General features: G+C 70.4%; 49 protein-coding genes (1 of these 49 running past the window's edge). 27 read left to right on the forward strand and 22 right to left on the reverse strand.

The window, feature by feature from the left end:
* Positions 1-860 precede the first annotated feature (860 nt).
* Genes glyA through ACFWNN_RS40285 form a run of 5 tightly spaced genes read left to right on the forward strand, consistent with a single transcriptional unit; the run spans position 861 to position 8,430 of the window.
* Positions 861-2,234, forward strand: a complete 1,374-nt coding sequence (gene glyA / locus ACFWNN_RS40265; protein ID WP_382445233.1) for a serine hydroxymethyltransferase — start codon at positions 861-863, stop codon at positions 2,232-2,234.
* Positions 2,161-3,243 carry an S-(hydroxymethyl)mycothiol dehydrogenase gene (locus tag ACFWNN_RS40270; protein WP_382445234.1) on the forward strand — a complete coding sequence of 361 codons (1,083 nt, stop codon included), beginning with the start codon at positions 2,161-2,163 and terminating at the stop codon, positions 3,241-3,243. Before glyA ends, ACFWNN_RS40270 begins: the two co-directional genes overlap by 74 nt.
* Positions 3,240-5,687, forward strand: coding sequence for an FAD-dependent oxidoreductase (locus ACFWNN_RS40275; protein ID WP_382445235.1), 2,448 nt, complete (start codon positions 3,240-3,242; stop codon positions 5,685-5,687). Before ACFWNN_RS40270 ends, ACFWNN_RS40275 begins: the two co-directional genes overlap by 4 nt.
* Positions 5,684-6,814 (forward strand): aromatic ring-hydroxylating dioxygenase subunit alpha, encoded by a 1,131-nt coding sequence (locus tag ACFWNN_RS40280; protein ID WP_382445236.1) that lies wholly within the window; start codon positions 5,684-5,686, stop codon positions 6,812-6,814. Before ACFWNN_RS40275 ends, ACFWNN_RS40280 begins: the two co-directional genes overlap by 4 nt.
* 29 nt (positions 6,815-6,843) lie before the next feature.
* On the forward strand, positions 6,844-8,430 hold the full coding sequence (locus ACFWNN_RS40285) for a BCCT family transporter (RefSeq protein ID WP_382445237.1): 1,587 nt from the start codon (positions 6,844-6,846) through the stop codon (positions 8,428-8,430).
* On the opposite strand, the gene ACFWNN_RS40290 is transcribed toward ACFWNN_RS40285, so the two are convergent.
* Positions 8,383-9,039, reverse strand: coding sequence for a GntR family transcriptional regulator (locus ACFWNN_RS40290; RefSeq protein WP_382445238.1), 657 nt, complete (start codon positions 9,037-9,039; stop codon positions 8,383-8,385). The genes ACFWNN_RS40285 and ACFWNN_RS40290 overlap by 48 nt on opposite strands.
* A gap of 68 nt (positions 9,040-9,107) precedes the next feature.
* On the opposite strand from ACFWNN_RS40290, the gene ACFWNN_RS40295 reads away from it, so the two are divergent.
* From ACFWNN_RS40295 to purU, 5 genes are read left to right on the forward strand one after another with little or no spacing between them, the layout of a single operon-like run.
* Positions 9,108-10,337: a sarcosine oxidase subunit beta family protein gene (locus ACFWNN_RS40295; RefSeq protein ID WP_382445239.1), complete on the forward strand. Its 1,230-nt coding sequence runs from the start codon at positions 9,108-9,110 to the stop codon at positions 10,335-10,337.
* 10 nt (positions 10,338-10,347) lie between these two features.
* A complete protein-coding gene (locus ACFWNN_RS40300; RefSeq protein ID WP_382445240.1) occupies positions 10,348-10,629 on the forward strand; it encodes a sarcosine oxidase subunit delta in 282 nt (93 codons plus the stop codon).
* Positions 10,626-13,466 (forward strand): 2Fe-2S iron-sulfur cluster-binding protein, encoded by a 2,841-nt coding sequence (locus ACFWNN_RS40305; RefSeq protein ID WP_382445241.1) that lies wholly within the window; start codon positions 10,626-10,628, stop codon positions 13,464-13,466. The genes ACFWNN_RS40300 and ACFWNN_RS40305 overlap by 4 nt, the downstream gene beginning before the upstream one ends.
* A complete protein-coding gene (locus tag ACFWNN_RS40310; protein WP_382445242.1) occupies positions 13,456-14,031 on the forward strand; it encodes a sarcosine oxidase subunit gamma in 576 nt (191 codons plus the stop codon). The genes ACFWNN_RS40305 and ACFWNN_RS40310 overlap by 11 nt, the downstream gene beginning before the upstream one ends.
* Positions 14,031-14,873: a formyltetrahydrofolate deformylase gene (gene purU / locus ACFWNN_RS40315; protein ID WP_382445243.1), complete on the forward strand. Its 843-nt coding sequence runs from the start codon at positions 14,031-14,033 to the stop codon at positions 14,871-14,873. Before ACFWNN_RS40310 ends, purU begins: the two co-directional genes overlap by 1 nt.
* Here purU and ACFWNN_RS40320 read toward each other — a convergent pair.
* Together ACFWNN_RS40320 and ACFWNN_RS40325 are read right to left on the reverse strand one after the other, a co-directional pair.
* On the reverse strand, positions 14,870-16,048 hold the full coding sequence (locus ACFWNN_RS40320) for an FAD-dependent monooxygenase (RefSeq protein ID WP_382445244.1): 1,179 nt from the start codon (positions 16,046-16,048) through the stop codon (positions 14,870-14,872). The two genes, purU and ACFWNN_RS40320, sit on opposite strands and share 4 nt — an antisense overlap.
* A gap of 59 nt (positions 16,049-16,107) precedes the next feature.
* Complete coding sequence (locus ACFWNN_RS40325; RefSeq protein ID WP_382445303.1) at positions 16,108-16,650, reverse strand: class I SAM-dependent methyltransferase; 543 nt, start codon at positions 16,648-16,650, stop codon at positions 16,108-16,110.
* A 158-nt stretch (positions 16,651-16,808) separates the two neighbouring features.
* On the opposite strand from ACFWNN_RS40325, the gene ACFWNN_RS40330 reads away from it, so the two are divergent.
* A complete protein-coding gene (locus ACFWNN_RS40330; RefSeq protein WP_382445245.1) occupies positions 16,809-18,113 on the forward strand; it encodes an MFS transporter in 1,305 nt (434 codons plus the stop codon).
* On the forward strand, positions 18,071-20,098 hold the full coding sequence (locus tag ACFWNN_RS40335) for a fibronectin type III domain-containing protein (protein ID WP_382445246.1): 2,028 nt from the start codon (positions 18,071-18,073) through the stop codon (positions 20,096-20,098). The genes ACFWNN_RS40330 and ACFWNN_RS40335 overlap by 43 nt, the downstream gene beginning before the upstream one ends.
* A 33-nt stretch (positions 20,099-20,131) precedes the next feature.
* Here the strand turns inward: ACFWNN_RS40335 and ACFWNN_RS40340 are convergent, their stop codons facing one another.
* Positions 20,132-20,998 carry an XRE family transcriptional regulator gene (locus ACFWNN_RS40340; RefSeq protein ID WP_382445247.1) on the reverse strand — a complete coding sequence of 289 codons (867 nt, stop codon included), beginning with the start codon at positions 20,996-20,998 and terminating at the stop codon, positions 20,132-20,134.
* A gap of 189 nt (positions 20,999-21,187) precedes the next feature.
* On the opposite strand from ACFWNN_RS40340, the gene ACFWNN_RS40345 reads away from it, so the two are divergent.
* The 3 genes from ACFWNN_RS40345 (at position 21,188) to asnB (ending at position 26,567) form a co-directional block, all read left to right on the forward strand.
* Positions 21,188-23,461, forward strand: coding sequence for a M28 family peptidase (locus ACFWNN_RS40345; protein ID WP_382445248.1), 2,274 nt, complete (start codon positions 21,188-21,190; stop codon positions 23,459-23,461).
* A gap of 131 nt (positions 23,462-23,592) precedes the next feature.
* Entirely contained in the window at positions 23,593-24,630 is a 1,038-nt protein-coding gene (locus tag ACFWNN_RS40350; RefSeq protein WP_382445249.1) for a phytanoyl-CoA dioxygenase family protein, read from the forward strand.
* Positions 24,631-24,650: 20 nt separating this feature from the next.
* A complete protein-coding gene (gene asnB, locus ACFWNN_RS40355; protein WP_382445250.1) occupies positions 24,651-26,567 on the forward strand; it encodes an asparagine synthase (glutamine-hydrolyzing) in 1,917 nt (638 codons plus the stop codon).
* A 39-nt stretch (positions 26,568-26,606) separates the two neighbouring features.
* Here the strand turns inward: asnB and ACFWNN_RS40360 are convergent, their stop codons facing one another.
* Positions 26,607-27,635: a CU044_5270 family protein gene (locus tag ACFWNN_RS40360; protein ID WP_382445251.1), complete on the reverse strand. Its 1,029-nt coding sequence runs from the start codon at positions 27,633-27,635 to the stop codon at positions 26,607-26,609.
* Positions 27,632-28,204: an RNA polymerase sigma factor gene (locus tag ACFWNN_RS40365; RefSeq protein WP_382445252.1), complete on the reverse strand. Its 573-nt coding sequence runs from the start codon at positions 28,202-28,204 to the stop codon at positions 27,632-27,634. The genes ACFWNN_RS40360 and ACFWNN_RS40365 overlap by 4 nt, the downstream gene beginning before the upstream one ends.
* Before the next feature lie 146 nt (positions 28,205-28,350).
* Here ACFWNN_RS40365 and ACFWNN_RS40370 point away from each other — a divergent pair, with 146 nt between their 5' ends.
* On the forward strand, positions 28,351-28,785 hold the full coding sequence (locus ACFWNN_RS40370) for a GNAT family N-acetyltransferase (protein WP_382445253.1): 435 nt from the start codon (positions 28,351-28,353) through the stop codon (positions 28,783-28,785).
* Here ACFWNN_RS40370 and ACFWNN_RS40375 read toward each other — a convergent pair.
* A complete protein-coding gene (locus ACFWNN_RS40375) occupies positions 28,731-30,002 on the reverse strand; it encodes a cation:proton antiporter (RefSeq protein ID WP_382445254.1) in 1,272 nt (423 codons plus the stop codon). The genes ACFWNN_RS40370 and ACFWNN_RS40375 overlap by 55 nt on opposite strands.
* Positions 30,003-30,181: 179 nt before the next feature.
* On the opposite strand from ACFWNN_RS40375, the gene ACFWNN_RS40380 reads away from it, so the two are divergent.
* Entirely contained in the window at positions 30,182-31,054 is an 873-nt protein-coding gene (locus ACFWNN_RS40380) for a S1 family peptidase (protein ID WP_382445255.1), read from the forward strand.
* Between the two features lie 5 nt (positions 31,055-31,059).
* Here ACFWNN_RS40380 and ACFWNN_RS40385 read toward each other — a convergent pair whose 3' ends face one another.
* Positions 31,060-31,812 carry a zf-HC2 domain-containing protein gene (locus ACFWNN_RS40385; protein ID WP_382445256.1) on the reverse strand — a complete coding sequence of 251 codons (753 nt, stop codon included), beginning with the start codon at positions 31,810-31,812 and terminating at the stop codon, positions 31,060-31,062.
* Positions 31,813-31,864: 52 nt separating this feature from the next.
* On the opposite strand from ACFWNN_RS40385, the gene ACFWNN_RS40390 reads away from it, so the two are divergent.
* The gene (locus ACFWNN_RS40390) at positions 31,865-32,440 is read left to right on the forward strand and encodes a sigma-70 family RNA polymerase sigma factor (RefSeq protein ID WP_382445257.1); all 576 of its coding nucleotides are present in this window, start codon (positions 31,865-31,867) and stop codon (positions 32,438-32,440) included.
* 159 nt (positions 32,441-32,599) lie between these two features.
* Here the strand turns inward: ACFWNN_RS40390 and ACFWNN_RS40395 are convergent, their stop codons facing one another.
* Entirely contained in the window at positions 32,600-33,271 is a 672-nt protein-coding gene (locus ACFWNN_RS40395) for a DJ-1/PfpI family protein (protein ID WP_382445258.1), read from the reverse strand.
* Positions 33,272-33,358: 87 nt separating this feature from the next.
* On the opposite strand from ACFWNN_RS40395, the gene ACFWNN_RS40400 reads away from it, so the two are divergent.
* A complete protein-coding gene (locus ACFWNN_RS40400; RefSeq protein ID WP_382445259.1) occupies positions 33,359-34,462 on the forward strand; it encodes a nitrate/nitrite transporter in 1,104 nt (367 codons plus the stop codon).
* Positions 34,447-35,208: a hypothetical protein gene (locus ACFWNN_RS40405; RefSeq protein ID WP_382445260.1), complete on the forward strand. Its 762-nt coding sequence runs from the start codon at positions 34,447-34,449 to the stop codon at positions 35,206-35,208. The genes ACFWNN_RS40400 and ACFWNN_RS40405 overlap by 16 nt, the downstream gene beginning before the upstream one ends.
* Here ACFWNN_RS40405 and ACFWNN_RS40410 read toward each other — a convergent pair.
* Complete coding sequence (locus ACFWNN_RS40410; protein ID WP_382445261.1) at positions 35,189-36,268, reverse strand: acyl-CoA dehydrogenase family protein; 1,080 nt, start codon at positions 36,266-36,268, stop codon at positions 35,189-35,191. The two genes, ACFWNN_RS40405 and ACFWNN_RS40410, sit on opposite strands and share 20 nt — an antisense overlap.
* 79 nt (positions 36,269-36,347) lie before the next feature.
* On the opposite strand from ACFWNN_RS40410, the gene ACFWNN_RS40415 reads away from it, so the two are divergent.
* The gene (locus ACFWNN_RS40415) at positions 36,348-37,970 is read left to right on the forward strand and encodes a CoA transferase (RefSeq protein WP_382445262.1); all 1,623 of its coding nucleotides are present in this window, start codon (positions 36,348-36,350) and stop codon (positions 37,968-37,970) included.
* Positions 37,967-39,463 carry a class I adenylate-forming enzyme family protein gene (locus ACFWNN_RS40420; RefSeq protein ID WP_382445263.1) on the forward strand — a complete coding sequence of 499 codons (1,497 nt, stop codon included), beginning with the start codon at positions 37,967-37,969 and terminating at the stop codon, positions 39,461-39,463. The genes ACFWNN_RS40415 and ACFWNN_RS40420 overlap by 4 nt, the downstream gene beginning before the upstream one ends.
* Here the strand turns inward: ACFWNN_RS40420 and ACFWNN_RS40425 are convergent.
* The 4 genes from ACFWNN_RS40425 to ACFWNN_RS40440 all read right to left on the reverse strand — a co-directional run bounded on the left by ACFWNN_RS40425 (position 39,444) and on the right by ACFWNN_RS40440 (position 43,206).
* Complete coding sequence (locus ACFWNN_RS40425; RefSeq protein WP_382445264.1) at positions 39,444-40,208, reverse strand: metal ABC transporter solute-binding protein, Zn/Mn family; 765 nt, start codon at positions 40,206-40,208, stop codon at positions 39,444-39,446. The two genes, ACFWNN_RS40420 and ACFWNN_RS40425, sit on opposite strands and share 20 nt — an antisense overlap.
* Positions 40,181-41,014, reverse strand: coding sequence for a metal ABC transporter permease (locus ACFWNN_RS40430; protein ID WP_382445265.1), 834 nt, complete (start codon positions 41,012-41,014; stop codon positions 40,181-40,183). The genes ACFWNN_RS40425 and ACFWNN_RS40430 overlap by 28 nt, the downstream gene beginning before the upstream one ends.
* A complete protein-coding gene (locus tag ACFWNN_RS40435; protein WP_382445266.1) occupies positions 41,011-41,658 on the reverse strand; it encodes a metal ABC transporter ATP-binding protein in 648 nt (215 codons plus the stop codon). The genes ACFWNN_RS40430 and ACFWNN_RS40435 overlap by 4 nt, the downstream gene beginning before the upstream one ends.
* A gap of 105 nt (positions 41,659-41,763) precedes the next feature.
* The gene (locus ACFWNN_RS40440) at positions 41,764-43,206 is read right to left on the reverse strand and encodes an FAD-binding oxidoreductase (protein WP_382445267.1); all 1,443 of its coding nucleotides are present in this window, start codon (positions 43,204-43,206) and stop codon (positions 41,764-41,766) included.
* Between the two features lie 116 nt (positions 43,207-43,322).
* Between ACFWNN_RS40440 and ACFWNN_RS40445 the strand changes: the two genes are divergently transcribed.
* The gene (locus ACFWNN_RS40445) at positions 43,323-44,684 is read left to right on the forward strand and encodes an alpha/beta fold hydrolase (protein WP_382445268.1); all 1,362 of its coding nucleotides are present in this window, start codon (positions 43,323-43,325) and stop codon (positions 44,682-44,684) included.
* Here ACFWNN_RS40445 and ACFWNN_RS40450 read toward each other — a convergent pair.
* From ACFWNN_RS40450 to ACFWNN_RS40485, 8 genes are all read right to left on the reverse strand, one after another.
* The gene (locus ACFWNN_RS40450) at positions 44,657-45,559 is read right to left on the reverse strand and encodes a zinc-binding alcohol dehydrogenase family protein (protein ID WP_382445269.1); all 903 of its coding nucleotides are present in this window, start codon (positions 45,557-45,559) and stop codon (positions 44,657-44,659) included. The two genes, ACFWNN_RS40445 and ACFWNN_RS40450, sit on opposite strands and share 28 nt — an antisense overlap.
* On the reverse strand, positions 45,544-46,407 hold the full coding sequence (locus tag ACFWNN_RS40455; protein WP_382445270.1) for a dioxygenase: 864 nt from the start codon (positions 46,405-46,407) through the stop codon (positions 45,544-45,546). The genes ACFWNN_RS40450 and ACFWNN_RS40455 overlap by 16 nt, the downstream gene beginning before the upstream one ends.
* 3 nt (positions 46,408-46,410) lie before the next feature.
* Entirely contained in the window at positions 46,411-47,175 is a 765-nt protein-coding gene (locus ACFWNN_RS40460; RefSeq protein ID WP_382445271.1) for a citryl-CoA lyase, read from the reverse strand.
* Positions 47,162-48,298, reverse strand: a complete 1,137-nt coding sequence (locus tag ACFWNN_RS40465) for a CaiB/BaiF CoA transferase family protein (protein WP_382445272.1) — start codon at positions 48,296-48,298, stop codon at positions 47,162-47,164. The genes ACFWNN_RS40460 and ACFWNN_RS40465 overlap by 14 nt, the downstream gene beginning before the upstream one ends.
* Positions 48,298-49,710: an amidohydrolase family protein gene (locus tag ACFWNN_RS40470; RefSeq protein ID WP_382445273.1), complete on the reverse strand. Its 1,413-nt coding sequence runs from the start codon at positions 49,708-49,710 to the stop codon at positions 48,298-48,300. Before ACFWNN_RS40470 ends, ACFWNN_RS40465 begins: the two co-directional genes overlap by 1 nt.
* 74 nt (positions 49,711-49,784) lie before the next feature.
* Complete coding sequence (locus ACFWNN_RS40475) at positions 49,785-50,591, reverse strand: IclR family transcriptional regulator C-terminal domain-containing protein (protein WP_382445274.1); 807 nt, start codon at positions 50,589-50,591, stop codon at positions 49,785-49,787.
* Between the two features lie 27 nt (positions 50,592-50,618).
* Complete coding sequence (locus ACFWNN_RS40480) at positions 50,619-53,087, reverse strand: excinuclease ABC subunit UvrA (protein WP_382445275.1); 2,469 nt, start codon at positions 53,085-53,087, stop codon at positions 50,619-50,621.
* A gap of 282 nt (positions 53,088-53,369) precedes the next feature.
* On the reverse strand, positions 53,370-54,341 hold the full coding sequence (locus tag ACFWNN_RS40485; protein WP_382445304.1) for a TerC/Alx family metal homeostasis membrane protein: 972 nt from the start codon (positions 54,339-54,341) through the stop codon (positions 53,370-53,372).
* 281 nt (positions 54,342-54,622) lie between these two features.
* Here ACFWNN_RS40485 and ACFWNN_RS40490 point away from each other — a divergent pair, with 281 nt between their 5' ends.
* The 4 genes in view from ACFWNN_RS40490 to ACFWNN_RS40505 are tightly spaced (at most 59 nt apart) and all read left to right on the forward strand, a layout consistent with a single transcriptional unit that may run on beyond the window.
* Positions 54,623-55,450, forward strand: a complete 828-nt coding sequence (locus tag ACFWNN_RS40490; protein ID WP_382445276.1) for a CPBP family intramembrane glutamic endopeptidase — start codon at positions 54,623-54,625, stop codon at positions 55,448-55,450.
* Positions 55,447-56,571: a sensor histidine kinase gene (locus tag ACFWNN_RS40495; protein WP_382445277.1), complete on the forward strand. Its 1,125-nt coding sequence runs from the start codon at positions 55,447-55,449 to the stop codon at positions 56,569-56,571. The genes ACFWNN_RS40490 and ACFWNN_RS40495 overlap by 4 nt, the downstream gene beginning before the upstream one ends.
* On the forward strand, positions 56,568-57,224 hold the full coding sequence (locus ACFWNN_RS40500; RefSeq protein ID WP_382445278.1) for a response regulator: 657 nt from the start codon (positions 56,568-56,570) through the stop codon (positions 57,222-57,224). The genes ACFWNN_RS40495 and ACFWNN_RS40500 overlap by 4 nt, the downstream gene beginning before the upstream one ends.
* A 59-nt stretch (positions 57,225-57,283) precedes the next feature.
* On the forward strand, positions 57,284-57,671 hold the start of the coding sequence (locus tag ACFWNN_RS40505; protein WP_382445279.1) for a GDSL-type esterase/lipase family protein. The gene runs 821 nt beyond the window's last position; 388 of the gene's 1,209 nt are visible here — the first part of the coding sequence; it begins with the start codon at positions 57,284-57,286; its stop codon lies beyond the right edge, outside the window.

Below are 57,671 nucleotides of genomic sequence, written 5' to 3' on the forward strand. Positions count from 1 at the left end.
GACTAGGACCACCACGCCCGCAACCACGACACATACAACCAGACCTCAAATACACATCTGACGCCTCGCACCCAAAGTCAAGCCCCAATCTCTTTGCAGCGTGGGCACGTTGGGCGGGTAAGTCGCGTCATGACCGGTTGCCGTGATGAGCCTAGGAGGGACGCCTCGCCTTCGGCATCGCGGTGAGGTCGGGTAGCTCGGCTGCGCCATTGCGTTCGCGCGCTCGTACGGGCTCGCCTTCGGCTTCGCGTGTCCTCAAGCCATTGGTGACCTGAGTCTTGGCCCCACCCCGTCTTGGCTCACCACCGACCCACGCGCCCCGCCACCACGCCGCGACCACTGCCGCTTGGCCACCTCGCTGGGGCCTCTGCGCTCGGCAACCACGTCCCGGCCACTGCCGCTTGGCCACCTTGTCCTGGCCACCTTGCCCTGCCCGCCTCCGCCTCGCCTCTGTCTTGCCGCTGCACCTCCACCCCCGCCGCTACCCCGCGCCCCGCCTTCCCGCAGCCCTGCCTCTGTCGACCCTGCCCGGCTCCGCCTCGCCCCGGCTTCGACCTCGCCCGGCCTTCGTCCCGCCCACCCTGCTCCCGCCCCGCCCTCAATCCCGCGCCGTCCCCCTCCTCCCCGCGTGCCCGAACCCGGCCGTCTGCTGCCCACCCCGGCTGTGCGGCGGGGCCTTGTTGTGCCCGGATCCCTTGGCGTGCTTGTCCCTTTGAGCCCGTTCGGGCATGGGGGCGGTGCCTCCGTCCGTGCGACTAGGGCTTGACAACGCGCGCGGCTGGTCTCACCGTGATGCGCGCTGTAGTTGCATAATGCGAACCAGGTTGCGTATTACGGAACTCGCTCGGAAGGGTTGGCCCGTGTCACTCTCCGTTCCCACCACCAGCACAGAGCTTGAGTCGGACCTCGGTGTTGTCGATCCCGAGGTTGCCGCTGCCATCGGGGCTGAGTTGCTGCGGCAGCAGTCGACGTTGGAGATGATCGCCTCCGAGAACTTCGCGCCCGTTGCCGTGTTGCAGGCGCAGGGGTCGGTGTCGACCAACAAGTACGCGGAGGGGTATCCGGGGCGCCGGTATTACGGCGGGTGTGAGCACGTTGACGTTGTTGAGGCGTTGGCTGTTGAGCGGGTGAAGGCGTTGTTCGGCGCTGAGCACGCCAACGTGCAGCCTCACTCGGGGGCCCAGGCCAATGCTGCGGCCATGGCGGCTGTGTTGCAGCCCGGCGACACGATCATGGGGCTGGATCTGGCGCACGGCGGGCATTTGACGCATGGGATGCGCATCAACTTCTCCGGGCGGCTGTACAAGGTGGTGGCCTACCACGTTGACGCGGCGTCTGGGCGGGTTGACATGGAGGAAGTCGAGCGGCTGGCAACCGAGGTGCGGCCCAAGCTGATCATCGCTGGGTGGTCGGCGTACCCGCGGCAGTTGGATTTTGCGGAGTTTCGGCGGATCGCTGATCTGGTCGGCGCGAAGCTCATGGTGGACATGGCGCACTTCGCCGGGTTGGTGGCGGCCGGGGTGCATCCGAGTCCTGTGCCGTTCGCGGATCTGGTTACGACGACTACGCACAAGACGTTGGGTGGGCCTCGGGGTGGGGTGATCCTTTGCCGACAGGAGTTGGCCAAGAAGGTCGACTCCACGGTGTTTCCCGGGCAGCAGGGTGGGCCGTTGCAGCATGTCATCGCGGCCAAGGCGGTGGCGTTCAAGGTTGCGGCGGGGGAGGCGTTCCGGGAGCGGCAGCAGCGTGTGCTGGAAGGTGCTCGGGTGTTGGCTGAGCGGTTGATGCAGAAGGACTGTGCTGAGGCCGGGGTGAAGGTCTTGACCGGCGGCACGGACGTGCATCTGGTGCTGGTGGACCTCGTTGAGTCTGCTTTGGACGGTAAGCAGGCCGAGGATCGGTTGCATGGAATAGGGATCACGGTGAATCGGAACGCGGTGCCGTTCGATCCGCGGCCGCCGATGGTCACGTCCGGGTTGCGGATCGGGACGCCCGCGCTGGCGGCTCGTGGGTTTGTGAAAGAAGACTTCGTCGAGGTCGCGGATGTCATCGCGGCCGCGCTCAAGCCCGTGTTCGACGCGGAGGCGCTGAGCGCGCGGGTTGCCGCGCTGGCCGCGAAGAACCCCCTCTACCCCCCACCTCTGACGGGAGCGAGTCAAAGTGCATGCGGTGAACGGTGTCGTGGCGGCGGGGCGTGGGGCCAAGGTCACGGTCGAGACGATCTTGGTGCCTGATCCCGGGCCTGGTGAGGCGCTGGTGAAGGTGCAGGCGTGCGGGGTCTGCCACACGGACCTGCACTACCGGGAGGGCGGGATCAACGACGAGTTCCCGTTCCTGCTCGGGCACGAGGCGGCCGGGGTCGTGGAGGCGGTGGGGGACGGGGTCACGGATCTCGCGCCCGGCGACTTCGTGATCCTCAACTGGCGGGCCGTGTGCGGGGCGTGCCGGTCGTGCCTCCGCGGGAGGCCGCAGTACTGCTTCAACACCCACAACGCGGCCCAGCCCATGACGTTGCAGGACGGCACGCCGTTGTCGCCCGCGCTCGGCATCGGGGCGTTCGCGGAGAAGACGTTGGTGCACAGTGGACAGTGCACGAAGGTGGATCCGAAGGCGCCGGCTGAGGTGGCGGGACTGCTCGGGTGCGGGGTGATGGCGGGCATCGGGGCCGCGATCAACACCGGGGGCGTGGGCCGAGGTGACAGCGTCGCGGTGCTCGGGTGCGGTGGGGTCGGGGACGCGGCGATCGCCGGGGCTCGGCTGGCCGGTGCGCGCACGATCATCGCCGTCGACCTCGACCCGACGAAGCTCGAGTGGGCCAGGAAGTTCGGGGCCACGCACACGATCAACGCCAAGGAGCGGGACGTCGTCGAGGCGATCCGGGAGCTGACGGACGGCAACGGCGCGGACGTCGTCATCGACGCGGTCGGCAGGCCCGAGACGTTCGAGCAGGCCTTCTACGCGCGGGACCACGCCGGGCTCGCCGTGCTGGTCGGGGTGCCGACGCCGGACATGAAGCTCGAACTGCCGTTGATCGACGTGTTCAGCCGGGGCGGCGCGGTGAAGTCGTCCTGGTACGGGGACTGCCTGCCGAGCAGGGACTTCCCGATGCTGATCGACCTGTACCTGCAGGGGCGCCTCGACCTCGGCGCGTTCGTGTCCGAGACGATCGGGCTCGGGGACGTCGAGAAGGCGTTCGAGGACATGCACCACGGCCGCGTGCTGCGTTCGGTGGTGGTCCTGTGACTCAGCCGAGAGTGGTGCTGATCGGCGCGGGCATCGTCGGGTGCGCGCTGGCCGAGGAGCTGACCGCGCGCGGGTGGACCGACATCACCGTGCTGGAGCAGGGGCCGCTGTTCGCCACCGGCGGGTCCAGCTCGCACGCGCCCGGCCTGGTCTTCCAGACGACCGGGTGCCGGACGATGACGTCGTTCGCGAAGTACACGGTCGAGAAGTACACGGCGATGACGCTCGACGACCAGTGGTGCTTCCAGCAGCTCGGCGGGCTCGAGGTCGCGACGACGCCGGAGCGGTGGACCGACATCAAGCGAAGGCACGGCTGGGCGACTGCGTGGGGCGTCGAGAGCTTCCTGCGCGACCCCGAGGAGTGCGCGCGGCTGCACCCGCTGCTCGACCCCGCCAAGATCCTCGGCGGCTTCCACATCCCGTCCGACGGCCTCGCGAAGCCCCTCAGGGCGGCCGAGGCCCAGGCGCGCAGGGCGATGGACCGGGGCGCGAAGTTCCTCCAGTTCCAGAAGGTCACCGGCATCGAACGCACCGGCAGGCGCGTCAAGGCCGTCGTCACCGAGAAGGACACCTTCCCCGCCGACATCGTGGTGTCGTGCGTCGGGATGTGGGGACCGCGGATCGGCCGGATGGTCGACCTCGACATCCCGCTCGTCCCGATGGCCCACCAGTACGCGAGGACGGCGCCGCTGCCCGCGTTGAAGGGCAAGAACACCGAGCTGTCCGAGATGTCGACGCCGTTGCTGCGGCACCAGGACGCGGACCTCTACTTCCGCGAGCACGTCGACCGCATCGGCATCGGCGCCTACGGGCACCGGCCCATGCCGATCGACGCCGACGAGATCCTGGACTTCGACGTCGCGCCGACCATGCCGTCCGAGATCGCGTTCACGCCGGAGGACTTCGAGACCTCCTGGGACGCTGCCGTCGACCTGCTGCCCGCCCTCGGCGACTCCAAGGTCGAGGAGGGCATCAACGGGCTGTTCTCGTTCACGCCCGACGGCAACCCGCTGCTCGGCGAACACCCCGGCCTGCCGGGGTTCTGGGTCGCCGAGGCCGTGTGGATCACGCACTCCGCCGGCGTCGCGAAGGCCATGGCCGAGTGGCTGGTCGACGGCCAGCCGAAGATCGACCTGCACGGCTGCGACCTCAACCGGTTCGAGGTCGCCCAGCGCTCGCCCGGCTACGTGCACGAACGCAGCTGCCGGGCGTTCGTCGAGGTCTACGACATCCTGCACCCGCTGCAACCGGCCGAGAAACCGCGACCGCTGCGCAAGAGCCCGTTCTACGAGCAGCAGAAGGCGCTCGGCGCGGTGTTCCTGGAGGCCTCCGGCTGGGAACGGCCGCACTGGTACGAGGCCAACGCCGACCTGCCCGAGGTCGCGGAGATCCCGGAACGCAACGAGTGGGCGTCCCGGTTCTGGTCGCCGATCGCCGGTGCCGAGGCACTGGTGGCACGCAAGCGCGTCGCCATGTTCGACATGACGGCGTTGAAGCGGCTGGAGGTCAGCGGGCCGGAGGCGTTGCCGTTCCTGCAGACCATGACCACCAACCAGCTCGACCGCAAACCCGGCGCCGTCGTGTACACGTTGCTGCTCAACGAGGACGGCGGCGTGCGCAGCGACCTGACCATCGCCCGGCTCGGCGAGCAGCGGTTCCAGGTCGGCGCGAACGGCCCGCTCGACCTCGACTGGCTGCAGCGGCGCCTGCCGCCCAACGGCGGTGTGCACATCACCGACATCACGCCCGGCACGTGCTGCATCGGCCTGTGGGGACCGGAAGCACGAAACCTGTTGCAGCCGCTGACGAAGACCGACTTCTCGCACCAGGCGATGGGCTACTTCAAGGCCCAGGAAGCGTTCATCGGCGAGGTGCCGGTCACCGCGATGCGCCTGTCGTACGTGGGTGAGCTCGGCTGGGAGCTGTACACGACCGCCGACATGGGCGCGCGGCTGTGGGACACGCTGTGGGAGGCCGGGCAGCGGTACGGCGTCATCGCGGCCGGCCGCAGCGCGTTCACCAGCATGCGGCTGGAGAAGGGCTACCGCTCGTGGGGCACGGACGTGACCACCGAGCACGACCCGTACGAGGCGGGGCTCGGGTTCGCCGTCCGGATGAACAAGGGCTACTTCCACGGCCGCAGGGCCCTGGAGGGCAGGTCCGAGGAGACCGCGACGCGCAAGCTCACCTGCCTGCTGATCGACGACGACCACCAGGTCGTGATGGGGTCGGAACCGGTGTTCTCCCAAGGGGTTCCGGTCGGGTACGTCACGAGCGCGGCTCGGGGCTACTCGATCGGCAGGAACATCGCCTACGCGTGGCTGCCCGCCGAGGTGGCCGTGGCGGGCACGCCGGTCGAGATCGAGTACTTCGGTGCACGTGTCGCAGCGGTCGTGGCGGCGGAGCCGCTGTTCGACCCCGAGATGAAGCGGATCCGTTCATGACCCAGACCGAACTCCCGTCGAGCCTCATCCCCACGCTGCCCGGCCACACCTACACCGACCCGCAGATCTTCGAGCTCGAACAGCAGAACATCTTCGAGCAGATGTGGTTCTGCGCGGTCAGAAGCGCCGACCTGCCGGACGCGGGCAACTTCCGCACCGTCCAGATCGGCCGCGAGAGCGTGCTGATCAGCCGCGCGCGCGACGGCTCGCTGCGCGCGTTCCTCAACATCTGCCGGCACCGCGGCGCGAAGCTCTGCGTCGAGGAGTCCGGCACGGTCAAGCGCAACTTCCAGTGCCCGTACCACGCCTGGACCTACGGCCTGGACGGCAAGCTGGTCGCCGCGCCCAACCTCACGTCGATGCCGGACGTCGACCGCGTCGAGTACGGCCTCAAGACCGTGCACCTGCGCGAATGGCTCGGCTACGCGTGGGTGTCGCTCGCCGACGAGCCCGCGTCGTTCGAGGAGACCGTGCAGCGCGACGTCCAGGAACGCCTCGGCAACCTCGACGCGATCGGCAACTACCAGGTCAGCGAGCTCGACCTGGGCCGCCGGATCACCTACGACGTCAAGGCCAACTGGAAGCTCATCATCGAGAACTTCATGGAGTGCTACCACTGCGCGACGATCCACCCCGAGCTCACCGAGGTGCTGCCCGAGTTCGCCGACGGCTACGCCGCCCAGTACTACGTCGGGCACGGCGCGGTGTTCGGCGAGGAGATCAAGGGCTTCACGATCGACGGCAGCGAGGGCTTCGAGGACCTGCCCGGCGTCGCGTCCGACCAGGAACGCCGGTACTACGCGATCACCGTGCGGCCGCAGGTGTTCATCAACCTGGTGCCGGACCACGTGATCATCCACCGGATGTTCCCGCTGGCCGCCGACCGCACGATCGTCGAGTGCGACTGGCTCTACGCCAAGGACGTCGTCGCGACCGGCAAGGACGTCTCGCGGTCGGTGGAGCTGTTCCACCGCGTCAACGAGCAGGACTTCGAGGCGTGCGAACGGTGTCAGCCCGCCATGTCGTCGCGTGCCTACCGCGACGGCGGCGTGCTGGTGCCGTCCGAGCACCACATCGGTGAGTTCCACGACTGGGTGCAGCAGAAGCTGATCAGGGGGACCGACTAGCAGGCCAACTCAACGAAGAGGTGGTAGCAGTGTCCGAACCGACGTTCATACCCACCACGAGATCCCACACCGACCGCGTCGTCTTCATCGTCTCCGCGGTCGTGGCCTCCGCGTTCCTCGCGTGGGGGATCATCGGCACGAACAGCCTCAGCACCGTCTCCTCGGCGGTGCTGGGCTGGGTCATCCGCAACACCGGCTGGGCCTTCCTGACCGCGGCCACGGGGTTCGTGATCTTCGCCCTGTGGCTCGCGTTCAGCAAGTACGGCCGGATCCCGCTCGGCCAGGACGGCGAACGCCCGGAGTTCCGCACGATCTCGTGGGTCGCGATGATGTTCAGCGCGGGCATGGGCATCGGGCTGATGTTCTACGGCGTCGCGGAACCATTGGCGCACTTCGTGAAGCCACCGCCGGGCTCGGTCGAGGGCGGCACGGACGCGGCGATCGACGTCGCGATGGCGACCTCGCTGTTCCACTGGGCGATCCACCCGTGGTCGATCTACGCGGTCGTCGGGCTCGCCATCGCCTACGGCACGTTCCGGCGTGGCCGCAAGCAGCTGATCAGCGCCGTGTTCGCCCCGTTGTTCGGTGATCGGGTGTCGGACAAGCCGCTCGGGCGGTTGATCGACGTCCTGGCGATCTTCGCGACGCTCTTCGGGTCGGCGGCCTCGCTCGGGCTCGGCGCGTTGCAGATCGGCAGCGGGCTGAAGGCCGGCGGGTTCGTGCGCGAGAACCCCGGTGTGGGCGTGCTGATCGGCATCATCGCGGTGCTGACGGTGGCGTTCGTGGCGTCGGCCTGTTCGGGCGTGGCCAAGGGCATCCAGTGGTTGTCGAACATCAACATGGTGCTGGCGACCGTGCTCGCGGTGTTCGTGTTCCTCGTCGGGCCCACCGTGCTGATCCTGAACCTGGTGCCGGCCGCCGTCGGCGACTACTTCCGGGACATGGGCGAGATGGTGTCGCGCTCGGCCGGGACTGGCGGGGACGCGATGGAGACCTGGCTGTCCGGGTGGACGATCTTCTACTGGGCCTGGTGGATCTCGTGGACGCCGTTCGTCGGCATGTTCATCGCCCGGATCTCGCGCGGCCGCACGATCAAGCAGTTCGTGAAGGGCGTGATCCTGGTGCCCTCGGTGGTGAGCCTGGTCTGGTTCTCGATCATGGGCGGCACCGCGATCTCGGTGCAACGGGACGGCGTCGACCTCGCGGGCGCGGCGAACCCCGAGTCTCAGCTGTTCGGGGTGCTCGACCAGTTCCCGCTGGCCGCGGTCGCCGGGGTGGTCGTGATGGTGCTGGTGGCGATCTTCTTCGTCTCGGGTGCCGACGCGGCGTCCCTGGTGATGGGCACGTTGTCCCAGCGCGGGGACAACGAACCGCATCGCCGGCTGGTGGTGTTCTGGGGCGTCGCGACCGGTGGTGTGGCCGCGGTGATGCTGCTGGTCGGCGGGGGAGGGGCGACCGCGCTGACCGGGTTGCAGAACCTCACGATCATCGCCGCCGCGCCGTTCGGGCTGGTGATGATCGTGGCCTGCGTCGCGCTGGTGAAGGACCTGCGCAGCGACCCGCTCGTGCTAGATCAACGCCCGGATCGCGCGCTCGAACCCGATGACGTGTTGTGAGGCGAGCTCGCCCGCCTTCTTCACGTCCTCGTCGATGATCGCCGTCAGGAGGGGCACGTGTTCGTCGACGTGACCGGCCATCCCGGACAGCCGGGGCAGGAAGACGCACCAGATCCGCGTCGCGAGGTTGTCGTAGGAGATCAGGGTGTCTTCCAGGAACGGGTTGTGCACGCACCCGTAGATGGCCCGGTGCACGCCGACGTCGGCGCGCAGCAGTTCCGTGTTGTCGCCCGTCGGCGTCGTGTCGAGCTGCGAGCGGAGGGCCGTGAGCGCGACGCGGTCCTCGCTCGTGGCGCGTTCGGCTGCGGCTGCGGCGGCGAGGGGTTCCAGCGTCCGGCGCACCTCGGAGATGTGGGAGAGGTCGGAGATGTTCACGTCGGTGGCGAACGTGCCGCGGCGCGGGAAGGCGACGACGAGGCGTTCCTGCTCGAGCCGCTTCAACGCCTCGCGGATCGGGGTGCGGCCGACGCCGAGCTCGGTGCGCAGCCTGTCCTCGTTGATGGGCTCACCGGGCTTGATCTCCAGCATGACCAGGCGATCTCGTAGCACGGCGTACGCCTGCTCGGTGAGTGAGACGGACGCCGGTACGTCGTTGACCCGTGCGTTCATGTGACCTACTGTAACGCACAGACTGATATATCAGGAGTCGACCAGATGGTGTCACTGGAGGCCTCGCGATGACCAGCCCGCCCGGAGCGCACCTGCCCGAGCACCCGGAGTTCCTGTGGGACAACCCGGAACCGAAGGCGTCCTACGACATCGTGGTCGTCGGCGGGGGCGGGCACGGCCTGGCCACCGCCTACTACCTCGCGAAGGTGCACGGCATCACGAACGTCGCGGTGCTGGAGAAGGGCTGGCTCGCGGGCGGCAACATGGCCCGCAACACCACGATCATCCGGTCGAACTACCTGTGGGACGAGAGCTCCGGCATCTACGAGCACTCCCTGAAGCTGTGGGAGGGCCTGGAGGAGGACCTCGGCTACCCGATCCTGTTCGACCAGCGCGGCGTGCTGAACCTCGCGCACAGCCTGCAGGACGTGCGCGACAGCGTGCGCAGGGTCAACGCCAACAGGCTCAACGGCATCGACGCCGAGTGGGTGGATCCGGCCGGGGTCAAGGAGATCTGCCCGATCGTCAACACCTCGCCGGACGTCCGCTACCCGGTGCTGGGCGCCACCTACCAGCCGCGCGCGGGCATCGCGAAGCACGACTACGTCGCGTGGGGCTACGCGCGGGCGGCGCACGCGATGGGCGTGGACCTCATCCAGAACTGCGAGGTCACCGGGCTGGAGACGGTCGACGGCCGGATCGCCGCGGTGCAGACCTCCCGTGGCCGGATCGCCGCCGGCCGGGTCGCGTTGTGCGCGGCCGGGCACAGCTCGGTGCTCGCGAAGATGGTCGGGCTGCGGCTGCCACTGGCGTCGCATCCGTTGCAGGCCTTGGTCTCCGAACTGCTGGAGCCCGTGCACCCGACGGTCGTGATGTCGAACGCCGTGCACGTCTACGTCTCCCAGGCGCACAAGGGCGAACTGGTGATGGGCGCGGGCATCGACAGCTACAACGGGTACGGGCAACGGGGTTCGTTCCACATCATCGAGCAGCAGATGGCGGCCGCGCTGGAGCTGTTCCCGGTGTTCGCGCGGGCGCACCTGCTTCGGACGTGGGCGGGCATCGTGGACGTCAGCCCGGACGCGTCGCCGATCGTGGGCCTCACCCCCATCGGCGGCCTGTACCTGAACTGCGGCTGGGGAACGGGCGGCTTCAAGGCCACGCCCGGTGTCGGCGACTGCTTCGCGCACACCATCGCCCACGACAAGCCGCACCCGTACAACGAGCCATTCACCTTGGAGCGCTTCACCTCCGGCGCTCTCGTCGACGAGCACGGCGCCGCCGCCGTGGCCCACTAGGAGACTTGCGATGCAACTCATCCCGTGTCCGTGGTGCGGCCCGCGCGAGGAAGCCGAGTTCCACTACGGCGGCCAGGCCCACGTCGCGTACCCCGAGGACCCGTCGGCTTTGAGCGACGAGGAATGGGCCCAGTACGTGTTCTTCCGGGAGAACCCGAGCGGCCCGTTCGCCGAGCGCTGGAGCCACAACGCCGGCTGCCGCCGCTGGTTCAACGCCGTCCGCGACACCCGCACCCACGACCTGCTGGCCGTCTACCGCGTGGGCGAGCCGATGCCCGAGGTGACCGCATGACCTTCCGCACCCCGACCGGTGGCTCGATCGACCGGAACACCCTGCTGCGCTTCACGTTCAACGGCGTCGAGTACACCGGGCACCCCGGCGACACGCTCGCGTCCGCCCTGCTGGCTCAGGGGGTGCACTCGCTGGGTAGCAGCGTGAAGCTCGGCCGTCCGCGCGGTGTCGTGGCGGCTGGCTCCGAGGACCCGACCTCGCTGGTCCAGGTCGAGGCGCCGTTCTCCGAACCGATGCTGCTCGCCACGACCGTCGAGCTGTACGACGGCCTGGTGGCGCGCGGGTTGTCGGGCCAGGGCCGGTTGTCCTCCGAACCCGACCCTGCTCGGTACGACGCCAAGCACGAGCACTGCGACGTGCTCGTCGTCGGCGCCGGGCCCGCTGGGCTGGTGGCGGCGTTGACGGCGGCCCGTGCCGGTGCGCGGGTCGTGCTGGTGGACGAGCAGAACCAGGCCGGCGGCGCGTTGCTGGGCGTGGACGAGTACCTGGACGACCGGCCGTCCGCCGAGTGGGTCGCGGACGTCGTGGCCGAGCTGAAGTCGACGCCCGGCGTGCTGGTGCTGGAGCGGACCACGGCGTTCGGCATGTACCAGGACGGGTTCGTGCTGGCGTTGCAGAAGCGGACCGACCACCTGGGGTTCGCGGCGCCCGCTTCGGTGGCCCGGCAACGGGTCTGGCGGATCCGGACGCGGCAGACGGTGCTCGCGACCGGTGCGCACGAACGGCCCGTGGTGTTCGCGGACAACGACCGGCCAGGGATCATGCTGGCCTCGTCGGCGCGGACCTTCCTGCACCGCTACGGGGTGCTGCCGGGGTCGCGGGCGGTGGTGTTCACGACCAACGACTCCGCTTACTGCGCGGCGATCGACCTCGCGGAGTCCGGTGTGGACATCGCGCTGATCGTGGACGCGCGGGCCGAGGCTCCGGCGAGGCTGGCGACGGAGTGCACGGCGCGGGGGATCGAGGTCCGCGCCGGACACGCGGTGGTGGGGACGGAGGGAGACGCGCGGGTGAGCGGTGCCCACGTCGGCGTGCTCGGCGACACCTCCACGCCTGTGGCCACCATCCCTTGCGACACCCTTCTCGTGTCCGGCGGGTGGAATCCGGTGGTCAGCCTGTTCAGCCAGGCCCGAGGCACCCTCCGCTACGACTCCGAACTCGGCGCCTTCGTCCCCGGCGAGACACTGCCCACCGTCCGCGTCGCCGGTTCCGCGACCGGGGAGCTCGACCTCACCGCGTGCACCCGTCAGGGCCGTGACGCCGGTGCCGAAGCAGCCCAGGCCGCCGGCTTCACCTCCGGTGGCCAGGTGCCGCTGCCCGCCTCCGACTCCCGCTGCACCGCCCGCTCCGGCCTGGTGCTGTGGCGCGTTCCCGGCTCCGACGACACCAGCTTCGTGGACCTGCAACGCGACTCGACGGTCGCGGACGTGCTGCGAGCGACCGGCGCCGGCTTGCGGTCGTTGGAGCACATCAAGCGGTACACGACCATCGGCACCGCGCACGACCAGGGCAAGACGTCCGGCATGATCGCCGCCGGCATCGTCGCCGAGGCGCTCGGCGTGGAGCTGGGGGAGCAGCGGCCGACGACGTTCCGGCCGCCGTTCACCTCGGTGTCGTTCGCGGCGCTGGCCGGACGGGACCGCGGCGAGCTGCACGACCCCGTCCGCGTCACCTCGATCCACCCGTGGCACGTCGAGCACGGGGCGCTGTTCGAGAACGTCGGGCAGTGGAAGCGGCCCTGGTACTACCCGCTGCCGGGCGAGGACCTGCACACGGCGGTGCTGCGCGAGTGCAAGGCGACGCGCGAGAGCGTCGGCATGATGGACGGGTCGACGCTCGGCAAGATCGACGTGCAGGGCAAGGACGCCGGGAAGTTCCTGGACATGCTCTACACCAACCTGATGAGCACCCTCAAAGTCGGCAAGATCCGGTACGGCGTCATGTGCGGCGTGGACGGGATGGTGATCGACGACGGCACGGTGATCCGGGTCGGCGAGGAGCGCTACATCGTCACCACGACCACCGGCAACGCCGCGAAGATCCTCGACTGGATGGAGGAGTGGCTGCAGACGGAGTGGCCGCACCTCGACGTGCACTGCACCTCGGTCACCGAGCACTGGGCCACGATCCCGTTGGTGGGGCCCAAGTCCCGTGACGTGCTGGCGGCAGTCGCTCCGGATCTCGACGTCTCCAACGAGGCGTTCGAGTTCATGACCTGGCACGACACGACGGTCGCGGGCGTGCCGGCGCGGGTGTGCCGGATCAGCTTCTCCGGTGAGCTCGCCTACGAGATCAACGTGACCGGCTGGCACGGCCTGACCGTGTGGAAGGCCTTGATGGAGGCCGGTGAACCGTACGGGATCACGCCGTACGGCACCGAGACCATGCACGTGCTGCGGGCCGAGAAGGGCTACCCGATCATCGGCCAGGAGACCGACGCGACGGTCACGCCGCAGGACCTCGGCATGTCGTGGGCGGTGTCGAAGAAGAAGCCGGACTTCATCGGCAAACGGTCGTTCGCCCGCGCCGAGAACAACCGCTCGGACCGCAAGCAACTGGTCGGGCTCCTGCCCGTCGACCCGGCGGTGCTGCTGCCGGAGGGGTCGCAGATCGTCGAGACCGACCGGCTGCCCGAACCGCCGGTGCGGATGCTCGGCCACGTCACGTCGAGCTACCCGAGCGCGGCGCTGGGCCGCACGTTCGCGCTGGCGCTGGTGCGCTCCGGCCACGAACGCATCGGCGAGACCCTGTACGTGCCCGTCGAGGACGCGCTCGTGCCGGTCACCGTCACCGAATCCGTGCTGTACGACAAGGAAGGAGCCCGTCGTGACGGATAGTCCCCTCGCCGCCTGGACCGACCGGCTGGCGGCGCTCACCCCCGCGCTGGACGCCGCCGAGGTGCCGTTCCGCTCGCAGCTCACCGTCCGCGTGTCCGATCCTGACGCCATCGCGGCGATGGGGGACGCGCTGGGCGTGCGTTTTCCTTCTGTCCCGTGCACTTTCACCTCGGGGACCGGCGAGTTCGGTGCCGTCGAGGTGCTCTGGCTCGGCCCGGACGAGTTCCTGGTCACGGCCTCGCCCGACCTGCAGATCGCGATCGAGGAGGTGTTGCGTGGAGCGCTCGAGAACGTCCGGGGGTCCGTTGTGGACACTTCGGCTCAACGCACGACCGTGGTCCTTCAAGGGCCGCGCGCCCGAGACGTGCTGGCTCACGGATGTTCCGTGGACCTGCACCCGGCTTCGGCTCCCCGCGGCACTTGCGTGCAGACGCTGCTCGCACGGACGGGGATCGTCCTGCAGGTGAACGACGACGGCTTCACGATCCTGGTGCGCTCGTCGTTCGCCGAGTACTTCGCCGCGTGGCTGGCCGACGCCGCCACCGAGTACCTGGCGGTGCCGTGATGCCCCAGTTCGTCCTCACCCTGAACTGCCCCGAGCGGGCGGGCATCGTGCACGCCGTGACGTCGTTCCTGGTCGACCACGGCTGCGACATCGTGCAGCACCAGCAGTTCGACGACGACGTGCGCGGGAAGCTGTTCCTGCGCACCGCGTTCTCGTGCGCCGGCACGGACCGCGACTCGCTGGCCGGCGAGTTCGCCGCCGTCGCCACCCAGTTCGAGATGGACTTCGAGTTGCACGACGAACGGCCGCCGCGCGTCCTCGTGATGGTGTCCAAGGCCGGGCACTGCCTGAACGACCTGCTGTTCCGCTGGCGCGCGGGCAGCCTCGGCGGCGAGATCGCGGCCGTCGTCTCGAACCATGAGGACCTGCGCCCGATGGCGGAGGCGGCCGGGCTCGACTTCGTGCACGTGCCGAACACCGCCGACACCAAGCACGCCGCCGAGCAGCGCCTGATCGAGCTGGTCGAGGAGTACCAGGCCGACCTCGTCGTGCTGGCCCGCTACATGCAGGTGCTGTCCAACGACCTGTGCGCGAAGCTGGCCGGCCGCGTGATCAACATCCACCACTCGTTCCTGCCGGGCTTCAAGGGCGCGAAGCCGTACCACCAGGCCTACGACCGGGGCGTGAAGTACGTGGGCGCGACGGCCCACTACGTCACCCCCGACCTCGACGAGGGCCCGATCATCGAGCAGGAGGTGCTGCGGGTCGACCACTCCTACGACCCGCGCGCCCTCACCGCCGCCGGCCGGGACGCGGAGGCGCTCGCGCTGTCCCGGGCCGTGCGGTGGCACTGCGAACACCGCGTGCTGCTCAACGGCAACGGCACGGTGGTGTTCCGCTAGCCGCGGTTGTCCGGGAGTCCGTCGTAGGGCGGCAGTTCGGCGCCGTTGATCGCGCGGTCGATCAGCGCGGTGAACGCCTCCATGTCGGGCTCCGGCGCCGGCTCGGTCTGCGGCAGCAGGCTGTGCACGTGCATGCGGCCGATCTCCTGGTTGGCCTCGACGAACGACCGCATGCGCGCTTCGTAGCCCGCGAACCCCGCCTCGGGGTTCCAGTCCGCGGCGGCCAGTTCGCCGGCGAGCAGGTAGGCGCCGACGAGGGCGAGGCCTGTGCCGCCGCCGGACATCGGGGACGAGCTGGACGCCGCGTCGCCGATCAGCGCGACCCGGCCGTCCGACCAGCTGTCCATCACGACCTGGGCGACCTGGTCGAGGTAGAAGTCCGGGCTGGCGTCGAGGTGCGCGAGGATGCGTTCGGTCTCCCAGCCCATGCCCGCCATCTGCTCGCGCAGCAGGCGCTTCTGGGCGTCGATGTCGCGGAAGTCGACGTCGAAGTCGGCCGCCGGGAACGACATCATGGCCATCGCCTGGGTGGCGTCCTTGAGGGGACGCAGGCCGGCGGTGCGGCCGGAGTCGCGGTCCTGGTAGTCGATCATCCAGCCGTCGATGCCGAACTCGTTGGGCACGCTGAAGAACGCGAGCACCAGGCCGAGGTGGCGGACGTAGTTCTCGCGCGGCCCGAAGACCATCGCGCGCAACGACGAGTGCAGGCCGTCGGCGCCGATGACCAGGTCGAACCGCCGCGTGCCGCCGCTCGCGAACGTCACGTCGACGCCGTCCGCGTCCTGGGTGAGCTCGCTGATCCGGTCGTCGAAGACGTACTCGACGCCGTCGCGCGTGTCGTCGTAGAGGAGCTGGGAGAGGTCGCCGCGCAGGATCTCGATGTCGGCGATGTAGCCGTCGCCGCCGTGGTCCTCGGCGCGGTAGGTCTCCAGCACCGTGCCGTCGGCGTCCACGGTGTGCGCGCCCGCCGTCTCGGTGCGGGCCGCGCGGATCTCCTTCTCCAGGCCCATCAACCGGATGGCGTCCTTGGAGACACCGCGCGCGTCCACCGCCTGACCGCCCGGCCGCAGGCCCGGCGCGCGTTCCACGACGGTCACCTCGGCTCCCCGCCGGTGCAACCAGTGCGCGAGCGCCGGTCCCGCGATGCTCGCCCCCGTCACCAGAACCTTGGTCACCGTTGGCCCCCATTCGTTTCGTTGGTCGGACGGTCCGGAGTGTACGGAGGAATCGGCGGTTAAGCTTTGCGTACCAACAACTGCGCCTGCAGGAAACGTTCGCTTTCGATCGGTTGGCGGACCAAACGCCCGATCTCGGCGAAACCGGCGTCCTGCGCCAAACCCATCAGACCGGACGGGGACCAGCGGTAGGCCGGCGTCACCTTGTGGTCGAACTCCTGCGGTTCGGGGTCGTCGCCCGCGAAGAACCCGATCAGCGCGTGACCGCCCGGCCTGAGCACCCGGTGGAACTCCGCGAAGACCTTCGGCAGGTCGTGCGGCGGAATGTGGATGACGGAGTAGTTCGCCAGGATTCCGCCGACACTGCCGTCCGCCAGGTCCAGCGCGGCCATCGTGCCCACGTCGAACTTCAGGTCCGGGTGTGCGGCGCGGGCGATCGTGATCATCTCGGGGGAGAGGTCGAGTCCGAAGGCGTCCAGGCCGAGGCTCTTCAGGTGCGCGGTTAGGTGGCCGGGGCCGCAGCCGAGGTCCGCGACCGGGTTCTCGGTGAGCTCGGCGAACGCGGCGAGCATCGCGCGGTCGAGCGGGCGGGTGTCGAGCATGTCCGCGAACAGTTCGGCGTACAGGGACGCGACGGAATCGTAGGGGGTCACAAAGCGACCCTATCGCCTCAATTAATCTAATGTGAGTCTATTGCTGTTGCCAGTGTTGTGCTGTTGCAGCGTCGACGCAAACCTATTGTCGTGCTTATAGTTCCGGCGTGATTTCCGTTCTCCGTTATCCGACGTACCGGACGTTGTTCGGTGCGCAGGTCGTCGCGCTCACCGGAACGGGACTGGCGACGGTCGCGCTCGGTCTGCTCGCGTACGACCTCGCCGGTGCGGAGGCGGGCGCGGTGCTCGGCACGGCGCTGGCGATCAAGATGATCGCGTACGTCACGGTCGCGCCGGTGGCCACGGCGCTGCTCGGCGCGCTGCCGCGGCGGGCGGTGCTGGTGGCGCTGGACCTGGTGCGGGCCGGGGTGGCCGTGTCGCTGCCGTGGGTCAGCGAAGTGTGGCAGGTCTACGCGCTGATCTTCCTGCTGCAGGCGGGATCGGCCGCGTTCACGCCGTTGTTCCAGGCGACGATTCCGGACGTGCTGCCGGACGAGCGCTCGTACACCCGCGCGATCACGTTGTCCCGCATGGCCTACGACCTGGAGAGCCTGCTCAGCCCGGCACTCGCCGCGGCCGCCCTGACGGTCGTGGGCTTCCACCAGTTGTTCGTCGGCACGGCACTCGGCTTCGCCGCTTCGGCTCTGCTGGTGCTGTCGGCGGTCGTGCCGAAGCCGCAGGCGTCGCCGCGCACCGGACATCGGTACGACGCGACCACCCGCGGGATTCGGCTCTACCTCGCCGCACCGCAGTTGCGCGGGTTGCTCGCGGTGCACTTCGCGGCCGCGGCGGCCGGGTCGATGGTCTTCGTGAACACCGTGGCGCACGTGCGGGACGGGCTCGGGCGGGACGCGTCCGCCGTCGCGCTCGCGTTGGCCGCCAACGGGGTCGGGTCGCTGGTCGCGGCCTGTGCGTTGCCCCGGTTGCTCGACCGGTTCTCGGATCGTGCGGTCGTGCTGCGTGCGGCTTCGGTGTTGGTCGGAGTGCTGGGGGCGGGTGCGTTTCTGGCCGGGTACTGGCCCGCGTTGCTGGTGTTGTGGGCGTTGATCGGGGCGGGATGTTCGCTCGCCCTCACGCCGGGTGCGCGGCTGCTGCGGCGGTCGGTGTCCGGTCCGGATCGACCGGCGTTGTTCGCCGCGGACTTCGCCTTGTCGCACTCCTGCTGGCTGGTCTGCTACCCGCTGGCCGGCTGGGTCGCGACTTCGGCGGGCATCACCACGGCGTTCGTCGTTCTCGGTGCGTTGACGGCGATCGGCGCAGCGGGCGCATTCGTGCTCTGGCCTCGGACCGAAAAGTTAAATTCGCAGGTCGCGGGTTTTGCGGAATACGGTTTTCGCACCCTGCCTGTGAAGGAGCTCCACTCATGCGAATGCGCAGCAAAATCATCGCTGCCGCGTGCGGATCGGTTCTGACGCTTTCCGTCGTGCACAGCGCGGCGGCCGTGCAACCGGACGCGACCGCTCAGCAGAACGAGGCACATCAGCGTTTCAAAGTCCTGTCGCCCGAGTTGCGCGGTCAGCTCGCCGGGCACTGGTTCGACGCGGCGTCCGGCAAGCTCACCGTCGCCGTGCCGTCCGAGCAGGCGGCCGAGCGCGCACGGTTGGAGGGCGTCAAGGCCGTCGTCGTGCAACGCAGCGCCGCCGACCTCGACCGGCTGCTGGGCGAGGTGCGCACCCAGATCGGTGACGGCGTGCCCGGCGTGTTCAGCTGGGGCATCGATGTGCGCGACAACCAGGTCGACATCACCGTCAACACGACGCGCAAAACCGAGGCCACCGAACGCTTCCTGACGAAGGTGCGCGGCCTGGCGGGCGTGCAGATCGTGGAAACCCGGTCCCAGCAACGGCAACAGGCCGGCACCGTGCAGCCCGGCAGCCCGTGGTGGCCGGGCTCGGAGTCGAACTGCTCGATCGGCTTCCCCGCCACGGACTCGAGCGGCGGCAAGCACTTCCTCACCGCCGGCCACTGCACGAACGACGCGAACCAGGCCGCCTACGGCCAGTCAGGTCAGCAGAACCGGCTCGGCACGTCGAACGTCGGCGGCACCCGCAGCGTCAACGGCCGCGAGGGCGACATGGGCGTCGTGGCCGTGACCGAGGCGAACTGGACCCTGTCCCCGTCCGTCAACACCTGGGGCCAGCCCGCCGTCACCGTCACCGGCTCGGCCGAGGCGATGGTCGGCGACCAGGTCTGCCACTCCGGCAACACCTCGAAGTGGCAGTGCGGCGAGGTCAAGTACACCAACAAGACCGTGGACTACGGCGGCGGCCTGATCATCGAAGGCCTCACCTGGACCACGGCGTGCTCGCTGGGCGGCGACTCCGGCGGCGCGTGGCTCCTCGGCGACAAGGCCGTGGGCCTGCACGACGGCGGCCCGTCGAAGTGCGTGCAGAACCCGACCGACGGCGACATGTCGCTCTTCCAGCCGGTCAACGAGGCCCTGCGTAAGTGGAACCTCACCTTGGTCACCGGCGGCGGCGACACCAGCGCGCCGTCCGTCCCCGCCAACCCGCGCTCGACCGGCACCACCGCGTCCAGCGCGTCCCTGGCCTGGGACGCCTCGACGGACAACGTCGGCGTCACCGGCTACGACGTCTACAACGGCAGCACGCTCGCCACCACGGTCACCGGCACCACCGCCACCGTGTCGTCCCTGAAGGCCGACACCGACTACACCTTCACAATCAAGGCACGCGACGCCGCCGGCAACACCTCGGCCGCGAGCACCGCCGTCACCGCCCGCACCCAGCCGGGCACGGGCGACACCGAGGCCCCGACCGCCCCGAACAACCTCCGCTCCACGGGCGTCACGGCCTCCAGCGTGGCCCTGGCGTGGGACGCCTCGACCGACAACGTGGGCGTCACCGGCTACGAGGTCCTCAACGGCAGCACGGTCGTCGCGAAGGCCACCGGCACCACCGCGACCGTCACCGGCCTGACCGCCGACACCTCGTACACCTTCTCGGTCCGCGCGCTGGATGCCGCCGGCAACCAGTCGAAGCAGTCCGCGGAGGTCACCGCGCGCACGTCCGGCACCACCGGCGGCCGCACGTTCACCAACGACACGGACCACCCGATCCGCGACTTCGCGGTGGCGGTGAGCGCGGTGCGATCCACCGCCACCGGCACCGCTCGCAACCCGCTCACGGTCAAGGTGGACGCCACCCACACCTGCCAGGAGGACCTCAACGTCACCCTGGTCGCGCCGAGCGGCCGCACCTACCCGCTGCTGCGCACTCCCGGCGGGCGCTACGACTGCCACCCGTTCGCGGCGGGCAGGACGTTCACCGTGGTCCCCGGTGCAGGGGAGGCCGCGAGCGGCACCTGGACGCTGCGCATCGGGGACAACGGCCCCGGTGACACGGGCGTCCTGAGCAGCTGGTCGCTCGCGGTCTAGGGAAGAGGGAGGGTGGACCTGGCGGGCTACTGCTCACCAGGTCCACTCGAACCCGTAGGACCCCGGCCCGAACCTCAACGCCACCCCCAGCACCGACCCGCCCTCGTCCACGCGCACCCCGGTGGTCCGCTCACCCTCTGCGTCCTGCTCCACCCTCCGCACACTCCGCGGCGGCACCTCGAACGTCACCTCCAGCACGTACTCGTGCACCGGCCGCCGGAACTTGCGCGAGTAGTTCGTGGCCAGGGGACAAGGCGCGGCGTTCTCCAGCGCGTGCTCGGTGATCACCGTCTGCCCCCTCCGCAACGGCGCCCGGAACAACAGTTCCGCCACCAGCAACCCGTCCGCGGGCCGCGTCACCACCCGCCCCAGCCGGCAGTTGTGCAACGGCGTGATCGAAGGCAACGCCCGGTCGTGCTCGTCGAGGTGCAGGATCACCACCCACCGGTCGGGCCCGTCCTCCTCCGCCCGCAACACCTGCCGCGACACGTACGACCGCTCACCCCGGTCGGCCCCCACGGCGACCCGGTCGTGCTGGCTGATCCGCGTCAGCCGCGAGTCCCACCGCGTGTCGACGCCGCCCACGACGTCCTCGATCACCGACGGCACGGGCCAGAACTCACCGAGCCGGGCCACTCGACGACTCCCGCGCAACGCGGGGGCCAACAACGATGACAGCGCACCGGACTCCAGCCCCAGCACTTCTTCGAGGTGCCCAACGGCCGTGAGGGAGGCACGGCGTTCGGGACGGCTGCGGCCCGTTTGCCAGTAGCTCAAAGTCGCGAGGCTGACCGACACCCCGCGCAGGGCGAGGTGCGAGCGGATCCGTTCCAGGGACAGGCCGCGTGCCACCACGGCCGCGCGCAGGACGTCGGCGAAGTCGGGCATCGGGAGCGACATCGTTGTCTCCTCGGGCAGGGTTCACCCGACGCTATCCCTCTGATGGCGCAACGGAAGCCGGGACTTAAAAGTGAAAACGGACAGCCGCGCGCGAACCGTGCCGACAACCATCCGAACGACCGGATGCCGCTCGCCGAAACGACAGCTACGGTCGCGTGACCCTGCGATCCCTGCGAAGGAGCCCGACAAGTGCGAAGAAGAAGATCCCTCCTCGCCACGGCCATGACGGCGTTGGTGACCGCGGCGCTGGCCGTCCCTGCCACCCCAGTGCTCGCGGCCGGGTGTTCCGGCACCAACGACGGCGACGTCGCGATCGGTGACAACACGACCGTCGAGTCGTCGATCCTCATCGAGGGCTGCGCCTCGGCGCCGTCCGCGACCGCCACCGTGCCGGTGAAGATCGTGCACACCTACATCGGCGACCTCCAGGTCAGCCTCATCGCCCCGGACGGCTCGGCGTACGTCCTGCACAACCGCTCCGGCGGCTCAGCGGACAACATCGACCAGACCTACACGGTCAACCTGTCGAGCGAGACGTCGAACGGCACGTGGAAGCTGCGCGTCAACGACAACGCCAACAACGACGTCGGCCGGATCGACGCCTGGACGCTGAACCTCGGCGGTTCGACGCCCGCGAACGACTTCTCCGTCGCCGTGTCGCCGACCTCCGGCACCGTCGCCGCCGGGTCGTCCGCCTCCACCACCGTGCAGACGCAGACCACGAACGGCCAGGCGCAGTCCGTCGCGCTGACCGCGAGCGGCCTGCCCGCCGGCGCCACCGCGTCGTTCAGCCCGTCGTCCGTCCAGACGGGCTCGAACTCGACGCTCACGATCAGCACCACCGCGTCGATCTCGTCCGGCACCTACCCGATCACGGTCAACGCCGCGGGCAGCGTCACGAGGTCCGCGACCTACACGCTGACGGTCACCGGCGGCACCGGTCCGCAGATCCCGGACATCGACATCGCCGCGGTCAAGGCGCACCTGACCGCGTTCGGCACGATCGCCTCGCAGAACGGCGGCAACCGGCGTTCGACGTCGGCCGGCTACCGCGCCTCGGTGACGTACGTGAAGGACAAGCTCACCGCGGCGGGCTACACCGTCACCGAGCAGCCCTGCACGAGCGGCTGCACCAGCGGCGCCGGTCCGAACGTCATCGCCGAGTGGCCGGGCGGCAACGCGAACAACGTCTACATGTTCGGCGCCCACCTCGACGGCGTGTCCGCGGGCCCCGGCATCAACGACAACGGCTCGGGCTCGGCGGCGCTGCTGGAGACCGCGCTCGTCCTCGCCCGCCTCAACCCGACGATGACCAACAAGGTCCGCTTCGGCTGGTGGACCGACGAGGAGCAGGGCCTCAACGGCTCGCGCTTCTACGTCTCGCAGCTGCCGTCCGCCGAGCGCACGAAGATCAAGACCTACCACAACTTCGACATGGTGGGCTCGACCAACGGCGGCTACTTCATCAACAACATCACGAGCACCCAGTCCACGCACATGAAGGCGTACTGGGACTCGCTCGGGCTGCAGCCGGAGGAGAACACCGAGGGCCGCAACCGGTCCGACGACGCGTCCTTCACCAACGCGGGCATCCCGGCGTCCGGCTACGCGATGGGCGCGAGCGCCCGCAAGACCGCGGCCCAGGCGACGAAGTGGGGCGGTACCTCGGGTGCCGCGTTCGACCCCTGCTACCACGCGTCCTGCGACACCACCGCGAACATCAGCGACACGCACCTCAACCGCGCGGTAGACGGCATCGCCTACACCCTGTGGAAGTCCGCCGTCGGCACGGGAACGCCGACGCAGGACTTCTCCGTGTCGGTGTCGCCGACGTCCGGTTCGGTGGCGGCGGGCTCGTCCGTCTCCGCCGCGGTCGGCACGGCCACGGTGAGCGGCTCCGCGCAGACCGTGCAGCTGTCGGCGTCCGGACTGCCCTCCGGCGCGACGGCCTCGTTCAGCCCGGCGTCCGTCCAAACGGGATCGAGCTCGACGCTGACGATCAGCACCACCGCGGCGACTCCCGCCGGTACCTACCCGGTGACGGTCACCGCGGCCGGCACGGCGAACCGCACCGCCACCTACACCCTGACCGTCACGGGCGGCGGTGGCGGCAGCTGCACCGGGACCAACCCGAACGACGTGTCCATCCCGGACGCGGGTGCCGCGGTCGACAGCGACCTCGTCATCTCGGGCTGCTCCGCCACGCCGTCCACGGCCTCCGTGGTCACGGTGCGGATCGTGCACCCGTACATCGGTGACCTCACGGTCGCGCTCGTCGCACCGGACGGCACGTCGTACACGCTGCACAACCGCACCGGTGGTTCGGCGGACAACATCGACCGCACGTTCACGGTCGACCTGTCGAGCGAGGCCGCGAACGGCACGTGGAAGCTGCGCGTCCGCGACCTCGCGGCGTCCGACGTGGGCACCATCGACACGTGGGGCCTGAACCTGGCCCCGTAGCCGTGCCGACACGTCGATCCGCATGACGAGGGCCCCGGTGCGCCGGGGCCCTCACCCATGTCCGTGGTCATACCCGTGTCGACGCGCCGAATCGTCCGGAGGTTGGCTGCGAGCGCGACCTTCGTGGACTGTTGCAGAACGATGAAGTTCGCTTGTCCGCCGCCGCCGGGTGCGTCCCGCGTTTTCGGCACCTTGAGACCCATCCCACAAAGACTCGCTTTTCCGGGCTGCCCGGGTTTGAAATCGAAATGCGCCGGGGCATCGAACCCGGAACGCTTCTTCGGACCCGAAAGGCTCTTTCCGTGAACGCACCCGTGATGAATGCTGCCTGGACGACGATGACCAAGGCGGAACGCGAGCAGTTCGAAGAGGACGGCTACCTGCTGATTCGCGGCGCTCTTTCTCGCGACGAGGTCGAGTTCTACCGCGGTGCGATCGACCGGCTTTACGAACAGCACCCGCAAGGCGAGCCCATGCATTTGCTGAGCGCGGTGACGCACTGCCCGGATCTGGCCGGTCTGCTCGACCACCCGGCCGTTTTCGGGTACGTCTGGTCGATGCTGGGCTGGAACACCCACGTCTACCACTCGCACATCGACGTGCATCCGCGGGTGAAGGAGGAGAAGCCGTTCTGGTGGCACTGGCACCAGGACGGCGGCCGGCAGAACCGGGAAATCGAGACGGACCCGCGGCCGCGGCTGTCGGTGAAGCTCGCCTACTGGTTCTCCGACGTGTCGCACCCCGGCCGCGGCAACCTCACCATCGTGCCTGGTAGCCACAGGACCAACTGGCTGCCGGGCCCGCCGCGGCGCAACGTCGAGTGGCCCACGCCGGCCGGTGCGATGCAGGTGCTCGTCGAGCCCGGCGACGTCCTCTTCTTCGACCGCCGCATCTGGCACGCGCGCTCCGACAACCACTCGGACGTGACCCGCAAGGTCGCTTTCTTCGGCTACACCCAGCGGTGGATCCACATTCGCGACGAGGTCGAGGACCTGCCCGAGCAGCCGTGGTGGAAGTACACGTCACCGGTGCAGCGACAATTGCTCGGAAACGCCGGAGACGGCAGTGGCGACCACGCCTGGGGGCATTTCCCGGAAACGACTCCGCTGTACGGGGAACTGGCCGGTCGCGGCCTGCTCGACTCCAGCATTCCCGCCCTGATTCCCTGAGCGAGGACGATTCCATTCCCATGTGCGGACTGCTGACCTACATCTGCGCGCGCGGTTCGGCGAAGGACAAGACCACCGCCATCGGACGCGCCCTGGAAACCCTGCACCACCGCGGCCCGGACGACACCGGCCTCACGACGGTCGGCGACGAGGTGGTGATGGGATTCAAACGGTTGTCCATCATCGACGTCGACCACAGCGAGCAACCGCTCGAATACGCGGACGGACGTTATGTCATCACGTTCAACGGCGAGATCTACAACTACGTGGAGCTCAGAGATGAACTGATCGCCGCCGGGCTCACGTTCGCGACGAAAGGGGACACCGAGGTCATCGTCGCCGCCTACCACCACTGGGGGCAGGCGGCGGTCCGGCGGCTGCGCGGCATGTTCGCGTTCGTCATCTGGGACCGCCGGGAGCGGATCGCGTTCGGCGCCCGCGACCCGTTCGGCATCAAGCCGTTGTTCCACCTCGTCAACGACGACGGCGTGTACTTCGCCAGCGAGAAGAAGGCGCTGCTGCCGTTCTGCGCGTGGGGCGACCACACGCTCGACCCGGCGAGCCTGTCGTACTACCTGACGCTGCAGTACGTGCCGGAACCGGCGACGCTGCACCGCGACGTGAAGCGGATCGGCTCGGGGGAGTGCTTCACCTACCGGCCGGAGGACGGGCTCGCGGTCCGCCGCTACTACCGGCCCGAGTTCCGGCCTGCCCCGCAGGACGATCCCGAACGGCTCTACGCCCGGATTCGGGAGGCACTCAGGGAAAGCGTGCGCCTGCACATGCGGTCGGACGTGCCGGTCGGCGCGTTCCTGTCGAGCGGCATCGACTCGACGGCGGTCGTCGCGCTGGCCCGCGAGATCAACCCGGACATCCTCACGTTCACCGCGGCGCTGGAGGTCGAGGGTTACTCGGAGCTGCCGGTGGCCCAGGAGACCGCCCGCGCTCTGGGCGTCACGACGCACCCGGTCGTGGTGGACGCGAAGATGATGATGGACGCGCTGCCCGAGATCATCTGGCACCTCGACGAACCGGTGGCCGATCCCGCCCTCGTGCCGTTGTACTACGTGGCCAAGAAAGCGAGCGAGCACGTCACGGTCGCGTTGTCCGGCGAAGGCTCCGACGAGTTCTTCGCCGGCTACACGATCTACCGGGAACCGTTGTCGCTCAAGGCGGTCAGCGGCCTGCCCGAGGGCGTGCGGCGCGGGCTCAAGGCCGTGTCGAAGGCGATCCCGCACGGCGTCAAGGGCAAGAGCTTCCTCGAGCGCGGCACCACACCGATCGCGGAACGCTACTACGGCAACGCGCGGATGTTCAGCGAGGCGGAGAAGTCCGTCCTCATGCGACAGTACGACCCGTCCGTCAGCTACACCGACGTCACCGGGCCGGTCTACGCGGAGGCGCGCCACCTCGACGACGTCGAGAAGATGCAGTACGTCGACCTCTACACGTGGCTGCGCGGCGACATCCTGGTCAAGGCCGACCGGATGTCGATGGCGAACTCGCTGGAGGTGCGGGTGCCGTTCCTCGACCACGCGGTGTTCGACGTGGCGGCGACGATCCCGCGCGAGCTCAAGCTGCCACCGCGCTCGCAGGACACGAAGTACGCGCTGCGCCGGGCCTTGGAGGGCGTGGTGCCGCCGCACGTCGTGAACCGGGTGAAGCTCGGGTTCCCCACGCCCATCCGGGTGTGGCTGCGTTCCGAGATGTACGAGTGGGCGCACCACCTGCTCGACACCTCACGCGCCGGGCACCTGCTCGACCTGGACCTCGTGCGCGGGTTGCTGAAGGAGCACCGGGAGAACGTCGCGGACCACAGCCGCAAGATCTGGACCGTGCTGGTGTTCTGCCTCTGGTTCGAGATCTTCGTGACGGGGAGCGTGGACCCGCGACCGAGGCGGGCGCCGTCGCAGCTGCTGGCGAAACCCGCGCGGTGAACCGGGTGGGGCTCTTGTCGGGGGAGCCCCACCCGGTTTCTACTTCGTCGCGCCGAGCCCGTTCACCACGGACGTCGTGATCGACCGGGCGTAGGTCTCGGTGCCCGGCTTGATCCACAGCGGGTACGGCTGCTCGCCCGCGATCGTGCGCTCGCCGATGAACTCGCCGGTCGCCGGGTCGATGATCAGCTCGCGCCGCTCGCGCTCGGTCGTGAGGCCCAGTGCGACGCCCTGCTGACCGTCCAAAGTGGTCGCCTGGTCAAGGACCACGATGCCGGGGATCTTCGCGATCGCCCGGTAGAAGTGCGGCCGCAGGTCCGCGGGCATCATGCCGGCGGAGAGGATCTGGACGGCGTAGTTGAACGCCGTGTCCGATCCGCCGCCGCGCATCTGCCGGAACGCCTCGAACGTCGCGTGGATCAGGTCGGGATCGCGCGGCATCTGCGCGTAGAACGCCGGGCTGTCCCAGTCGGTCCTGTCGCCGCACACCTTCGGCGGCTTCGACTTCGGGAAGAAGTTGGCGCACGGGCCGAACCACGTGCCGTCGTCGGTGTCCTGGGCCTGCATCGGCGGGGCCGCCCCACCCGGCAGGTTCGACGCGACGAACTCCGTGCTCAGGACCTTGCGCGACTCCTGCCAGACGTCGTAGTCGTCGTACGGGATCCAGCGGCTGTTGCGCTGCTCGATCCGGTAGGTGTAGCCGGTGCTGCTGTCGGGCCTGGTGTTCGTCGTGCGCTCGGACCACACGTGCTCCTGCCGCAGCAGGTACTGGCCGGGCCTGACCACCTTGTCCACCGCGCCGACGTCGAGTGCGTTCGCCGCGCGGTCCAGCACGGAAGCCACCGTGAGCTCAGGTGTGCGTTCGTTGTGGACCTTCACGCCGATGACCGCCCCGGCCACCAGCACGACCGCGGCCGCGGCGGCGGGCACCTGCCACTTGCGGCGGCGTCTGATCGGCGTCACCCCGTCGAGCTCCGCCATCAGTCGCGCACGGGCACCGGCGAGGTCACCGGGCGCCTCGCGGGCGTCGCGGTGCAGCAGCTCGAATGCCTCGTCGAGCTCTTTCATCGGGGTGCGTCCTCCGTGGAGTTCGTGAGCAGAGACTGCAGGCGGCCGCGCAGCCGGTGCAGGCGCGAGCGGACCGTGCTCGCCGGCACGCCCAGCGCGTCCGCGACCTCGGCCGGTTCGAGCCCGGCCCACGAGGTCAGCAGGAGCACGTCGCGGTCCTGCTCGCCGAGCTTCGCGAGCGCGCCGGCCAGGGTGCGCATGCGGGCGGCGGCGTCCACGCGGTCGGCGACGGCGGTGTCGTGGTTCTCGGTGGCCGGTTCGGCGCCCGCGGCCCGTGAGGTGAGCCGCAGGCCGCGGACCTCCTGGCGCACGTGGTTGCGCAGCAGGTTCGTCGCGATGCCGTAGAGCCAGCTGCGGGCGGTGGCCTGGGCGGGGTCGTACGTCCCGCGTCTTCGCAGCGCGACCAGGAACGTCTCGGCGACGAGGTCGTCCGCGGCGTCCGGACCGGCCCGTCCCGCCAGGTAGGCGCGGATCTGCCCGGCGTAGGTGTCGAACAGCCACGCGAAGACCTCCTTCGGGTCCTGCGCGGCCAGGTCGGGTCGGTGCCCCTGCTCGGCGATGCGGGTCACGATAGGAGTTGTCGTGAGGGGCCGCTCGCGTCCCGTTGATCCGAACGAATGAGACCCAGCTCACAGGGCTGCGGCTGAGTGGTCTCTTGGTTTACGTGCTGACTGGGTCTTCTGAAAGGCCACTTGGTCGCGCGACCATCCTCACCGTGACCACTTCGACCCGCACCATCGCCGAACTCGACGCAGGTCAGACGATTCAGGCCTACGAGGTGATGCGTGAGCTCCGCCCGCACCTCACCGACCCGGACGAGTTCGTCGAGCTCGTCCGCGCCCAACGTCGGGAGGGCTACCGCCTGGTCGTGTCGTACGAGGCGGACCGTGTCGTCTCGTTGGCCGGGTTCCGGCACCTGAACAGCCTGTACGCGGGCTCGCACCTCTACATCGACGACCTCAGCACCCTGCCGGACGCCCGCGGCAAGGGCCACGCCGGCGCCCTGCTGCGCTGGGTCGACGAGGAGGCCCGCCGCCTGGGCTGCGTGGGCGTCCACCTCGACTCCGGCACGCCGCGGCACGACGCGCACCGCCTCTACCTGGCGTCGGGCTTCGTCATCCCCGCGTTCCACTTCGCCAAGAGCCTCTGAAACGGCGTCGCGCCCACCCCGTGCAGCAGGACGCTGCCGAGCACGCACCCGACGGTGATCATCAGGACCACGTCGGCGGCGTTGCCCTCCGGCAGCCGGTTGAACGCCAGGAGCCCGAAGACGATCGTCGTCGTGCCGCGCGGGCCCAAGGCGCCGACGAGCAGCCGCTCGCGGCGTTTCAACCGAGAGCCGGTGAAGGCCAGGAACACCGGGCCGAGCCGGACGACGGTGAGCACGGCCGCGCAGAACAGCACGACCTGCCACGGCACGCCCAGGTAGAACGTCAGCACGGCGGCGATGCCGACCACGAACCACATGGTCATCGTCAGCAGGCCCGTGACGTCCTCCAGCAGGTGCAGGTCGCTGTTCAGCGCGTCCGTGCGCGCCTCGGCCCGTCCGGTGCGAACGCGGCGGGCCTTGAGCAGCCGGTGCACGTACCGGAACGCGATGCCGCAGACGAACGACGCGACGAAGCCGTTGCCGTCGATCGCGACCGTCGCGGTGAAGGTGAGCAGGGGCGCGAGCAGCACCGCGACCCGCGCCGACTGGTCGCTCACCCAGTTCGCCTGGTGCGCGAGGTCCATCAGCCAGCCGAGCAGCGCGCCGATCACGACGCCCGCGACCAGCGCTTTCACCGCGAACGGCAGCACCGTGCCGAGCGCCTCCAGCGGCGTGCGCTCCTGCGTGTCGTCCCCGGCCAGGATCAGCGCGAACAGGAACAACGGCGACACGAGGCCGTCGTTGTAGCCGCCCTCGACGTTCAACGTGCTGCGCACCCGCGCGGACAGGGCACGATCGCGCACGACCCGTTCGGCGGGGGCGAAGTCGATCGGCACCGCGACGCACGCGATCAGCAGCAGCACCGCCCACGACAGGCTCGGGAACAGCAGCCAGCCGAGCAGCGCGGCCAGGGCGATGCTGATCGGCATCGCCACGAGCAGCACGCGCGCCACGAGTCCCGGGTAGGCGCCCCACAGCCGTCCGGCGCGCACCTCCGTGGCGTCCACGAACAGCAGCACCGCGAGGATGATCTCGGCCGCGTGCTGCACCGACTCGGTGTTGAGGCCTTCGGCGATGCCGCTCGGCTCCGCGAGCCCGACCGCGACCCCGGCGAGCACCATGACCAGCGGCGCACCGAGGTACCAGCGGTCCAGCCGGTTGGCCGCGAGCGATCTGACGACCATGGCGAACGCGGCGGCGAGCAACAGCGAGTTCATGGGCCCATCTTGGCGGTTGTGTCCTAAGAGGACATTTTCTGGGGACGGTCCGATCGTCTCGACCCCGACGATTCACCTAAACCGGAACGCCGCGCTGTACGTACACCCAGACATGAGCGGATCTCAGTCCGGTAACGGAAGGACGCCACATGGGCAAACACCGCGATAGCAACGGCAGGGTGAAACTGATCGCCGGCGCCGTCGGGCTCGTGGCCGTGGCGATCACCGCCTCCACGTTCACCGCCAGTCAGGCCGCACCGGAGCAGCGCACCGCTCCCGCGCAGGCCACCGAGACGTTGCGGCAGAAGGCGTCCGTGGCGGGCACCGCCTGGGCGGTGAACCCGACGACGAACGAGGTCCTCGTCACCGCCGACAGCACGGTGACAGGCGCCAAGTGGGACAACCTGGTGTCCACGGTGAAGTCCATGGGCGCCGGGGTGAAGCTGCAACGCACCGAAGGCACGTTCCGGCTGTTCGCCGAGGGTGGCGACGCGATCTTCGCCGGCAACAGCCGCTGCTCGCTGGGGTTCAACGTCGAGACGGACGACGGCCGCCCCGCCATCCTCACCGCAGGGCACTGCACGGCGGCGGGCAGGCAGTTCTCGCTCAACCCCGGCGGCCGTGCGGTCGCCACCGTCGTGCGGTCGACGTTCCCCGGCAACGGCGACTTCGCCCTGCTCACCTACAACGACCGCAACGCTCAGGCGCCGAGCGAGGTCGACACCGGCAACGGCCGCAAGGTGCGGATCCAGCGCGCCGCCGAAGCCCGCGTCGGCACGCAGGTGCAGCGGATGGGCAGCACCACCGGTCTGCGCACCGGCCGGGTCACCGGTCTCAACGCGACGGTGAACTACCCGGAAGGCCGTGTCACCGGCCTGATCCAGACGACCGTGTGCGCCGAGGGCGGTGACAGCGGCGGCCCGATGTTCACCGCCAACGGCAACGCGATCGGCCTCACGTCCGGCGGCAGCGGTGACTGCCGGCGCGGTGGCGTGACGTTCTTCCAACCGGTCACCCGTGCGCTCGCCGCGGTGGGCGCGAGCATCGGCTGAGTTCTTCAGGCCGCGTCCCGTCTGCTCACGGGGCGCAGCCTGATCCGGCGCCGCACGCGAGTGCGACCAGCGCGGTCTGTTGAGCCGGCCGCACTGCGTGCGGTGTCGTGCTCGTCCGTCGCGAGTGGAGTGCGGCCGCCAGGGCCGCGCTCGCTGTGGTGCACGAAAGCCAGCAGCACCAGGCCGATCAGCAGCAGCGAGTGCGAGAACACCCGCGCCGCCGTGGCGGTGCCGCTGACGAGGTCGCTGGCGGAGTAGGGGATCAGCACTGCCACGAACGCCGCCGTGACGGGCAACATGCCCGTGACCGCCCCGGGACGCAGCGCCGTCCACAAGAGACCCAGCCCGAGCGCGAGGTTCCACGCCGTGCTCTCGTTGAAGAGGTGGCTGCTGTCCACACCGGTCGTGTGGCCGCTGTGCGCCGTGCTGACCCCGAGCACCTGCGCGAGGCCGAGCGTGATCTGCGCTACGGCGACCCCGGTCAGCAACCCACGCGGCAGCCAGCCCTTCGGCGTGGCCGGGACGACCGGCGGGGCCGCCTCCATGATCGCCGCGGCGAGGTCCGGGACCTGCGTGGCGGGCCTCACCCTCAGTGTGCGGGTGAGCGCGGCGGCGCTGTCGTGCCACTCCCGGCACGACGCGCAGCTGTCGAGATGCGCGTCCACCTGGTCGGCGGGCACGCTCTCTGGTTCCCCGTCGAGTCTCGCGGACAGGGCTTCGCGGCAGGTGTAGCACTCCACACGGACATTGTCGGTCATTGGCCGTTCACAGTTCCCGGCAATCTTGAACGGTGGGTTACTCTGCCGAATCGTGTCGACTTCGAGGGGTGACGACGAGGCGGTGACGGCGTGCGCGCTGGCCGCCGGTGCCGGTGATCGCGAGGCGTTGGAGCGGTTCATCCGCCTGACGCAGCGCGACGTGTGGCGACTGGTCGCGCACCTCGGCGGCATCGGTGTCGCCGACGACCTCACCCAGGACGTCTACCTGCGCGCGCTGCGGTCGCTGCCGAGCTTCGAGGCCCGCTCGTCAGCCCGGACCTGGCTGCTGTCGATCGCCCGCCGCACCGTCGTGGACCACATCCGCGCCGCCGTGGCCCGCCCGTCGATCGCCTGGTCGGCCGACTTCCAGGTGGCCTCGGACGCCGGCCGGTACGCGGAGCACGCCCGGTCGGCGGGGTTCGAGGACGTGGTGGAGCTGAACGTCCTGCTGGCAGGCCTCGCACCTGAGCGGCGGGAGGCGTTGCTGCTCACCCAGGTGCTCGGCCTGTCGTACGCGGAGGCGGCCGAGGTGGCCGGGTGCCCGATCGGGACCGTGCGGTCGCGGGTGGCGAGGGCACGCGAGGACCTGATCAACGGGCAGGGCCACGAGGACGTCGGCGTGGTCTAGTGGCGTGCCCCGGAACGTCGGCGAGGTAATCCACGCTCAGCAGGGCGCCTCGCGGCACCGCCCCCACGCCCCCGTACAACCAGTACGAGGACCTGGGGGCGGCACCACGACGCACCCGTCTGACCGCGCATTCCCCCGGCAACGTTCCGGGGCACGCCACTAGCGACGCCAGACGGTGCCGCGGCGCTCGTACTCCAGCACGGTCTCGGCGCGTTGGGCCAGTTGGGCGCCCGCGAACCGTTCCACCAGCCACAGCGCCACTTCGAGACCCGACGTGATCCCGCCGCCGGTGATCAGGTCGTCGTCGTCCACCACCCGTGCGTTGATCACCGTCGCGCCCTGGGCCGCCAGGTCTGCCTTGGCGCCCGAGTGCGTGGTCGCGTTGCGGCCCTTGGTGATCTCGGCCGCGGACAGGATCATCGTGCCCGTGCAGATGCCGACCGGGAGCGCCTTCGACTCCTTCAGCCGGCGCAGGAACGCCTGGTCGCTGATGAGCCGGTGCACGCCCGGTCCGGTGCGGTTGGTGTAGCCGCCGCCGGGGACGACCAGGACGTCCGCCGCTGCCGGGTTCCAGGGGTTCGGGACCTTGACCTCCGTGCCGTACGTGCAGGTCACGGTTTTCGGGCGGTCGGGGGAGACGAGGGTGGTCCGGATCGCCCCGCTCATCCGGCCCGCCAGGCCGAGGACCTCGACGGGGGCGATGAAGTCCTGCTCCTCCACCCCGTCGAACATCAGCACCTGGACTCTCAGCGGTGCTGCGGCGGTGGCGGTGGCGGTTCCGGTGAGCCCGAGGGACAGCGCTGAGGCGCGGATGAAGGTTCGGCGTTCCATGGCTCACAGGTCGGGCGGGAAACCCGTTCGGTTCCTGGGGAACTGTTCGGCCCGTTGGCGCGACTAGTGGCTGTGGAAGAGGTTTCCGTGCGCGGGCGGGCTGCGGTCCCCGTGCTGACGACGGCGGCGATGACGGCGTCGATGCTGCCGTTGTTCCTGGTGGGAGCGCTTTCACCAGCCCTGGTGCGGGAGTTCGGCATCGCGCGGCCGTTGCTCGGTGTGCTCGTGACGGCCGGGTTCGGTGTGGCGGTGGTGCTGTCGCTCGTGATCGGGCCTCTTGTCGACGCGCTGGGGCCGCGACGGGCGATCATCGCGTTGTTCGCGACGAGTGCGGTGGCGTTGACGGTGTTCGCGGTCGCGCCGCATTACGCCGTGCTGGTGCTTGCGGTGGGGTTGGGTGGTGTGCCGCAGGCGTTGGCTAATCCCGCGACCAACAAGCTGATCGCCGTGTCGGTCGAGGCGGCGCGGCGGCCGTTGTTGCTGGGGATCAAGCAGTCCGGCGTGCAGCTGGGGGCGTTCGTCGCGGGGTTGCCGCTGGCGTGGCTGGCAGACGGGGTGGACTGGCGGCTCGCCGTCGGGGTGGCGGCCGGGCTGGCGGCGGTGGCGGCGCTGGGGTGTTCGGCGCTGCCGGCCGATTCGGTCCAGGCTCGGCGCCCCACTTCTGCTCCTTCCCTCACGGCGAGTGGCCTCATCTGGCGTCTGGCCGGCTTCTCTTTGCTGCTCGGCTCCGGCATCGCCGCCGTGAACACCTACGTCGCCCTGTACGCGACCGAGGAACTCGCGTTCAGCCCGCCGGTCGCGGCCGGGCTGGTGGCGGTGCTCGGCGTGGTCGGGATCGCCGGGCGGATCGTCTGGTCCCGGGTGGCGGGCCGGGAGCTGCTGGTCTGGCTGTCGGCGGCGGCCGTGGTGGCGCCGCTCCTGTTGGGGACCGGTGTTCCCGCGCTGGCGTGGGTCGCGATGGTGGTCGTGGGCGGGTGCGCGGTGGCGGCCAACGCCATCTCGATGGTGCTGGTCGTGGCCGCGTCCCGTGGTCCTGAGCTGGGGCGGAACTCGGCGCTCGTGTCGGCCGGGTTCTTCGCCGGGTTCGCGGTCGGGCCGCCGTTGTTCGGGTTGGTCGGGTACGGCGCCGGGTGGGTGTTGGTGGCGGTCGAGTTCGCTTTGGCGGCTGTCGTGGCGTGGCGGGCGCGGTGAACGTCGAGACCGTGCTGGAGCAGGTGGGGGAACGGTTTCCGCTGTACGCCTCGGCTTCTGGTCGGTGGCGCACCACAGCCCGTGGTTCGTGGGCGGGTGGGTGCTGGGCCGGGTTGTTGTGGCTCGGCGGGCATCCGGACGCGGCTCGGTGGACGGCCAGGCTCGACGGCTGGCACGACAGCGACACGGTGGTGCAGGCGCTGATCTTCTGGTACGGCAGGGGAGACGTCGAGCGAGCCGCGAAGTCGCTGGCCTCCCGGGCGGTGGACGGCGTGATTCCGTGGGGCACTGCGTTCGGGCCGGACACCGGACTCCGGTCGGACGGCGCGGCCGGGGTCGTGCCGTTGTTGTGCGCGGCCGGTCGGCACGATCTTGCTCGGTCCCATGTGGACGCTCACCTGAGTCTGGCCGAGGCGTGGCCGCGCGGTCGTGCCTGGTTGTTGCTGGCGGCGGCGGACGCGGTCCTGTGGCTGGGCGAGGACTACCGCGCCGACGCCGAGGCGCGGGCGCGGGAGTGGCGCGATCCCGGTGACACCTCGGCGGAAGCGATCGCCGCCGTCGCGCTGCTCAAGCTGGGGCTCGACGCCTCGGGGCCGTTGGGGCGGTTGCGCGAGGCGATGCACGACGGCAGGTTGCTCGGCGGTGTGTACGACGGGCAGGAGAACCTGGAACTGGTGTGGGGCACGTTCTTCTACGCCCTGGCGCGGGCGATGGTGGCCGGGCAGGTCAGCTCGCGCGAGTTCTGAGGACACGGCGGGCGGTGTCGGAGACGTGCATCTCGTCGGCGCCGTCCAGGATCCGTGCCGCCCGGCCGATGCGCGCGAGCATCGGCAGCGGCGTGTCCGGGCCCAGGCCTTCCGCCCCGAACACCTGGGTCGCCGCGTCGCACACCTGGTGCAGCGTGCGGGCCGCCGCGACCTTCGCCAGCCCGATCTCGGTGCGCGCGTCCTCCTCCGCCGCGACCAGTTCCGCTGCCTGGTGGGTCAGTGCTCGCGCGGAACGGATGGCCAGCAGTGACTCGAAGACGTGCTGTTGCACCAGTTGGCGGTCAGCGAGCGCACTGCCCCGCACCTGACGTTCGTTGGCACGACGGCACATCAGGTCGAACGCCCGCTCGGCCATGCCGAGCCACCGCAGACAGCGCAACGTCCGGCCGAGCGCCAGCCGCGTCCCGGCGATCCTCAGGCCGTCGCCGACGTCGCCGAGCAGGTGGTCGTGCGGCACGAGCACGTCGTCCAGCGCGATCTCGAACTGACCGGCCGCGCCCAGCACCGGGATCTCCCGCACCACGCGGAAGTCCGTCGTGACGAACAGCGACCCGCTCGCCAGAACCGTGACGTACGAGGCGTTTCCGGCGCCGCTGGTGAACCACTTGCGGCCGTTCAGGAGCCAGCCGTCATTCGTCCGAACGGCGGTGGAGCGTGCGGCGGCCGGATCAGAGCCGGCGACACCCGGCTCGGTCATCGCGTAGCTGCCGCCGATTTCCCCGGCCACCAAGGGTTTCAGCAGTTCCAGGACTGCGGGCCGGCCGAACCGGCGGAACATCCGCACGTCGAGCAGGCACGCCGACCCGAGCGCGGCCGGCCCGTGATCGCTGCTGCCTTCCTGTTCCGCCAACGAGAAGTACTCCGTCAGGCCCAACCCGCCACCGCCGAACTCGCGCGGCAGTGGCAAAGCCCACAACCCGGCGGACCTCGCCAACTCCCCGATCCGAGCCAGTTCAGCGCGGTCACCGGCGTCGAGCACTGTCTCAACTGGCCACACGTGCTCGCGGACGAACGCCGAAACCCGTTCCAGCACCAGCATCTTCCTTCCTCGTGGGAACTCGGACCGCGTCCCGTCCGACTGGTGGACGACCGACCGTCGCCGCCAGGAGGAGGCCCGCGTGACCCTGCACCTCGACCGGACGACGAGCGATCCGCCGTTGTCCGCCACCGAGATCACCGTCCGCGGCGACTCGGCCGCGGCCGACGTGCTCGGCGCGCTCCTGCACCAGTCGGGCGCGACGGTCTCCCGGTTCCCGGACGCCGCCGGTGAACCCGCCCACGTCGAGGCCGCCGCCGAACTCGCGATTACTTGGGGCGGACCGCTGCCCGAGGTCACCGACGAGGCGAGCGCCCAGGCGGTGTGCGGCCTGATGCACGTGCACGGCCGCAGCCAGGGTTCCCCGCGCGGCCTGGGCCTCGACTACTGCGCCACGGCAGCGGGCGTCATGGGCGGCACGGGACTGCTCGCGGCGCTGCTCGACGGCTCTCGCGGCGTCACGACCAGCGTCGCGCAGGCCGCGATGCTCACCGTCTCGCAGTACCTGGCGGCGGCTGGAGCACCGGAGGCGGAAGCGACCGCGCTGGCACCGGGCGGGCCGCCGTTCCGCAGCGCGGACGGGGTGCTGTTCGAGATCGAGGCGCTCGATCCTGCGGTGTGGCAGGCGTTCTGGGCCGGGCTCGGGGTCGAGGGGCGGGTGATCGGGGCGGGGTGGCGGCCGTTCCAGTTCCGGTACCCGACGGCGACCGCGCCGCTGCCGGTGGAGTTGCACGCGGCGGCGGAGGGGGTGACGTTCGCCGGGTTGGTGGAGCACGCGGGTGCGGCGGGGATGAGCATCTGCCGGCTGCACGAGCCGAACTCGACGGGTGGGCCGGCCTTCGAACTGGCCACAGTGGATGTTGCGGTGACGGCGCGGAAGGTTTCCCAGGCTGAGTTGCGGCGTGTTCTCCCCTTGTCTGGGCTCACCGTGCTCGAAGCCGGCCGCCGCGTCCAGGCCCCGCTGGCGGCCCACCTCCTGCACCTCCTCGGCGCGACCGTCGTCCGGATCGAGCCACCCGGCGGCGACCCGTTGCGCGGCATGCCACCCATGTGCGGCGCCAACTCCGCCCGCTGGCTCGCCCTCAACCGCGGCAAGTCCGCCGTCGAGATCGACATCAAGGCCCCCGCCGACCGCGACCGGCTGCGCGACCTCGTGCGCACCGCCGATGTCTTCCTGCACAACTGGGCTCCCGGCACCGCCGAGCGCCTCGGCCTCGGCGCCCACGACCTGGCCTCGGTGAACCCGAGGCTGGTGTTCGTGCACACCTCGGGCTGGGCGAACAGGCTCGCGGACGCCCCGCTGGGCACCGACTTCATGGCCCAGGCCCGCACCGGCCTCGGCGCACTCCTGCGCCCCGCCGACGAACCCCCGGCGCCGTCGCTGATGACGCTGCTCGACGTGCTGGGCGGTCTCCTGGGGGCCTACACCACCGTCGCCGCCCTGCTCCAACGCGAACGCACCGGCAAGGCGATCCGCGCCGAGTCGTCGTTGCTGGCCGCCGCCGAACTGCTGCAGCTGCGGGCGAACGGCCGTCCGGCGCCGGGGTTCCGGCGCCCGCTCCTCGGCGACGGCGGATGGACGCACGACGGCAAGAGCGTCACCGACGACCTCGCCTCCATCCCCGCCGACCCCCGGTTCGCCGGCGTGGTCGGGCTCGACTCCGACCGTTGTCCCGAAGTCCTGACACCCTGGAGGTTCCGATGACGACCACCACCGTCCACGACCTCGTGCCCGCCGCGCTGCGCCACGAGTGGGCCGAGCAGGGCCACTACCCGGATCGCGACCTCTACGACCTGTTCGCCGTGCGGGTGTTCTTAGACCCGTTGCGCACAGCCGTGATCGACGACGACGGCGAGCTGACCTACGTGCAGCTCAACGAGCTCGCGCTGCGGATGGCGGCCAACCTCGCGGCCAGAGGGGTGCGGTCCGGCGACGTCGTGGCCGTGCAGCTGCCCAACGGCAGGTACGCGGTCGCCGCCGACCTCGCCGTCGCCGCGGCCGGTGGGGTGGTGCTGCCGTTCCCGGTGGGGCGGGGTGAGCACGAGGCGCGGTCGCTGGTCACCCGCAGCGGTGCGGTCGGGCTGATCGCCGATGACGTCGAAGAGGCCTGGTCCACCGCGGAGTTGTTGGCTCCGGCTGGGGAGTTCGAGCCGCACCGGTCGGATCCCAACGGCCCGGCGCGCATCCTCGTCTCGTCGGGCTCGGAGGCCGAGCCGAAGATGGTGCTCTACTCGCACAACGCGTTGCTCGGCGGGCGCGGGGCGTTCGTCGGCCGGCTGATCCCGCCGGGGGAGGAGCTGCGGGCGTTGTTCCTGGTGCCGCTGGCGTCGTCGTTCGGCAGCAACGGCACGACGGTCACGCTCGCGAGACACGGCGGCACCCTCGTACTTCAGGGCAAGTTCAGCCCGGAGTCCACTGTGGACCTGATCCGGCGGGCGAAACCCACCCACCTGTTCGGTGTGCCGACGATGTTCAAGATGCTCCTCAGCCAGCCGGGCGACTACTCGTCCATCCGCGTCATCGCGCCCGGTGGTGCTCAGCTCGACGAGGCCACCGCGCAGGCGTGCCGGGAGTTCTTCGACGCGATCGTGGTCAACGTCTACGGCTCGGCGGACGGCGTCAACTGCCACACCGCGCTGGACGACCCGCCGTGTTCCGGCGCCGGACGCCCGAACCCCGCCGTGGCCGAGATCCTGGTCGTCGACGACGCTCTCCAGCCGGTGCCCACCGGCGGCGTCGGGGAGATCATCGCGCGCGGGCCGATGAGCCCGTTGCGGTACGTGGACGACGACCTCAACGCCCGGTACCGCACCGAGGACGGCTGGGTCCGCACCGGTGACCTGGGCGTGTTCGACGCCGACGGCTACCTGAGCGTCGTGGGACGGCGCAAGGACATCGTGATCCGCGGCGGCGCGAACATCAGTCCCGCCGAGGTGGAGCAGGCGCTGGCCGCCCACCCGGCGATCCGCGACGTCGCCTGCGTCGGCGTGCCGGACGAGCTGATGGGCGAACGGCTGTGCGCCTGCCTCGTGGTGACGGAACCGGTGACCGTCGCGGGGCTGGGGGAGTTCCTGCACGGGCTGGCCCGCTACAAGCACCCGGAGCACCTGCTGGTGCTGCCCGAGTTCCCCCTCAACCCCGCGGGCAAGGTCGACCGCGACGCCCTCCGAGTGCTCGCTAGGCGAGCGCCTCGCTGATCTTCTTGGCGTTGGTGCGGTAGACGCCGAGCAGGTCGTTGTCGTCGTCGGGGTAGTTGACGAGGTCGATCTGCTTGGCGCCGCCGTCCGGCAGCACGGTCCCGGTGCTCATGTGCGAGTTCTCGAAGACGAACTGGGGGGCCTTGCCCTTGAGCTCCGCGAGCTGCGACGGCGTCACCGGTTCCGGGCCGTAGACGCCGAGCAGTTCGGCGCCCGCGAGGTCGGCGGCGTACCCGACGAACATCTGCGCGACGACCTTCGGCTGCTTGCCGCCCGGCCACTTCGCCTTGACCTCGCCGGCGAGCTTGGCGTACTCGGCGTCGAAGTCGCCGATCCACTTCCGCGCCGCGTCCTGCGTGCCGAACAGCTCACCGAGCCGCGTGACCTCGGCCTTGACCTTGTCGCGCGAGTTGTCCAGCGCGACCTCGACCTTCTTCGCGTTCGACCCGGCCGCGTCGGTGATCTTCGGCGCGAACGACTCGAACGGCGCGTACAGCACGTAGTCCGCGTCCGCCACGGCCTTCAGATCGGACGGCTTCGGGTCGTAGTCCGGCGCGTGCAGCACGGACTTGGGCACGATCACCGTGACGTTCGTGGCCCCGGCCGCCTTCGCGAACCCGGCCTCCCAGCTGGTCGTCGCCACGACCTTGGGTCCGGTCTGTTGCTGCTGCTGGGGTGCCGCAGCCGAGCCACATCCGGCCAGCAACAACGCGGCGGTCAGTGGGACGAGGAAGCGGACTGCCATGCGAGGGTTCTCCGTTCGGGAAGGAAATGAGCGGCGAGCGCGACAGCGCCCGCCAGGAGCACGAGGACCGGACCAGGAGGCTGGTCCAGCAGCAGGGCCAGGGCGAACCCGGCCAGGTTGACGACGACACCGATCCCGACCGCCCACAACGCCATCCCGGTCAGCGACTGCGCGAGCCGCCGGGCCGCGAGCGCGGGCAGCAACGTCAGCGCGTCCACCAGCAACGCGCCGGTCAGCCGGATCGCCCCGGCGATCGCGACCGCCACCAGCACGAGCAGCACGAGCGTCAGGCGGTTGACCGGCACGCCAGAGCACGCCGCCAGCTCACGGTCGTGCAGCAGGAGGGCGAGTTGCCTGCGGCGCCACACGAACAGTGCCGGAACGATCACGGCCAACGCGCCGAGCAGCACGACGTCGCCGGTCTTGGTGGCCAGGATCGAGCCCCACAGCAGCTCGAACGCGGCCGAGGCGTTGACGCCGGAGATCGACAGGACCAGCAGCGCGGCGGCGATGGCGAGGCTCATCAGCAGGCCCATCGCACCGGACAGGCCGGACTGGCTGCGGGCGAGCGGGGTGAGCCCGGCGCCGGACAGTCCACACGCGACCACCGCGCACAGCAACGGGTCCAGGCCGGTCAGGAGACCGATCGCGATGCCCAGCAACGCGATGTGCATCATGGCGAACCGGACCGGCATGATGTCCAGGCCGATGATCACGACGCCGATGATCGGCAGCGCGACGGCGCCGAGGAGCAGGGCGAACGCGGCTCGTTGCACAGCGGCGAGTTCGAGCAGTTCGAAGATCACGTGATCTCCCGCAGCGCACCGGCGGCCATCTCGAAGACCCGCTCGCAGCGCTCCACCACGGCCCGGTCGTGCGTCACGACCACCACCGTGACCGGCAACCCCGCGAGCAGCCCGGCCACCGCCGCCTGCCCCTCGAAGTCCAGCGCCGCCGTGGGTTCGTCGGCCAGAAGCAGCCCGGCCCCCGCCTCGACGCACCCCAGCGCCCGAGCCAGATAGGCCCGCTGCAACTGACCACCGGACAACGTGTGCACCGGCTGCCGCCCCAGGTCTCCGACACCGAGTTCACCCGCCGCCACGCGTGCCCGTTCGGCCTGGCCGCTGCTCGCCAGCAGTTCGTCCACCAGCAACGGGAACCGCCCCGCCGCCTGCCGTTGCGGGATCCAGGCGATCTCCCGGCGGCGCCTGCTCCAGTCGGCGGAGGTGCGGGCCTCGCGGTCACCGACCTCGATCACGCCGCGGACCGCCCGGTGCAGGCCGAGGACCGCGCGCAGCAGGGTCGTCTTGCCGGAGCCGTTCGTGCCGGTCAGCGCCACGCGTTGGCCGGCGGCGACGTCGAGCGAGACGTCGCGGACGACGGTTCTGCCGCCGTGCGCACAGCTCACCCCCGCCAGCCGCACCGGCAGACCTGTCGTTTCCACGAGCATCTAGTCGTGGCGTACGGGTGATCAGTTCCCTCGGTCGGGTGAGATCAGGAACTTCTGGCCGATGCGGTCCGACCAGTGGACGCGGTCAACGCCGGACCGGTCGTCTCACTGGTCCGGCGTCACCGCCTGCGCGAAGCCGAAGACGCGGTCCGGGTCGTACTTCGCGGCCACGGAGTGCAGGCGCGCGAGGTTGCCGCCGTAGTACGCCTCGGCCCAGCGCGGCATCTGCGGGTCGATGTAGTTGACGTAGCCGGTGTCGCCGGTCAGCGCGCCCAGGCCGTCGCGGATCGCGGCGAGCTTCGTGCGGGCCTCGTCGGCGGCCTCCGGCGGGGTCTTGAGGTAGATCTGCACGTTCGCGAGGGCCGTGCGGTGCGGGAACGCCGTGGCGTCGGGAGCCACGTCGGAGACCGCGCCGCGCAGGCCGTCGAAGATCAGGTAGGTCTCGTCGGACTGGCCCGCCAGCAGGTCGACGGCCTTCTCGGGCGACGCCAGCGGCTCGCGGGCCACGCGGGACGACGCCACGGCCGACTCGCGCGCGATCGGCCCGCCCGCGAAGTACCGGACGGCCTCGGCGTAGGTCTGCGGCTGGATGAACCGGTCCGCCGGCGCCGGCAGGCCGTTCAGCAACGAGGCCAGCGCACCGACGCCGCCGACGAAGCAGCCGCCGATCCGCGCGGAGGGTTGTGCTCCGCCGCGGACGACGACGTTCGACCAGAGTTCGGGCGGTGCCTGCGCGATCCACGTCTGCCACGCGCCCAGGGCGTCGGCGGCGGCGCCCGCCGGGTAGGAGAGCGAGAACACGGTGACGTCCGGCGCGGGCAGGGTGGCGAACACGAACTCCGTCACGATCCCGAAGTTGCCGCCACCGCCGCCGCGCAGCGCCCAGAACAGCTCGGGCTCGCTCGAAGCGGAAACCGTGCGGAGCTGTCCGTCGGCCGTGACGACCTGAGCCGACACGAGGTGATCGCACGTCAGGCCGTACTTGCGGGAGAGCACGCCGATGCCACCGCCGAGGGTGAGGCCCGCGACGCCGACGGACGGGCACGTGCCCGTGGGCAGACAACGACCGGCCGCCACCAACGCACTCGACACAGCGCTCAGTGCGGCGCCGGAGCCGACGCGAACCTGGTCACCGGGCAGCACCTCGACCCCGGCGAGGCCGCGCACGTCGATCTGGAGACCACCGGACGGCGACGAGTACCCGGCGTAGCTGTGGCCACCGCTGCGCGCGGCGAGCGCGACCCGTCCACGCACCGCCTCGACGCAGGCCTGCACGTCGGCGGCGGACGTCACCTTGGCGACGGCGGCCGGTTTCTGGGAGTCCCACACGGGGTTGAAGCCCTGGTAGGCGAACCCGTCCTCACCCGCGAGCACCAGCTGACCGGACATCCGCGACCGCAACGCGGCCCAGTCGGGCGGTCCACTCGAAACGGACGAAGTGGACGGTGGCGGCGGAACCGGTGTGCCCGTGGTGGAGCACGCCGCGAGCGCGCCCAGTCCGGCGATGCCCGCGACCTTCAGAAACCCGCGTCGATCCACCCGGTCCATGGTGGCACGCCATGATCACGCCCGCACCCCTAGGAGGTTGTGCTACCTGAGACTGATCCGCCCACCAGTCCGCAGCGGGACGCGGGCGGACGAACCGGAGATCCACTCTGGTCGTCGTGACAATCCTGAAAGCGGCGGTCGCAGCCGCGATGATCACGCTGACCCTCACTCCGGCAGCGTCGGCGACGCCGGACGTCGGCTGGGGCACGTGCGACAAACCCGTCGCGCCCGGAGTCGAGTGCGGCACCCTCACCGTCCCGGTCGACTGGGCCGAGCCCGGCGGCGACAGCGTCGGCCTGCGGGTCTACCGGTGGAAGGCCGAGAACAGCAAGGGCACGATCCTGGGCTTCCCGTCCGGCCCCGGCCAGCCCGGCGACTTCACCTTCGGCACGCTCCGGAGCGCGCTGCCCGGCTACGACCTCGTCGCGCTCGACCCGCGCGGTGTCGGCGAAAGCCACCCCATGACGTGCGACCTGGCCAAAGCGCTCAAGATCCCGTACGTCCCGCCGACCGACGCGCAGGCGTTCGGCCGACTGGAACAGGACCAGAAGGCGTTCTGGTCGTCCTGCACCACTGGGGTGAAGGGCCTCGACCAGCACCTCGACGCCTACAGCACCGCGAACGACGCCGACGCGCTGCGCAAGGCGGTGCACGCCGACCGGATCAACGTGTACGGCTTCTCCTACGGCACCCTGCTCGGCGAGCGCTACCTGGAGCGGTTCGGCCAGTACGTCGACCGGTCGATCCTCGAAGGTGTGATGAACCCCGGCCAGAGCCGCCGCGAGTTCATGACCACGGCCGCGGCGGGCGTCGAGGCGATCTTCACGAAGTTCACGGCCTGGTGTGCCGAGACCCCGGACTGCGCGCTGCACGGCCGGAACCCGGCCGAGGTCCTCCGGCAGGCCCAGCGCACCGCCACGAAGATCCCCGGCACGTTCTACGGCTTCCCCTGGTCGGAGGCCATGATCACGCGCTACTTCGAGATCGTCGGCCCGCGCGACTTCGGCGAGGCGGCGAAGGGGCTGCGCGACCTCGCCGAGGGCCGCAACCCGACCCCGGCGGATCCCGGCGGCGAGGTGCCGGAACGCTTCGAGTACGCCGACCCGAACACCTGCTCCGACTGGCCGTTCGCGCTCTCCACCGTCCAGGAGGCACGCGGCGACCTGGCCGCGACTAGGAAGGCAGCCCCGGTCGTCGGCTACTCGACGAACTCCAGCAACTACACGTCGATCTGCGTCGGCGGCCCGAAGACCGGACGCCCGAAGCCCGTGTCGTCGCGCAGCCAGCACCCGACGTTGCTGCTGAGCAACACCCTCGACCCGGCCACCCCGAAGGTCTGGGCCGAGCAGGTGCAGAGGCAGTTGGGACGCAAGGCGATCCACGTCGTCACCGACCGGGTCGGCCACGGCGGCGGCACGGACGACCCGGTGACGCTGCAGAAGGTGCGGGACTACATGGCGAGCACGACCCGGCCGTGACCCGTGCGGTGCCACGCGTCGGAGACGTCGGCGAGCGGCACCACCTCGTGGTCCACGGTCAGCTCACCCGCCGCGGCGTGCCGCGCGATCACCGAGATCGCGTCGGCGCGCTGCGGCGCGGTCAGCTCGTTGTTGGTGTAGCCGAAGAGCCGCAACGACTTGCTGCGCAACGTGGACGACGTGACCGGCGACGTCTCGCCCGCCGACCCGCCGAGGTTCACCCACCGGCCACCGGACCGCAACGCCCCCGCGGCCGCGGCGGCCGGTTCCCCGAACACCGGGTCGATCAGCAGGTCGGCGCCCGCAGCGGCGGCCCCGACGTCCTCCAGCGGCACCACCACGTCGGCACCCGCCCGTTCAGCACGCTCCCGACCCACTTCAGACCGCGCCGCCGCGATCACCCGGCCGGCGCCGAGCAGCCGCGCCAACTGGATCGCGGACTGCCCGACCGCACCACATCCGAGCACCACCACGGTCTCGCCGGGGACCAGCCCGCCGACCTGCAACGTCAGGTAGGCGGCCACCGCGGACAACCCGAGCGCCGCCACCAGCACCGGGTCGACCTCCGGCAGGAACACCAGGTCTTCCTGCCGCGCCAACGCCTTCGGGGCCATGCTGCCGTCACCGGGCGCCATCCCGGCACTCGTCGGGAACCACACCGCACGCCCGTCGACCGTCCCGATCCCTTGTACCCCAGGGACGTATGGCGTCTCGGGGACGCCGAAGTACGACGTCCCGCTGGCGCACAGCAGGTCCAACGGCGTGACGGGCGCGGCGAGCACGTCCACCACGACCTGGCCGGGTCCGGCGGAAGGCTCGCCCCGGTCAGCGAGCGACGGTGGCTGACCGGGACGAACGACTACCGCGGCGCGCACGGCTGCAACACGAAGTCGTACTCCGCGAGAACCCAAGGCACGTCGGAGGAACCGCCGTCGGGCGTCGGCCCCGGCTCCTGCGGCACGAACCGCACCACCAGCTCCTGCTTCGTGCCGAACACGACGTCGCTGTCGAGATACTCCGCGCCCTCCTCGAACAGGTGCGTGATCAACGGCTCGAACCCGTCCGCCGTCAGCAGGAAGTGCACGTGCGCCGGCCGGAAGTAGCTGATCTCGGTCTGCTCGATCAGCGCGCCCACCGGCCCGTCCATCGGGATCGCGTACCCCTTCGGCGTGATCGTCCGCACGCAGTACGCGCCGTCCTCCCGCGCCCGGTACTTCGCCCGCAACCGGGCCTCGTCCACGTCGAGCTGCGCCTCGTACGCGCCCTCCGCGTCGGCCTGCCACACGTCCAGCACCGCGGCCACCGGCGTCCCGTCGAGCGACCGCACGGTGCCGGTGACGTAGAGCGGGGTGCCGTCGACGTCATCGGACATGTCACCGCCGAAGCCGAGCTCGGGGGAGCCGTCGATGTGGAACGGCCCGAGCACCGTCGCCGGCGTCGCGGCCGGGTCGAACTGATGGTTCATCTGCACGACCAGCATGCTCAGCCCGAGCACGTCCGACGCCAGGATGAACTCCTCGCGCTTCTCGTCGCTGATCTGCCCGGTCGCGGTCAGCCACTGGATGGCGGCCATCCACTCGGCCTCGGTCAGCCGCACCTCGCGGGCGAAGTCGTGCAGGTGCCGCACGAGCGCGGTCATGAGCTGGGCGGTGCGCGGTTCCTTCGCGGTCGCCCAGCGCTGCTCCGCGAGTGCGGTGATGTTGTCCTCGGTGACGAGCTGCATTGCTCACTCCTCGACAGGCGCGACGGACCTGGTGTTCGAATCGACGGACAGGAAGATCTCGTTGGCGACGGGGTTGCGCAGCTCCTCGGCGAGCTGCCCGATCAACCCGGCCGTGCGGGCCAGCAACGCGAAGCCCCGCAACAACTCCAGCGGCAGCCCGAGGTCGGCCAGCACCGCTCCGCACGTGCCGGCGCCGTTGAGCGGCAACGTCCTGCCGAGCACCTGCGGGTGCACCCGGCCGATCGCTGCGAACAGCTGGAGATGCGGTCCGACCAGCCCCTCTTCCTCGGCGATCTCGTAGAGCCGGGCGGTGCGCGGGTCGCCGTTCTTGTGCACGTGGTGGCCGAGCCCGGGAATGCGCGCCTTTCCCTGCGCCTGCAGGGTTTCCAACGCCAGCGCGTCCCAGTCGGTGGAGTTCGTGCCGCTCACGACAGCGTGCAGGAACCGCCCGGCGTCCTCGGTGACGCCGAGGAACCGCGACCCGCCGCCGAGCAGCCCGGCGGCGAGAGCGCCCTGCACGGAGTCGGGCGCGGACAGGAACGTGAGGCGGCTGACGATCGCGGTCGGCGTGAACCCGTGGTCGGCCAGCGCCGCGAGCACGGCCTCGAACAACCGGGTCTCACCGGGACTCGGCCGGCGCTGGGTGGCGAGCCAGAACGCCAGCTCGCCGAACCCGACGTTCCCCATCACGTCCCGGGCGAGATCCTTGCCCAGCAACGTGATCGTGTCGGTGGTCGACGCGCCGAGCGCGGTTTCATAGACCGTCACGGTCCTCCTCCAGCCAGGCACGCAGCTCGTCTCCGTGCTCGTCCAACCGCGGCGGCGGCAGCTCGTAGGCCGCCGGCGTCTCCGAGAACCGGATCGGGTGCCGCGTCGTCGGGACGTCCCCGACCACCACGACGGGATCGAGCCCGAACCGCTCGGCCATCGCGAACCCGCCGTCGATCGTGTTGATCGGCCCGCACGGCACCCCGGCCGCCACGAGCAGGTCGAACCACTCCACCGCACCGCGCGTGCGCAGCCGTTCCTCCAGGACCGGCCGCAGCTCCTCGCGGTTGCGGGTGCGGTCGGCGTTGCGGGCGAACCTCGGGTCGTCCGGGATCTCCGGCAACCCCAGGACCTCGCACAACCGCCGGAACTGGCCGTCGTTGGCCGCCGCGACGATCAGGTCGTTGTCGGCGGTCGGCAGCGGTTCGTAGGGGAACACGCTGGGGTGCGCGTTGCCCATCCGGAACGGCACGACCCCGCCGGCCACGAACGCCGAGCTGTGGTTCACCAGACCCGTCAACGCGGACGACAAGAGGTTGACCTCGACCAGCTGGCCCGCGCCGGTCTGGTCGCGATGCCGCAGCGCAGCCAGGATGCCGATCACCGCGTGGTTGCCGGCCATCACGTCGAACACCGAGATGCCCGCGCGGTACGGCGGCCCGTCCGGATCGCCGGTGAGACTCATCAGGCCCGAGATCGCCTGCACCATCAGGTCGTAACCGGGCACGTGACTGCCCGCACCCGACCCGAAACCGGTGATCGACGCGTAGACGACCCGAGGGTTCTCCGCGCTGACCGAGGCGTGGTCGAGGCCGTACTTGGCGAGGCCGCCGGGCTTGAAGTTCTCGATCACCACGTCCGCGCGCCGGGCCAGTTCGCGGCCCAGCGCGGCGTCGTCCGGGTCGCGCAGGTCGAGGGCGATCGACCGCTTGCCCCGGTTGATACCGAGGTAGTAGGTCGACACGTCCTCCCGCACGGGCGGCGTCCACGTGCGGGTCTCGTCCCCGGCCGGGCCCTCGACCTTGACCACCGAGGCGCCCATGTCCGCGAGCAGCATGGTCGCGTACGGGCCGGCCAGGACGCGGGAGAAGTCGGCGACGAGCAGTCCGTCGAGCGCACCCATCAGACGGACGTCCGGGTGTCGCCGCGGTACTCGGTGTATGTGTACGGGTTGTCCAGCACCTTGGACTCCGGGATGTCGGGGTTCATGCCCTTCTGCCACGCCTCCTCGCCGAGCTGCGCGCGCAGGTGGTCGACGGTCTGGGACACCTGCGAGCGGATCGCGCCGAGATCGACGCCGACCAGCTTGTGGTCGCGCTTCACGATCCTGCCGTCGACGATCACGGTGTCCACATCGGACCGTTGCGCCTGGAACGCCACGTGCCCGTACGGGTTGAGCAACGGGAACATCGCGGGGGAGTTCTCGTTGCGCAGCAACACGACGTCGGCCTTCTTGCCCACTTCGAGGCTGCCGAGGTCGGGTCGTCCCAACGCCTGTGCGCCACCGAGCGTCGCCCACTGCACGACCTGCTCGGCCCGCAACGCCGAGTGCGTGACGGTGTCGTTGCGCTCGTGCGCGGCCATGTGCTCGCGGGACCGGTCCGCGCCCAGCGTCGTGCGCATCGCCGAGAACAGGTCGCCGCTCCACCACACCGACGTGTCCATCGACAGCGACACCGGGATGCCGTGCTCGCGGATCGCCCAGGTGGGCGGGTAGCCCTGACCCGCGCTCTGCTCGCTCTCGGTCGACACGGAGATCGACCCGCCGGTCGCCGCGATGCGGTGGTACGAGTCGGCGGACAACGTCGCCGCGTGCACGTAGATGGACTCCGGTGTCATGAACCCGTTGTCGTGCATCAGCCTGATGCCGTCGTCGTTCGTCGCGCCCCACACGCCCGCGTGCGTCGTCACGGGCACACCGAGCTCCCGCGCGACCTCGAAGGCCGCTTTCTCCGGGAACGACGGGTCGCCGGTGACGTCGAACGCGAGCTGGAAGCCGAGCATGTCGTCGCCGGTGATGCGGCGCGACACGAAGTCGCGGAACTCGGGCTTGGCCGTCCACGAGGCCGGGCTGTCCTGGATGTTCCCGTACGCCAGCACGAACCGGCCCGGCACCGCCTGCAACGCGTCCACGGCGGCGTCCGCGTGGTCCGGCGTCTGCAGGCCGTGCGACCAGTCGACGGTCGTGGTGACGCCGGCGTCCAGCGCCTCGGCGGCGCCCAGCAGGTTGCCGGCGTGGATGTCCTCCGGCCGGAAGACCTTGCCCCACTCCAGGTAGTACCAGACGAAGTACTGCGTCAGCGTCCAGTCGGCGCCGTAGCCGCGCATCGCCGTCTGCCACATGTGCCGGTGCGTGTCGATCATGCCCGGCATCACGATGCCGCCCGAGGCGTCGACCTCGACGGTCCCCTCCGGCACCTCCAACGCGGGCCCGACGGCCGCGATCCGGTCGTCCACCACGAGGACGTCGTGGTCGGGCAGGGGCGGGCCCGCCATGGTCAGGACAGTGCCGTTTCTCAGGACGATGGAACTCATGAGGGAACTCCTTGACCGTCTGGCGGACAGGTGTCCGTTGAATCCTCAACCTTCTCCGCCGCCCGGTCAACCCCTCAGGACGCGACGACCTCGTGCGGCACCGTGCCCAGGCGTGCGAAGTCCGCGCTGATCTCGCCCGCGACCTGCAGCAGCAACGGCAGGTGGTGATCGACCATCTGCTCGACCGACGTCTCCGACGCGTGGCAGTTGACGTTGATCCCGGCGATCACCGTGCCGTTCCCGTCCCGCAACGGCGCCGCGATCGACCGGATCCCCAGCGCGAGCTGCTCGTCCGTCAACGCCCACCCGCGCGCCCGGACGTCCCGCAAAGCCGCGTCGCGCTCGGCCGCGTCCGGCTGCCATCGCGACGTCAGCCCGGACCGCGTCGGCTGCGCGAGCACGGCCTCCAGCTCCTCCGGCGACAGCGCCGCGAGCTGCACTTTTCCCAGTGACGTGGACAAGGCCGGGAACCGCGTGCCGATCTGCACCGACAGCGTGACGATCTTCGGCACGGCCACGCGTGCGACGTAGACGATGTCCGACCCGTCGAGCTGCGCGATCGACACGGACTCGTTGGTGCGGGCGCACAGCCGTTCCATGTGCGGCCGCGCCACGTCCCACAGCCCCATCGACCGCACGTACGCCACGCCGAGCTCGAGCACGCGCGGCGTGAGCGCGAAGCCGGCCTCGCTCTGCCGCGCGTACCCGAGCTCGACCAGGGTGAGCAGGATGCGGCGGGTGGTCGGCCGGGCCAGGTCCGTGGCGGCGGCGACCTCGCTCAGCGTCATCACCGGGCGCAGTGGCCCGAAGGCGCGGATCACGTCCAGGCCGCGGGCGAGCGCCTCGATGAAGTCGGGGCCGGTGTCAGGGCGAGCAGGCATGCGCCCACGATAACGGACACCTGTCCGTTATGACTCGAGGTGTTTGCCGAGGTACTGCCCGGTGAGACTGCCCGGAGCCTCGACGACCTCCTGCGGGGTACCGGACACGACGATCGTGCCGCCCGCCGCGCCGCCTCCAGGGCCCATGTCCACCACGAAGTCGGCGTTGGCGATCAGGTCGAGGTCGTGCTCGATCACCACCACCGTCGCGCCCCGGCCGGTCAGCCTCCCGATCACCGCCAGCAGCGTGCGGACGTCGAGCGGGTGCAGGCCCACGCTGGGTTCGTCCAGCACGAACAACGCGTCCGACTGGTCGCGGTCGAGCTCCGAGGCGAGCTTCAGCCGTTGCGCCTCACCGCCGGACAACGCCGTCGTGGCCTCGCCCAGCGTCAGGTAGCCCAGGCCGAGGTCGATCAGCGACTGCAGCCGGGTGCGCACCTTCCGCAGGCCCCGCACGTGCTCGACGGCCTGCCGCACGGTCAGCGCGAGCAGCGCCGGCAACGTGATCCCGTCGCGGACGTGCTCGCTCGCGGCGGGGGAGTAGCGGGTGCCGCCGCAGTCCGGGCAGGCGATGTCGACGTCCGGCAGGAACTGCACGTCCAGCGAGATCTCCCCGGTGCCCTCGCAGCGCGGGCAGCGCAACGACCCGGTGTTGTAGGAGAAGTCGCTGGCGGTCAGCCCGTCCGCCACCGCCGCGTAGGCGCGCCGGAGGTCGTCGAGCACCCCGCTGTAGGTGGCGACGGTCGAGCGGACGTTGACGCCGATCGGGGTCGCGTCGACCACGTTGACCCTGGTGATCGCCCCGGCGTCGACCTCGGCGACCCACGCGGGCGGCCGTTCGCCGGAGTTCTTGGCCCGCACCGCCGGCACGAGGCTCTCCAGCACCAGCGTGGTCTTGCCCGAGCCGGAGACGCCGGTGACCGCGGTCAGCCGTCCGACCGGGAGATCGAGCGCGAGGGCGTGGACGGTGTGCACCGGCCGGGTGGCCAGGTGGATCCGCCCGTGTTCGAACGTGTCGAGTGCCCGCTCCCGCACGACCACCGGCTCGCGGCCGACGAGGAAGCCGCCCAGCAAGGAGTCCGGGTTCTCGGCGAGCGCCGCCACCGTGCCGGTGGCGAGCACCCGGCCGCCCTCCGCGCCGGAACCGGGGCCGATCTCGATCAGCCAGTCCGCCTCGCGCAGCACCTGCACGTCGTGGTCCACCAGCACCACGGAGTTGCCGTCCCGCAACAGGTCCCGCACCACGCCGAGCAGTCCGTCCACGTTGGACGGGTGCAGCCCGATCGACGGTTCGTCGAGGACGTAGAGCACCCCGGTGGTCTCGTTGCGCACCGCCCGCGCGAGCTGGACGCGTTGCCGCTCCCCGGTCGACAGCGTCGAGGATGCCCGGTCCAGGCTCAGATAGCCCAGTCCCAGCTCGACCAGCCGCCGCGCGGTGCCGAGCAGTTGTCCGGCGATGCTCCGGCCCATCGCCAGCATGTCGCCGGGCAGGGACTCCACGACGCGCGGAACCCAGGCGACCAGGTCGTCCAGCGTCTTCGCGGTGGCCTCGGCGAGGTCGATCCCGTCCACCCGCGGGGCCAGCGCGGCGGGGGAGAGCCGCGTGCCGTGGCAGGTCGGGCAGGTCTGGCTGGTGATGAACCGGTTGACGCGGTTGAGGCCGCGTTCGGTGGTCGCGTTGGCGAGCGCCTCCCGCACCGCGAGCCGCGCGTTGCGGTAGGTGAAGTTCAGGTCGAACAGCCGCCCGGCCTTGGACGGCACCCGGATCTGCCGCTTCTCGGCCGGGCCGTTCATCACGATCTCGCGTTCGGCGTCAGTGAGGTCGGCGTACGGCACGTCGGTGCGCACCCCGAACTCGCCGATCACCTCCGGCATGATCGACAACCCGAACATGCCCCACGGCGCCACGGCACCCTGGGCGATCGTGAGGGACGGATCAGGCACCAGCCGGTCGTCGTCGACCTCCCGCACGACCCCGGTGCCCGTGCAGTGCGGGCACGCGCCGTCGGAGTTGAACGCCAGCGCCTCCGCTCCGGGAGGGGTGAACGTCACCCCGCACACCGGGCAGGTCACGCCGATCTCCGCCGCGACGTTGATCGACGGCTCCTGCCGGTGGCCGTTGGGGCACACGTGCGACGCGAGCCGCGAGAACAGCAGCCGCAGCACGTTGAGCAGCTCGGTCGACGTGCCGAACGTGCTGCGCACCCCCGGCACGCCCGGCCGTTGCCGCAACGCGAGCGCGGCCGGGACGTGCCGCACGCTGTCCACGGCGGCCCGCGGCGCCTGGGACATCCGGCGCCGCGTGTAGGTCGACAACGCCTCGATGTAGCGCCGCGAGCCCTCCGCGTACAGCACGCCCATCGCGAGCGACGACTTGCCCGACCCGGACACACCGGCGATCGCGACGAGTTGCCGCAACGGCACCGTGACGTCGACGTCGCGCAGGTTGTGCACCCGCGCACCCCGCACCTCGATGGCCAGAGGCTGTTCCCGCATGCACCGAACCTAGGCCCTGTCCTGTGGGTCTCGCCCGCGATAGTCGCGGCCGAGGGGCGCGGAGGCGGCACCGCCGAAGCGCCCGGATACGCCCGGTATGAGGCCGCTTCGGCGGCACCGCCTCCGCGCCTCTCGACCGTGACTCTCATCGGACAGACCCACAGGACAGGGCCTAGGGTCTGGACGCCAGCACCGCGCACGCGATCACCAGAGCGGACAGCACGAGCAGTGTCACGCTGACGTCCACGAGGAAGTCGATCAGGCGCGCGGTGGCCATGGCGATCAGTCCAAACTGGCTGGTTCCCTGCGGTTGGCACGGAGGCTGGTGAGGGTGACGACGCCCAGCGTGGCGATGATGACGGCCAGCGAGACCGGCGTCGGGATGGTCGGGACGGACGGCCACACGTCGTGCGCCCAGTGCAGCACCAGCTTCACGCCGATGAACGCCAGGATGAGCGCGAGGCCGTGGTTGAGGTGCACGAGCTTGGCCAGCGCCGAGTGCAGCACGAAGTACAGGGCGCGCAGGCCGAGCAGCGCGAACGCGTTGGTGGTGAAGACGAGGTACGGGTCCTCGGTGATGCCGTAGACGGCGGGCACCGAGTCGATCGCGAACACGACGTCGGTCGCGAAGATCGCCACCACCACGATGGCGAGCGGGGTGAGGGCGCGTCGGCCGTTCTCGCGGACGAGCATCTTCGTGCCGCGGTAGTCGTCGGTGACGGGCATCAGCCTGCGCAGCAGCCGCACGGACCGCATCTTCGACGTGTCCTTGGCCTCGGGTTCGCCGGCCAGGGCGGCGTGCAGGATCTTCACCGCCGAGGCGAACAGCACCAGGCCGAACACCAGGAACGCCCAGGTGCCCGCCGACAGCATCGCCGCGCCGGCCGCGATGAAGATGCCGCGCAGCACCAGTGCGCCGACGATGCCGTAGAGCAGCACGCGCTGCTGGATCTCGCTCGGGACGCTGAACGCCGCGAGCAGCAGCATGAAGACGAACAGGTTGTCGACGGAGAGGGACTTCTCCACCACGAACCCGGTGATGAACTCCAGCGACTGGCCGCTGCCGAACTCGAACCACAGCCAGAGGCCGAACACGAACGGCAACGCCAGGTAGAAGATCGACCAGCCGGCCGCTTCCTTGATCGACACCTCGTGCGGGCGCCGTGTGACCAGGAAGTCGACGACCAGCAGACCGAGCAGCACCGCGATGCTGATGAACCACAGAGCGGGGGATGCCACGGAGTGCACGGGCAGGGACCTCCTCGAACAACGATCGTTCGAGGTCTCCTTCACCCCTGGTGGGGCGGCCTCCCGGGGATGTCGCTGGGGACGTCCGTACTGACCGGGTAGACGCTTGGGAAGTACTCCCCTCGCCGCACAGCATAGGTAAAGGGTTAGTAATGCTCAAGTAACCCGATAGTGGGGTGGATCTCAGGGGGCGAGAAGTTTGAGAGCCGTGTCCCCCGTGCGAGCTACACGGAGGTGTCCACCGCGCGGGGACGTTCCGGGCGAGCGAAATCCCTAGCGTTCCGGCCATGCGAATTCTGATGCAGATCGTCGTGGTGGTGGCGGTGTCGTGGGCGGCCGGCACCGGCGTGCAGGCTCTCGGCTGGAACTGGCCGCTCACCCTGGCCGGCGGTGTGCTGGCGGCCGTCCTGGCCCTGCTCGCCTACGGCTGGATCGTGCGCAGGACCGAGCAGCGCGAACCCGCCGAGGTGGACTGGAAGATCGCCCCCGGCGCGCTGGGCAGGGGAGTGCTGATCGGGTTCCTGATGTTCGTGCTGGTGATCGTGAACATCGCGTTCCTCGGCGGGTACGAGGTGCGCGGGTTCGGGTCGCTGACGGGGGCGCTCGCGCTCTTCGGGTTCATGGCGGCGGCCGCGGTGACGGAGGAACTGATGTTCCGCGGCCTGCTGTTCCGGCTCGTCGAACGACGCTTCGGCACGTGGATCTCGTTGACGCTCAGCGGAGTGCTGTTCGGGTTCGCGCACTTCTTCAACCCCAACGCGACGCTCTGGACGTCGCTGGCCATCGCCGTCGAGGCCGGGTTCATGCTCGCCGCCGCGTACGCCGCGACCCGCAACCTGTGGGTGCCGATCGGCATTCACTTCGCCTGGAACTTCGCGCAGGGCGGCATCTTCAGCACGAGCGTGTCCGGCCAGGACGCGCCGCAGGGGCTGCTGGACGGCGTCACGTCCGGTCCGGCGATCGTCAGCGGCGGCGCGTTCGGGCCCGAGGCCAGCATCTACTCCCTGGTGTTCGGCATCGCGGTGACCGTGGCGTTCCTGTGGCTGGCGAAGCGCCGGGGCAACCTCGTGCCCCGCCGCGGCGCCACCGCCCCGGCCGCTACCCTCGGCGCGTGATCAGCCTCCAGCGGTGGCGCGGCTTGGACGTCCGCGTCCAGGACGCGCCGATCGCGCTGGCGCTCGCGCTCGGGTCGCTGGTCCCCGCGTTGCACAGCAAGGGAACCCAGCTCGGGGAGCTGCCGACGCGGCCGTTCGACTGGCTGGCGATCGTCGTGATCGCGGTCGAGTGCCTGCCGCTGGTCTTCCGGCGCAAGTGGCCGCTGGTCTGCCTCGCTCTCGTGTCGGCGGCGTTCGTCGTGGACCAGGTGCGCGGCTATCACACGGTCGCGGGGACGGCGTTGCCGATCGCGTTGATCAGCGCCGGGCTGCACCTGGAACACGACCGGCGGGCCGCGGTGATCGCGGCCTCCGCCGCGTACCTGGGGTTGTCCGTGGTCCTCGACCTGAGCGGGTCGACGGAGGGCGTCGCCGGGTTCGTCACCTTCTACCTGGCGCTGGCCGCGGCCTGGGCGATCGGGGCGTGGCTGCGGCTCTCGCGCAGTGCCGAGGCCGAACGGCGGCAGCACGTCGCGGCGGCCACCCGCGTCGCCGAACGGACGTTGATCGCCCGCGAGCTGCACGACGTGGTGACCCATCACGTGACGGCGATGGTCGTGCAGGCCGAGGCGGCGCGGTACCTGTCGGCGGCACCCGACAAGCTGGACCAGACGCTGCAGGCGATCACCGACACCGGCCGGCGGTCGCTCACCGACCTGCGGCACCTGCTCGACCTGCTGAACCCCGACCACAGCCCGGAACGCGTCGGCGACCTGCGCACGCTGGTCGAGCAGACCCGCCTCGCCGGGCAGCCCGTCGAGTTCGCCGAGGAGGGCGAGGCGACCGGTGACGCGGGCAGCGCCGAGGCCGTGGCGTACCGGGTGGTGCAGGAGGCGTTGACGAACGCGTTGAAGTACGCGCACGGCAACCAGACGAACGTGTACGTGCGGTACGGCGAAAGGGACATCACGGTGGAGGTCGGCACGGCGGGCGACGCGTCGTCCAGTCCGGTCGGGGGCAGCGGGCGAGGGCTGGCCGGGCTGCGCGAGCGCGTGGACGTGCTCGGCGGCGAGTTCTCGGCGGGCCGCAGCGGCGGCGAGTTCGTGGTGAAGGCCCGCATCCCGGCGGGGAACCCCGCGTGACCGCACCGGTGCGCGTGCTCGTCTGCGACGACCAGGCGCTGATCCGCACGGGGTTCGCGACGATCATCGACGCGCAGCCCGACCTGGAGGTCGTGGGGGAGTGCGGGGACGGCCGGGCGGCGGTCGACCTCGCCGGACGGCTGCGGCCCGACGTCGTCGTGATGGACGTGCGGATGCCGGTGCTCGACGGCATCGGGGCGACCCGGTTGCTGGCGGGCGCCGGCGTGCCCGATCCGGTGAAGGTCCTGGTGGTCACGACGTTCAACCTGGACGAGTACGTCTACGAGGCGTTGCGGGCCGGGGCGAGCGGGTTCCTGCTGAAGGACGCGCCGCCCGCCCAGTTGCTGCAGGGCATCCGGACGGTCGCGAGCGGTGCGGCGCTGCTGGCGCCGGAGGTGACGCGGCAGCTCGTCGGACGGTTCGCGGCGCGCATCCGGCCCGCCGAGGAGGTCGCGGAGACCTCGCTCGCGCCACGGGAGCTGGAGGTGCTGCGGCTGATCGCGGAGGGACTGTCGAACAGCGAGATCGCGGCGGCGCTGGTGATCAGCCAGGAGACCGTGAAGACCTACGTGTCGCGCATCCTGACCAAGCTCGACCTGCGGGATCGGGTGCAGGCGGTCGTCTACGCGTACCGGCGCGGTCTGGTCAGCTGATCTTATCGCGTGATTACGAGACGTGACGCGACCGTCACGAAGCGGTAAGAACCATGGGCATGAGAACCCCTGCGATCGTGTCGACCGTGCTCGTTGCCGGTGCGCTGCTCACGCCCGTTGCCGAAGCTGACCGCCCGGTGTGGTTCACGTCGTGGGCGCAGTCGCAGCAGCACCTCGCGCCCGTGACGTTGCACGACCAGTCGATGCGGATGATCACGCACCTGAGCCAGGGCGGCAGCGCGGTCCGGATCCGGGTGCAGAACACGTTCGGGAAACAACCGCTGACGATCGACCGCACGACCGTGGCGGTGAGCACCGGTGGGGCGGCGGTCGACGGGACGCGCGAGGTGACGTTCGACGGGCGCCGGTCGGTGACGATCCCCGCCGGGGGCGAGATGTGGAGCGACCGGACGAACCTGGCCACGACACCCGGCGCCGACCTCGCGG

The sequence above is a fragment of the Lentzea sp. NPDC058450 genome (genome assembly GCF_042721395.1).
Classification (GTDB): domain Bacteria; phylum Actinomycetota; class Actinomycetes; order Mycobacteriales; family Pseudonocardiaceae; genus Lentzea.

Excerpts from the sequence above, each read along its gene's own strand:
- ACFWNN_RS40455 (WP_382445270.1), bottom strand. The coding sequence starts at position 46,407 with ATGCAGCTCGTCACCGAGGACAACATCACCGCACTCGCGGAGCAGCGC.
- ACFWNN_RS40410 (WP_382445261.1), bottom strand. The coding sequence starts at position 36,268 with ATGCTGGTGCTGGAACGGGTTTCGGCGTTCGTCCGCGAGCACGTGTGG.
- ACFWNN_RS40325 (WP_382445303.1), bottom strand. The coding sequence starts at position 16,650 with ATGCTCGACACCCGCCCGCTCGACCGCGCGATGCTCGCCGCGTTCGCC.
- asnB (WP_382445250.1), top strand. The coding sequence starts at position 24,651 with ATGTGCGGACTGCTGACCTACATCTGCGCGCGCGGTTCGGCGAAGGAC.
- ACFWNN_RS40465 (WP_382445272.1), bottom strand. The coding sequence starts at position 48,298 with ATGGGTGCGCTCGACGGACTGCTCGTCGCCGACTTCTCCCGCGTCCTG.
- ACFWNN_RS40475 (WP_382445274.1), bottom strand. The coding sequence starts at position 50,591 with ATGCCTGCTCGCCCTGACACCGGCCCCGACTTCATCGAGGCGCTCGCC.
- ACFWNN_RS40280 (WP_382445236.1), top strand. The coding sequence starts at position 5,684 with ATGACCCAGACCGAACTCCCGTCGAGCCTCATCCCCACGCTGCCCGGC.
- ACFWNN_RS40335 (WP_382445246.1), top strand. The coding sequence starts at position 18,071 with ATGCGCAGCAAAATCATCGCTGCCGCGTGCGGATCGGTTCTGACGCTT.
- ACFWNN_RS40440 (WP_382445267.1), bottom strand. The coding sequence starts at position 43,206 with ATGGACCGGGTGGATCGACGCGGGTTTCTGAAGGTCGCGGGCATCGCC.
- ACFWNN_RS40295 (WP_382445239.1), top strand. The coding sequence starts at position 9,108 with ATGACCAGCCCGCCCGGAGCGCACCTGCCCGAGCACCCGGAGTTCCTG.
- ACFWNN_RS40395 (WP_382445258.1), bottom strand. The coding sequence starts at position 33,271 with ATGGAACGCCGAACCTTCATCCGCGCCTCAGCGCTGTCCCTCGGGCTC.
- ACFWNN_RS40385 (WP_382445256.1), bottom strand. The coding sequence starts at position 31,812 with ATGACCGACAATGTCCGTGTGGAGTGCTACACCTGCCGCGAAGCCCTG.
- ACFWNN_RS40470 (WP_382445273.1), bottom strand. The coding sequence starts at position 49,710 with ATGAGTTCCATCGTCCTGAGAAACGGCACTGTCCTGACCATGGCGGGC.
- ACFWNN_RS40480 (WP_382445275.1), bottom strand. The coding sequence starts at position 53,087 with ATGCGGGAACAGCCTCTGGCCATCGAGGTGCGGGGTGCGCGGGTGCAC.
- ACFWNN_RS40490 (WP_382445276.1), top strand. The coding sequence starts at position 54,623 with ATGCGAATTCTGATGCAGATCGTCGTGGTGGTGGCGGTGTCGTGGGCG.
- ACFWNN_RS40340 (WP_382445247.1), bottom strand. The coding sequence starts at position 20,998 with ATGTCGCTCCCGATGCCCGACTTCGCCGACGTCCTGCGCGCGGCCGTG.
- ACFWNN_RS40435 (WP_382445266.1), bottom strand. The coding sequence starts at position 41,658 with ATGCTCGTGGAAACGACAGGTCTGCCGGTGCGGCTGGCGGGGGTGAGC.
- ACFWNN_RS40290 (WP_382445238.1), bottom strand. The coding sequence starts at position 9,039 with ATGAACGCACGGGTCAACGACGTACCGGCGTCCGTCTCACTCACCGAG.
- ACFWNN_RS40360 (WP_382445251.1), bottom strand. The coding sequence starts at position 27,635 with ATGAAAGAGCTCGACGAGGCATTCGAGCTGCTGCACCGCGACGCCCGC.
- ACFWNN_RS40425 (WP_382445264.1), bottom strand. The coding sequence starts at position 40,208 with ATGGCAGTCCGCTTCCTCGTCCCACTGACCGCCGCGTTGTTGCTGGCC.
- purU (WP_382445243.1), top strand. The coding sequence starts at position 14,031 with ATGCCCCAGTTCGTCCTCACCCTGAACTGCCCCGAGCGGGCGGGCATC.
- ACFWNN_RS40375 (WP_382445254.1), bottom strand. The coding sequence starts at position 30,002 with ATGAACTCGCTGTTGCTCGCCGCCGCGTTCGCCATGGTCGTCAGATCG.
- ACFWNN_RS40420 (WP_382445263.1), top strand. The coding sequence starts at position 37,967 with ATGACGACCACCACCGTCCACGACCTCGTGCCCGCCGCGCTGCGCCAC.
- ACFWNN_RS40300 (WP_382445240.1), top strand. The coding sequence starts at position 10,348 with ATGCAACTCATCCCGTGTCCGTGGTGCGGCCCGCGCGAGGAAGCCGAG.
- ACFWNN_RS40305 (WP_382445241.1), top strand. The coding sequence starts at position 10,626 with ATGACCTTCCGCACCCCGACCGGTGGCTCGATCGACCGGAACACCCTG.